The 56,577-nt window shown below is 41.7% G+C and carries 59 protein-coding genes, 1 tRNA gene and 3 pseudogenes (2 of these 63 running past the window's edge); 31 read left to right on the top strand and 32 right to left on the bottom strand.

What is annotated here, in order from left to right; all coding sequences use genetic code 11:
* On the bottom strand, positions 1 to 939 hold the 5' portion of the coding sequence (locus tag ACWIUE_RS01985; RefSeq protein ID WP_454134374.1) for an alanine/glycine:cation symporter family protein. The gene continues 462 nt to the left of window position 1, outside the view; the window shows 939 of its 1,401 coding nt (coding positions 1-939); it begins with the start codon at positions 937 to 939; its stop codon lies off the left edge, out of view.
* Positions 940 to 1,017: 78 nt separating this feature from the next.
* Between ACWIUE_RS01985 and ACWIUE_RS01990 the strand changes: the two genes are divergently transcribed.
* The 7 genes from ACWIUE_RS01990 (at position 1,018) to ACWIUE_RS02020 (ending at position 7,825) form a co-directional block, all read left to right on the top strand.
* Positions 1,018 to 1,296 (top strand): hypothetical protein, encoded by a 279-nt coding sequence (locus ACWIUE_RS01990; protein ID WP_454134376.1) that lies wholly within the window; start codon positions 1,018 to 1,020, stop codon positions 1,294 to 1,296.
* Positions 1,293 to 2,255, top strand: a complete 963-nt coding sequence (locus ACWIUE_RS01995; RefSeq protein ID WP_454134378.1) for an AMIN domain-containing protein — start codon at positions 1,293 to 1,295, stop codon at positions 2,253 to 2,255. Before ACWIUE_RS01990 ends, ACWIUE_RS01995 begins: the two co-directional genes overlap by 4 nt.
* Positions 2,245 to 2,736: a shikimate kinase gene (locus tag ACWIUE_RS02000; RefSeq protein WP_454134380.1), complete on the top strand. Its 492-nt coding sequence runs from the start codon at positions 2,245 to 2,247 to the stop codon at positions 2,734 to 2,736. Before ACWIUE_RS01995 ends, ACWIUE_RS02000 begins: the two co-directional genes overlap by 11 nt.
* 33 nt (positions 2,737 to 2,769) lie before the next feature.
* On the top strand, positions 2,770 to 4,338 hold the full coding sequence (gene purH / locus ACWIUE_RS02005) for a bifunctional phosphoribosylaminoimidazolecarboxamide formyltransferase/IMP cyclohydrolase (RefSeq protein ID WP_454134382.1): 1,569 nt from the start codon (positions 2,770 to 2,772) through the stop codon (positions 4,336 to 4,338).
* A gap of 58 nt (positions 4,339 to 4,396) precedes the next feature.
* Positions 4,397 to 6,466 (top strand): HsdM family class I SAM-dependent methyltransferase, encoded by a 2,070-nt coding sequence (locus ACWIUE_RS02010; RefSeq protein ID WP_454134384.1) that lies wholly within the window; start codon positions 4,397 to 4,399, stop codon positions 6,464 to 6,466.
* Positions 6,467 to 6,485: 19 nt separating this feature from the next.
* Entirely contained in the window at positions 6,486 to 7,265 is a 780-nt protein-coding gene (locus ACWIUE_RS02015) for a restriction endonuclease subunit S (RefSeq protein WP_454134386.1), read from the top strand.
* 77 nt (positions 7,266 to 7,342) lie between these two features.
* On the top strand, positions 7,343 to 7,825 hold the full coding sequence (locus tag ACWIUE_RS02020) for a restriction endonuclease subunit S (protein ID WP_454134387.1): 483 nt from the start codon (positions 7,343 to 7,345) through the stop codon (positions 7,823 to 7,825).
* A gap of 95 nt (positions 7,826 to 7,920) precedes the next feature.
* Here ACWIUE_RS02020 and ACWIUE_RS02025 read toward each other — a convergent pair whose 3' ends face one another.
* Entirely contained in the window at positions 7,921 to 8,244 is a 324-nt protein-coding gene (locus ACWIUE_RS02025) for a hypothetical protein (RefSeq protein WP_454134389.1), read from the bottom strand.
* Positions 8,245 to 8,334: 90 nt separating this feature from the next.
* Here ACWIUE_RS02025 and ACWIUE_RS02030 point away from each other — a divergent pair.
* Positions 8,335 to 8,604 (top strand): annotated as a pseudogene (locus tag ACWIUE_RS02030) (GTP-binding protein); the annotation flags it as partial.
* Here ACWIUE_RS02030 and ACWIUE_RS02035 read toward each other — a convergent pair.
* Both ACWIUE_RS02035 and ACWIUE_RS02040 read right to left on the bottom strand, forming a co-directional pair.
* The gene (locus ACWIUE_RS02035) at positions 8,582 to 10,291 is read right to left on the bottom strand and encodes an LTA synthase family protein (RefSeq protein WP_454134538.1); all 1,710 of its coding nucleotides are present in this window, start codon (positions 10,289 to 10,291) and stop codon (positions 8,582 to 8,584) included. The pseudogene ACWIUE_RS02030 and the gene ACWIUE_RS02035 sit on opposite strands and share 23 nt — an antisense overlap.
* A 197-nt stretch (positions 10,292 to 10,488) precedes the next feature.
* Positions 10,489 to 11,832: a tetratricopeptide repeat protein gene (locus tag ACWIUE_RS02040; RefSeq protein WP_454134391.1), complete on the bottom strand. Its 1,344-nt coding sequence runs from the start codon at positions 11,830 to 11,832 to the stop codon at positions 10,489 to 10,491.
* A 242-nt stretch (positions 11,833 to 12,074) separates the two neighbouring features.
* On the opposite strand from ACWIUE_RS02040, the gene ACWIUE_RS02045 reads away from it, so the two are divergent.
* Together ACWIUE_RS02045 and ACWIUE_RS02050 are read left to right on the top strand one after the other, a co-directional pair.
* Positions 12,075 to 12,368, top strand: coding sequence for a hypothetical protein (locus tag ACWIUE_RS02045; protein ID WP_454134393.1), 294 nt, complete (start codon positions 12,075 to 12,077; stop codon positions 12,366 to 12,368).
* Positions 12,369 to 12,424: 56 nt separating this feature from the next.
* Positions 12,425 to 12,646 (top strand): hypothetical protein, encoded by a 222-nt coding sequence (locus tag ACWIUE_RS02050; protein ID WP_454134395.1) that lies wholly within the window; start codon positions 12,425 to 12,427, stop codon positions 12,644 to 12,646.
* Here ACWIUE_RS02050 and infC read toward each other — a convergent pair.
* The 3 genes from infC to ACWIUE_RS02065 all read right to left on the bottom strand — a co-directional run bounded on the left by infC (position 12,599) and on the right by ACWIUE_RS02065 (position 15,036).
* Positions 12,599 to 13,111: a translation initiation factor IF-3 gene (gene infC / locus ACWIUE_RS02055; RefSeq protein WP_454134397.1), complete on the bottom strand. Its 513-nt coding sequence runs from the start codon at positions 13,109 to 13,111 to the stop codon at positions 12,599 to 12,601. The genes ACWIUE_RS02050 and infC overlap by 48 nt on opposite strands.
* Positions 13,108 to 14,928, bottom strand: a complete 1,821-nt coding sequence (gene thrS, locus ACWIUE_RS02060; protein ID WP_454134399.1) for a threonine--tRNA ligase — start codon at positions 14,926 to 14,928, stop codon at positions 13,108 to 13,110. Before thrS ends, infC begins: the two co-directional genes overlap by 4 nt.
* Before the next feature lie 33 nt (positions 14,929 to 14,961).
* A tRNA-Val gene (locus ACWIUE_RS02065) sits at positions 14,962 to 15,036 on the bottom strand.
* Positions 15,037 to 15,213: 177 nt separating this feature from the next.
* Here ACWIUE_RS02065 and ACWIUE_RS02070 point away from each other — a divergent pair.
* The 3 genes and pseudogenes from ACWIUE_RS02070 to ACWIUE_RS02080 all read left to right on the top strand — a co-directional run.
* A pseudogene (locus ACWIUE_RS02070) lies at positions 15,214 to 16,737 on the top strand (glycosyltransferase family 2 protein); the annotation flags it as partial.
* A 1,002-nt stretch (positions 16,738 to 17,739) separates the two neighbouring features.
* Positions 17,740 to 18,177: pseudogene (locus ACWIUE_RS02075) on the top strand (glycosyltransferase); the annotation flags it as partial.
* A gap of 50 nt (positions 18,178 to 18,227) precedes the next feature.
* Complete coding sequence (locus ACWIUE_RS02080) at positions 18,228 to 20,345, top strand: sulfatase-like hydrolase/transferase (RefSeq protein ID WP_454134400.1); 2,118 nt, start codon at positions 18,228 to 18,230, stop codon at positions 20,343 to 20,345.
* Positions 20,346 to 20,370: 25 nt separating this feature from the next.
* Here ACWIUE_RS02080 and ACWIUE_RS02085 read toward each other — a convergent pair whose 3' ends face one another.
* The gene (locus ACWIUE_RS02085; RefSeq protein WP_454134402.1) at positions 20,371 to 20,601 is read right to left on the bottom strand and encodes a hypothetical protein; all 231 of its coding nucleotides are present in this window, start codon (positions 20,599 to 20,601) and stop codon (positions 20,371 to 20,373) included.
* A 66-nt stretch (positions 20,602 to 20,667) separates the two neighbouring features.
* On the opposite strand from ACWIUE_RS02085, the gene ACWIUE_RS02090 reads away from it, so the two are divergent.
* A complete protein-coding gene (locus tag ACWIUE_RS02090) occupies positions 20,668 to 20,868 on the top strand; it encodes a hypothetical protein (protein WP_454134404.1) in 201 nt (66 codons plus the stop codon).
* Between the two features lie 98 nt (positions 20,869 to 20,966).
* On the opposite strand, the gene ACWIUE_RS02095 is transcribed toward ACWIUE_RS02090, so the two are convergent.
* The 10 genes from ACWIUE_RS02095 to ACWIUE_RS02140 all read right to left on the bottom strand — a co-directional run bounded on the left by ACWIUE_RS02095 (position 20,967) and on the right by ACWIUE_RS02140 (position 29,076).
* Entirely contained in the window at positions 20,967 to 22,817 is a 1,851-nt protein-coding gene (locus ACWIUE_RS02095) for a peptidoglycan D,D-transpeptidase FtsI family protein (RefSeq protein ID WP_454134406.1), read from the bottom strand.
* Positions 22,818 to 22,841: 24 nt separating this feature from the next.
* Entirely contained in the window at positions 22,842 to 23,129 is a 288-nt protein-coding gene (gene fliE / locus ACWIUE_RS02100; protein ID WP_454134408.1) for a flagellar hook-basal body complex protein FliE, read from the bottom strand.
* A 15-nt stretch (positions 23,130 to 23,144) separates the two neighbouring features.
* Positions 23,145 to 23,639: a flagellar basal body rod protein FlgC gene (gene flgC, locus ACWIUE_RS02105; RefSeq protein ID WP_454134410.1), complete on the bottom strand. Its 495-nt coding sequence runs from the start codon at positions 23,637 to 23,639 to the stop codon at positions 23,145 to 23,147.
* Positions 23,640 to 23,653: 14 nt separating this feature from the next.
* Positions 23,654 to 24,076 (bottom strand): flagellar basal body rod protein FlgB, encoded by a 423-nt coding sequence (flgB, locus tag ACWIUE_RS02110; RefSeq protein ID WP_454134411.1) that lies wholly within the window; start codon positions 24,074 to 24,076, stop codon positions 23,654 to 23,656.
* Positions 24,066 to 24,236: a hypothetical protein gene (locus ACWIUE_RS02115; RefSeq protein ID WP_454134413.1), complete on the bottom strand. Its 171-nt coding sequence runs from the start codon at positions 24,234 to 24,236 to the stop codon at positions 24,066 to 24,068. The genes flgB and ACWIUE_RS02115 overlap by 11 nt, the downstream gene beginning before the upstream one ends.
* Positions 24,233 to 25,267, bottom strand: coding sequence for a Cj0069 family protein (locus ACWIUE_RS02120; RefSeq protein ID WP_454134414.1), 1,035 nt, complete (start codon positions 25,265 to 25,267; stop codon positions 24,233 to 24,235). The genes ACWIUE_RS02115 and ACWIUE_RS02120 overlap by 4 nt, the downstream gene beginning before the upstream one ends.
* A gap of 107 nt (positions 25,268 to 25,374) precedes the next feature.
* Positions 25,375 to 26,433 (bottom strand): peptide chain release factor 1, encoded by a 1,059-nt coding sequence (gene prfA, locus ACWIUE_RS02125; RefSeq protein WP_454134416.1) that lies wholly within the window; start codon positions 26,431 to 26,433, stop codon positions 25,375 to 25,377.
* A gap of 6 nt (positions 26,434 to 26,439) precedes the next feature.
* Positions 26,440 to 26,709, bottom strand: a complete 270-nt coding sequence (gene rpsT / locus ACWIUE_RS02130; RefSeq protein WP_454134418.1) for a 30S ribosomal protein S20 — start codon at positions 26,707 to 26,709, stop codon at positions 26,440 to 26,442.
* A gap of 65 nt (positions 26,710 to 26,774) precedes the next feature.
* Complete coding sequence (locus ACWIUE_RS02135) at positions 26,775 to 27,905, bottom strand: outer membrane family protein (RefSeq protein ID WP_454134420.1); 1,131 nt, start codon at positions 27,903 to 27,905, stop codon at positions 26,775 to 26,777.
* Between the two features lie 64 nt (positions 27,906 to 27,969).
* Positions 27,970 to 29,076 carry a radical SAM/SPASM domain-containing protein gene (locus ACWIUE_RS02140; protein WP_454134422.1) on the bottom strand — a complete coding sequence of 369 codons (1,107 nt, stop codon included), beginning with the start codon at positions 29,074 to 29,076 and terminating at the stop codon, positions 27,970 to 27,972.
* A gap of 54 nt (positions 29,077 to 29,130) precedes the next feature.
* On the opposite strand from ACWIUE_RS02140, the gene ACWIUE_RS02145 reads away from it, so the two are divergent.
* Positions 29,131 to 29,520 carry a GtrA family protein gene (locus tag ACWIUE_RS02145; protein WP_454134424.1) on the top strand — a complete coding sequence of 130 codons (390 nt, stop codon included), beginning with the start codon at positions 29,131 to 29,133 and terminating at the stop codon, positions 29,518 to 29,520.
* A gap of 23 nt (positions 29,521 to 29,543) precedes the next feature.
* On the opposite strand, the gene ACWIUE_RS02150 is transcribed toward ACWIUE_RS02145, so the two are convergent.
* From ACWIUE_RS02150 to ACWIUE_RS02200, 11 genes are all read right to left on the bottom strand, one after another.
* Positions 29,544 to 31,559: an autotransporter outer membrane beta-barrel domain-containing protein gene (locus tag ACWIUE_RS02150; RefSeq protein ID WP_454134426.1), complete on the bottom strand. Its 2,016-nt coding sequence runs from the start codon at positions 31,557 to 31,559 to the stop codon at positions 29,544 to 29,546.
* Between the two features lie 32 nt (positions 31,560 to 31,591).
* Positions 31,592 to 32,710 carry a tRNA guanosine(34) transglycosylase Tgt gene (gene tgt / locus ACWIUE_RS02155; protein ID WP_454134428.1) on the bottom strand — a complete coding sequence of 373 codons (1,119 nt, stop codon included), beginning with the start codon at positions 32,708 to 32,710 and terminating at the stop codon, positions 31,592 to 31,594.
* Positions 32,711 to 32,747: 37 nt separating this feature from the next.
* Positions 32,748 to 33,422: a Crp/Fnr family transcriptional regulator gene (locus tag ACWIUE_RS02160; protein ID WP_454134430.1), complete on the bottom strand. Its 675-nt coding sequence runs from the start codon at positions 33,420 to 33,422 to the stop codon at positions 32,748 to 32,750.
* A 113-nt stretch (positions 33,423 to 33,535) separates the two neighbouring features.
* The gene (gmd, locus tag ACWIUE_RS02165) at positions 33,536 to 34,648 is read right to left on the bottom strand and encodes a GDP-mannose 4,6-dehydratase (protein WP_454134540.1); all 1,113 of its coding nucleotides are present in this window, start codon (positions 34,646 to 34,648) and stop codon (positions 33,536 to 33,538) included.
* Positions 34,649 to 34,775: 127 nt separating this feature from the next.
* On the bottom strand, positions 34,776 to 35,033 hold the full coding sequence (locus ACWIUE_RS02170) for a hypothetical protein (protein ID WP_454134432.1): 258 nt from the start codon (positions 35,031 to 35,033) through the stop codon (positions 34,776 to 34,778).
* 98 nt (positions 35,034 to 35,131) lie between these two features.
* Entirely contained in the window at positions 35,132 to 37,261 is a 2,130-nt protein-coding gene (locus ACWIUE_RS02175; RefSeq protein ID WP_454134434.1) for a heavy metal translocating P-type ATPase, read from the bottom strand.
* A gap of 2 nt (positions 37,262 to 37,263) precedes the next feature.
* Entirely contained in the window at positions 37,264 to 37,719 is a 456-nt protein-coding gene (locus ACWIUE_RS02180) for a YtxH domain-containing protein (protein WP_454134436.1), read from the bottom strand.
* On the bottom strand, positions 37,703 to 38,056 hold the full coding sequence (locus ACWIUE_RS02185) for a hypothetical protein (RefSeq protein WP_454134438.1): 354 nt from the start codon (positions 38,054 to 38,056) through the stop codon (positions 37,703 to 37,705). The genes ACWIUE_RS02180 and ACWIUE_RS02185 overlap by 17 nt, the downstream gene beginning before the upstream one ends.
* A complete protein-coding gene (locus ACWIUE_RS02190) occupies positions 38,053 to 38,481 on the bottom strand; it encodes a hypothetical protein (protein ID WP_454134440.1) in 429 nt (142 codons plus the stop codon). The genes ACWIUE_RS02185 and ACWIUE_RS02190 overlap by 4 nt, the downstream gene beginning before the upstream one ends.
* A gap of 48 nt (positions 38,482 to 38,529) precedes the next feature.
* Entirely contained in the window at positions 38,530 to 39,255 is a 726-nt protein-coding gene (locus tag ACWIUE_RS02195) for a hypothetical protein (protein ID WP_454134442.1), read from the bottom strand.
* Positions 39,252 to 39,620: a hypothetical protein gene (locus ACWIUE_RS02200; protein ID WP_454134443.1), complete on the bottom strand. Its 369-nt coding sequence runs from the start codon at positions 39,618 to 39,620 to the stop codon at positions 39,252 to 39,254. The genes ACWIUE_RS02195 and ACWIUE_RS02200 overlap by 4 nt, the downstream gene beginning before the upstream one ends.
* A gap of 211 nt (positions 39,621 to 39,831) precedes the next feature.
* Between ACWIUE_RS02200 and napA the strand changes: the two genes are divergently transcribed.
* From napA to ACWIUE_RS02245, 9 genes are all read left to right on the top strand, one after another.
* Positions 39,832 to 42,588 carry a nitrate reductase catalytic subunit NapA gene (napA, locus tag ACWIUE_RS02205; protein WP_454134445.1) on the top strand — a complete coding sequence of 919 codons (2,757 nt, stop codon included), beginning with the start codon at positions 39,832 to 39,834 and terminating at the stop codon, positions 42,586 to 42,588.
* 24 nt (positions 42,589 to 42,612) lie between these two features.
* Positions 42,613 to 43,383 carry a ferredoxin-type protein NapG gene (gene napG, locus ACWIUE_RS02210; protein ID WP_454134447.1) on the top strand — a complete coding sequence of 257 codons (771 nt, stop codon included), beginning with the start codon at positions 42,613 to 42,615 and terminating at the stop codon, positions 43,381 to 43,383.
* Position 43,384: 1 nt separating this feature from the next.
* Complete coding sequence (gene napH / locus ACWIUE_RS02215; protein WP_454134449.1) at positions 43,385 to 44,197, top strand: quinol dehydrogenase ferredoxin subunit NapH; 813 nt, start codon at positions 43,385 to 43,387, stop codon at positions 44,195 to 44,197.
* A complete protein-coding gene (locus ACWIUE_RS02220) occupies positions 44,194 to 44,742 on the top strand; it encodes a nitrate reductase cytochrome c-type subunit (RefSeq protein ID WP_454134451.1) in 549 nt (182 codons plus the stop codon). Before napH ends, ACWIUE_RS02220 begins: the two co-directional genes overlap by 4 nt.
* Before the next feature lie 106 nt (positions 44,743 to 44,848).
* Positions 44,849 to 45,043, top strand: coding sequence for a hypothetical protein (locus tag ACWIUE_RS02225; protein ID WP_454134453.1), 195 nt, complete (start codon positions 44,849 to 44,851; stop codon positions 45,041 to 45,043).
* A gap of 81 nt (positions 45,044 to 45,124) precedes the next feature.
* Positions 45,125 to 46,138: a hypothetical protein gene (locus tag ACWIUE_RS02230; RefSeq protein WP_454134455.1), complete on the top strand. Its 1,014-nt coding sequence runs from the start codon at positions 45,125 to 45,127 to the stop codon at positions 46,136 to 46,138.
* A 10-nt stretch (positions 46,139 to 46,148) separates the two neighbouring features.
* Entirely contained in the window at positions 46,149 to 46,502 is a 354-nt protein-coding gene (locus ACWIUE_RS02235) for a chaperone NapD (protein WP_454134457.1), read from the top strand.
* Positions 46,503 to 47,642, top strand: coding sequence for a lipopolysaccharide heptosyltransferase I (waaC, locus tag ACWIUE_RS02240; protein WP_454134459.1), 1,140 nt, complete (start codon positions 46,503 to 46,505; stop codon positions 47,640 to 47,642). It begins immediately after the preceding gene.
* A complete protein-coding gene (locus ACWIUE_RS02245; RefSeq protein ID WP_454134461.1) occupies positions 47,618 to 47,824 on the top strand; it encodes a hypothetical protein in 207 nt (68 codons plus the stop codon). The genes waaC and ACWIUE_RS02245 overlap by 25 nt, the downstream gene beginning before the upstream one ends.
* Here the strand turns inward: ACWIUE_RS02245 and ACWIUE_RS02250 are convergent.
* On the bottom strand, positions 47,799 to 48,686 hold the full coding sequence (locus ACWIUE_RS02250; protein ID WP_454134463.1) for a hypothetical protein: 888 nt from the start codon (positions 48,684 to 48,686) through the stop codon (positions 47,799 to 47,801). The two genes, ACWIUE_RS02245 and ACWIUE_RS02250, sit on opposite strands and share 26 nt — an antisense overlap.
* Positions 48,687 to 48,768: 82 nt before the next feature.
* Positions 48,769 to 49,332, bottom strand: coding sequence for a glycosyltransferase family 39 protein (locus tag ACWIUE_RS02255; RefSeq protein ID WP_454134465.1), 564 nt, complete (start codon positions 49,330 to 49,332; stop codon positions 48,769 to 48,771).
* A 112-nt stretch (positions 49,333 to 49,444) separates the two neighbouring features.
* On the opposite strand from ACWIUE_RS02255, the gene rpmH reads away from it, so the two are divergent.
* From rpmH to ACWIUE_RS02290, 7 genes are all read left to right on the top strand, one after another.
* On the top strand, positions 49,445 to 49,579 hold the full coding sequence (rpmH, locus tag ACWIUE_RS02260; RefSeq protein WP_454134467.1) for a 50S ribosomal protein L34: 135 nt from the start codon (positions 49,445 to 49,447) through the stop codon (positions 49,577 to 49,579).
* Positions 49,580 to 49,628: 49 nt separating this feature from the next.
* On the top strand, positions 49,629 to 50,837 hold the full coding sequence (gene rnpA / locus ACWIUE_RS02265) for a ribonuclease P protein component (protein ID WP_454134542.1): 1,209 nt from the start codon (positions 49,629 to 49,631) through the stop codon (positions 50,835 to 50,837).
* Complete coding sequence (gene yidD, locus ACWIUE_RS02270; RefSeq protein ID WP_454134469.1) at positions 50,834 to 51,148, top strand: membrane protein insertion efficiency factor YidD; 315 nt, start codon at positions 50,834 to 50,836, stop codon at positions 51,146 to 51,148. Before rnpA ends, yidD begins: the two co-directional genes overlap by 4 nt.
* Positions 51,149 to 51,150: 2 nt before the next feature.
* Positions 51,151 to 52,902, top strand: a complete 1,752-nt coding sequence (yidC, locus tag ACWIUE_RS02275; RefSeq protein ID WP_454134471.1) for a membrane protein insertase YidC — start codon at positions 51,151 to 51,153, stop codon at positions 52,900 to 52,902.
* The gene (locus ACWIUE_RS02280) at positions 52,899 to 53,807 is read left to right on the top strand and encodes a Jag N-terminal domain-containing protein (RefSeq protein ID WP_454134472.1); all 909 of its coding nucleotides are present in this window, start codon (positions 52,899 to 52,901) and stop codon (positions 53,805 to 53,807) included. The genes yidC and ACWIUE_RS02280 overlap by 4 nt, the downstream gene beginning before the upstream one ends.
* On the top strand, positions 53,779 to 55,122 hold the full coding sequence (gene mnmE / locus ACWIUE_RS02285; RefSeq protein ID WP_454134474.1) for a tRNA uridine-5-carboxymethylaminomethyl(34) synthesis GTPase MnmE: 1,344 nt from the start codon (positions 53,779 to 53,781) through the stop codon (positions 55,120 to 55,122). The genes ACWIUE_RS02280 and mnmE overlap by 29 nt, the downstream gene beginning before the upstream one ends.
* A 61-nt stretch (positions 55,123 to 55,183) precedes the next feature.
* Positions 55,184 to 56,461 (top strand): hypothetical protein, encoded by a 1,278-nt coding sequence (locus ACWIUE_RS02290; protein ID WP_454134475.1) that lies wholly within the window; start codon positions 55,184 to 55,186, stop codon positions 56,459 to 56,461.
* 36 nt (positions 56,462 to 56,497) lie between these two features.
* Here the strand turns inward: ACWIUE_RS02290 and ACWIUE_RS02295 are convergent, their stop codons facing one another.
* Positions 56,498 to 56,577: the 3' portion of a hypothetical protein gene (locus ACWIUE_RS02295; protein ID WP_454134477.1), read on the bottom strand. Its footprint extends 79 nt past the window's final position; only the last 80 of its 159 coding nucleotides appear in the window; the start codon falls outside the window, past its right edge — the gene reads right to left on this strand; the stop codon is at positions 56,498 to 56,500.

Below are 56,577 nucleotides of genomic sequence, written 5' to 3' on the forward strand. Positions count from 1 at the left end.
GCAAATCACAAGCGTATCGATAAAAACAGAGAGCGTTTGCACCATACCCTGCTTTGCGGGGTGAGAAGTGTGCGCCGCAGCAGCGGCATTTGGCGCAGAACCCATCCCCGCTTCGTTTGAGTAAAGTCCGCGCTTTATGCCAAGCACCATCGCACTCCCGGCAAATCCGCCAAAAATCGCACGAAAGTCAAACGCTTCGCTTAAAACACTGCCAAAAATTAGCGGGATTTTATCCATATTTAGCACGATTACCACAAGTGCCACTGCAAAGTATCCAAACGCCATTATCGGCACTAAAATCGATGAAATCGTAGCGGACTTTTTATCATCGCCAAAGAAAAAGAACGCCACCAAAATCGCTAGCACAATCCCCACAAACGCCGTTAAATGCGTGTTATTATACACTTCACTCCCTACAAAAATCTCCAACGCAGAAGTCATCGTGTAAGTTTGCAGCATATTAAACCCATAGGCAAAGCAAAAAATTAGCGACACGGCAAATATTATGCCAAGTTTGCGCGAACCAAGTGCGCTTTCAATATAATACGCCGGACCGCCCTTGTAGCGGTGAGTGCCGACTTTTCGCTTATAGACTTGCGCCAAAGTAGATTCTACAAACGCACTCGCCCCGCCTACAATCGCCGTAATCCACATCCAAAATAGCGCACCGCTCCCGCCACCGGCAATCGCCACGCTGACACCCACGATATTGCCGATACCCACGCGCGATGCGGTGGAAATCATAAGCGCGCCAAAGGGCGAAATGTGCTCTTTTTCGCTTTTTTCTTTTAGCACGAAAATGCAATCACGCAAAAATCGCAGTTGAATAAATCGTGTCCGAATCGTAAGAAATAATCCGCATAAAATCAGCGCGAAAACCAACCAATATGTGTATAAAAACCCATTTGCAGAATCTAAAATTTGACTAAAACCTTGCATTTTTATCCTTTGAAATTTTTAAAGTGAAAAATTCTAATATAATTTAAAAAATTTTTTGTTACAATTCAGCGATAATTTTTGGCGAGGAATACAAAAATGCACGATATTTTGGAAAAAAAGGCGAGTTTTAGGGAGAGGGCGACGCAAACTTACAAATTATACTTTCCGTATTTCATCGCGCTAATTTTGCTATCTTTGATGCTGTGGCATATTTTTGACTTGCTGATTGGCGATAAGAGTTTGATGGTGCTTTTGACGCTGTGGGAGCAAGAGGACGCACTGCAAGAGAGTGTGCGATTTTACAAAGAGCAAAATGCGTTTTTGCAAAAAGAAATCTTTGAGTTGGTGGGCGGATGAGAGTTTTAATAATTTTATTTTTATGTTTGAGTTTGTGGGCGCGAGAAGACCCATTTACGCCGATTATCTCGCCAAAGGATTCGATTCGCCCCTACTATGGCGAAACTAGCGTGTTTGATAGCGCAAAGATTGAGTTCCCAAGCTCTGCGCGTTTGATTAAAAAAATCGAAGTGACTTTTCAAAATATCGATGGTTCTTTGCAAACCAAAAGTATCGCTGTTAGCGGGAGAATCGACTGGCAAACCCCGCTTTTAATCACCCAAGTGCTAAATAAAAAAGAGCGAGACGCCCTAAGTAATATTGAAAATAAAACGCCCCCACCTGCGCCAAAAAATAAAATGGTAAAGGATATAAATCTCCCCATAAAAGATGTTGCAAAAGAAGTAAAAATCGCAGAATCTAGCGGACAAAAGGTAGATTCTGCGAAAAAAGATTCTACAAACCCGCCAAAAATCGCAGAATCTAAATTAGATTCTGCGCCAAAATCTACGAAAAATGCGCTAGATTCTACGAATAAATCTAAAAATCCCCCATCCCTTGCGGAGGGGGACAGGGGGTGGGTAAAATCACAAAACCCGCCAAAAATCGCAGAATCTAAATTGGATTCTGCGAAATCCGCGCGAGATTCTGCGAATCAGAATCCAAAAACATCACAAAATCTCCCCCAAAAATCCGCCAAATTTACGCCATATAAAGTCAATAACAAAAGCATTTTTATCGCATATCAAGGGCGATTGAAGCGACATTTTTTTATGCAAAATCCCGCGCGAATCGTTATGGATTTTGAGATAAATAAGCAATTTTATAAACGCAATTTTTACACACTTGATTCACCCCACTTCAAACGCCTAAAATACGGACTACACACGGGATTTTTACGCATTGTTTTGGAGCTAAATGGTAGTTTTGTTTATGAGCTAGGCGTCCGCCCCGATGGAGTGCAAATAAATGTTAAATAATATCGTGCTAATCGGCTTTATGGGTTCGGGGAAAACCACCATCGGCAGGGAGGTTGCGCGGTTGAAACAAAGCATTTTGCTAGATACCGACAGCATTATTGAGGCAAATGCGGGAATGAGCGTAAATGAGATATTTAGACGAAGTGGGGAGGCGCATTTTCGCGAGATGGAGATAAGCCTTTGTGAGTTTCTCCGAAAAAATGTCAAAAACGCCATTATTGCCACAGGTGGCGGGATACCTGTGAATTATGATGTGAGGGAGCTAGGCAGTGTGTTTTACCTAAAAGCACCGATTGAAGCGTTAGCAGGGCGAATCACGGCAGATAAAAGTCACAAACGACCGCTGTTTAGGCGATTTGATTTAGCGGCAGAGCTTTATGAAAGACGCATTTTGCATTATGAAAAGCAGGCGGATTTCACGCTAAATGCGCTTGATTCAATCACACAGATTGCAGAGCGCATTTGCAACGCAAATCTCTAAACCACCGCACACCACGAATAAAAAAGGATTTTTATGCAAAAAAGAGCGATTTTAAGTGTGAGCGACAAAAACGGCATTGCGGACTTTGCAAAAGGGCTAATCAATCTTGGATTTGAGATTTTAAGCACGGGCGGGACTTTGGCGCATTTGCGCGAAAATAATATTAGCGCGACTGATTTAGGCGCATACACAGGACAAAATGAGCTTTTTGATGGGCGCGTAAAAACGCTTCACCCAAAGATTCACGGGGGCATTTTATATCGCCGAAATGACGCCACTCACGCGCAGAGTGCGGAGCAAAACGATATTTATCCCATTGATTTGGTGTGCGTGAATCTCTATCCGTTTCGCGAGACTACAAATCGCACAAATGACTTTGATGAAATCATCGAAAATATCGACATAGGCGGTCCTAGCCTAATTCGTGCTGCGGCAAAAAACTATGAAAGCGTCATCATAGTGGTGGATAGCGCGGATTATGGGCGAATCTTGGAGGCGTTGCGCATAGAAAAAGAGGCGAAAAATCCACAAGAATCGCTTGAATTTCGGCGCAATCTTATGATAAAGGCATTTTCACACACGGCGGAGTATGATAGCTTTATCGCAAACTATATGAATGCGCGGTTTAATGGCGGTTTTGGCGAATCGCATTTCATTGTCGGCAAAAAATTTACCGCCACGCGCTACGGCGAAAATCCCCACCAGCGCGGTGCGCTATATGAGTTTAGGGACGCTTGGAGCAAAAATTTTAGCATTTTAAAAGGCGAGGCGAGTTTCAATAATTTTTTGGATATAAATAACGCGCTAAAAATTGTCAGTGCGTTTGACAAAAACGCCATTTGTATCGTAAAACACGGCAATCCTTGTGGATTTGCCATCAAAGATGATTTGGTGGAATCTTACAAATGCGCTCTCTCTTGCGATACTTTGAGCGCGTATGGTGGCGTAGTAGCGATAAATGGGCGGTTAGACGCACTTTTGGCAGAGACTATGAAAGAAGTTTTTTTTGAAGTCATTGTGGCGCGAGAGGTGGAGCAAAACGCGCTAGATATTTTTAGCGACAAAAAGCGAGTGCGAATCTTTGCGATAAATGGGGACTTTTGGGATACAAATTCAAGCGTGAAGCCAAGCAGCGATATGGATTTCCGCAGGATTCAGGGCGGATTTTTGCTTCAAACGCAGGATTTTATCGATGAGCGCGAAGTTTTGGAGGCAAAGCAAATGGGCGAGTGCAAGGCAAATGATTCGCAAATGCAAGATTTGCTAATCGCGCATAAAATCGCGGCATTTACGAAGTCAAATGGCATTGCCTTTGTCAAAGATAGCGTTTTGCTAGGCATAGGAATGGGGCTTACAAGTCGCGTAGATGCGGTGAATTTGGCAATTTCAAAGGCGCAGAAAATGGACTTGGATTTGAGCGGTGCGAGTGTGGCAAGTGAGGCGTTTTTCCCATTTAGAGATAGCATTGATTTACTTGCGCCTTGCGAGATTAGTGCGATTATCGAGCCGGGCGGAAGCATAAGGGACAATGAAGTCATAGAAGCCGCAAATGAGCACAAAATCGCACTATATTTCAGTGGCAAAAGGCACTTTTTGCATTAGATTCGCGTGAAAAATTTTAGATTCGCGCAAAATATTTTAAAAAAAAAGGATTACAAAAATGGCAACACAATGGAAACTAGAAAACGATGTCGATGACTTCGTAAAGGCGATTTTTGAAAGTTTAGGTTTAGTCAAAAATGTCGATTACAACGAGAAAAAACCCACAGAATATTTAGAGGACGCCCTAAAAGGCGCAAGCAAGACGATTAAAAAATCGGGCATAGGCAGACCCGATTTTACCTGTGAAAAATACACAATCCACAACGCCGTTATCCCCGTTGTGATTGAATCCAAGCTAAAATCCGACAAACTTGTAAAGTTTGATAAAGATAGTGGCGCGATTAGCTTTAGCCAAAATAATGTCGCCCAATACGCGCTAAATGGCGCACTGCATTATGCCCGCGCCATCATTTCAAGCGAAAAATACAAAGAAGCCTTTGCCATAGCTATAAGCGGAGATTCTGCCGATAAAGTAGCAATCGCCGTGTATTATGTCTTTGGTAGCTCATCTTTAGCGTATAAAGATACAGGGATTCATAGCTTAGATTTTTTGCAATCCCAAAGCACATTTGAAGCATTTTATCAAGCCTCCACACTTACAGAATCTGACAAACACAACCTTTTAGCGCAAGGTAAAGCCCTTTTAAGCGAACATAGCAAAAAGCTAAACAAACTTATGCACAACCACAACATTACCGCGCCCCAACGCGTGCTCTATGTCTCAGGTATGATTCTCTCAATGCAAAAGACTTATGACGCAGAGCTACACGCGCTTATAAATGGGCTTAGTATCGATGATTTGCAAGGTAGCCAAGAATCCAACAAAAGCGATGGCGATTTAATCTACTCCCAAATCCAAACTTTTCTACAAACCAAAATCAAAGATAGCAAAAAGCTCGCTCTTATGCTTGATTCATTTAGAGAAATCAAAAAAGACCCCGATAGAAACAAAATCCCCAAAACCTACACCCACAAAGCAGGGGAAAAGAAAAATCCAAATGATTCAATAGTCGCGCATTTACTCCAAAGCCCAAGCTCTATAAACAAGCAAATTTTTGCCTACATTTATGAGCATATTTATAGCGAGATTGATGGTATTAGCGGGCATTTAGACATTATGGGCGAAATGTATAGCGAGTTTTTAAAATACGCGCTAGGCGATGGCAAAGAGTTAGGCATCGTCCTTACCCCGCCTTATATCACCAAAATGATGGCACAGATTCTAAACATTAGCGAAAATGACAGCGTTATGGATTTAGCCACAGGCTCGGCAGGTTTCTTAATCTCATCAATGGAGCTAATGATAGACTCCATAAACGCCAAATACGGCAAAGACACAGCAGAAGCAAAACAGCGCATAATCAAACTCAAAAAATCCCAGCTTTTAGGCGTGGAGTATAACGCCGAAATGTTTACTCTTGCCACTACAAATATGATTTTGCGAGGCGATGGCTCTAGTCAGATTCACAAGGCAAACACCTTTGAGACTGATAGCAAAGACGCACAAGGCAAAAGCATTTATGATATTTTCAACGCCACAAAGATTTTGCTAAATCCGCCCTTTACTTGGGAGGAAAACGGAATGCCATTCATCGCCTTTGGGCTTAAAAATATGAAGCAAGGCTTAGGCGCAATCATTATCCAAGATAGCGCAGGAAGTGGCAAAGCGATAAAAAGCAACAAAGAGATTTTGAGCCACAACACGCTTTTAGCAAGTATCAAAATGCCTGTGGATTTATTTCAGCCTATGGCAGGCGTGCAAACAAGCGTGTATATCTTTGAAGCGGGAATCCCGCACGATTATGACAAGCCCGTGAAGTTTATCGACTTTCGCAATGACGGCTTTAAGCGCACCGCGCGGAGTTTGCAAGAGGTGGATAATCCCACCACGCGTTATGCAGATATTATCAAAATCTATAAGGCAGGGAAAAATGCCAAAGTGGATAGCACGCTGTGGAATTTAGATGAAATCTATATCGAGGATTTTATAAGCGACAGCGGGGCGGATTGGAATTTCGACCAGCATAAAAAGGTGGATTCTAAGCCTACATTGCAGGATTTTAAAAAATGCGTGAGCGAATATCTCGCGTGGGAAGTCGCAAATGTCCTAAAAAAGGATTGTCTTTAGCGTAGTTAATGATTCTCTAGTGCTTTGTCATACTGACCCTAAGCAAAGCGAAGGGGAAGTATCTCAAAAATCGACAAATAGAGATTCTTCGCTTGCCTTGCGACAAGCGAAGAATGACAAAAGGGTAAGCAATCTCGCGAATCTTGAATCAGAATTTATCGCACAAGGTGGCAAATGGGAGGAATTTGCAATAAGCGATTTATTCAAAGTAGATTCAAGCAAAAAGATTTTTCACGCAAATCAGATTCAAACAATCTATAACACAGAGCAAAATGGCACTTATCCCTATGTCGTTCGCTCAACGCTAAACAACGGCATAAGAGGTTACATTAGCGAAAATGCGGAATTTTTAAACCCCGCAAATACACTATCATTTGCACAAGATACTTTTTCGGTTTTTTACCAAGAAAAGCCCTATTTTACGGGTAATAAAGTTAAGATTCTAATCCCAAAATTTGAAAATTTCAACAAAATAAAAGCCCTATTTATCGTCTCAATCTATCAAAAGGCTTTGGCGCATTTGACTTGGGGCATAGGCTCTACAACTGAAAGCATACAAGAGATTAAAATCCCGCTCCCCACGATGCAGGGCAAAATCGCCTTTGATTTTATGGAATCTTACATAAAAGAGCTAGAAGCGGAGCGAATCGATGAAATGGAAGCGGAGCGAATAAGAGAGCTAGAAGCATATTTGGAGGTTACGGGGCTAAAAGATTATGTTTTAACTATCAAAGAAAAAGATTCGTTAAAAGCCTTTGAAACGATGCAAACGAGAGAGAGAGAGAGAGAGAGAGAGTAAAACCGCCACTTGATTTGCATTGGCGCGAATTTACAATCGGGGAGTTGTTTGAGATAAAACCTACAAAAGCCTACAAAATGACAAATACTACATTATTTGCGACAAAAGGCAATGTCCCTGTGGTTACCAATTCTAGCTTAAATAATGGCGTAAGTGGCTATGTGGATTTAGAGCCGACAGAAAAAGGAAATATGATAACTTACAGCGACACCACGACTTCGGAGGGGATTTTTTATCAGCCACGAGATTTTATAGGATATTCTCACATACAAGGGCTTTATCCGCTTCAAGATTCGGACAAATGGAATAAATACGCATTGCTTTATTTTGTCGTGCTGTTTAGAAAAGCGAGTTTTGGGCTGTTTGATTATGCAAATAAATTTAATAGGCAAATCGCAAAGCAAATGACAATAAAATTACCCACGAATCAAAATAATGAAATCGCCTTTGATTTTATGGAAAAGTTCATTAGCGCGGTGCAAAAAGAAGTGATACAATCCGTAGTGCTATGGAGCGAAAACCGCATAGAGACCACCAAAGCGATTGTAGAAAATCACTAATTACTTTATATCTTATAATGAATCTATTGCCTTGACAGCATAAAAAGTTAGTCCGCAAAATACTAGTATTGTAAAAATGGCAAGTGATAAACCTATCATTTTATTTTCCTTAATTTTTTAAGATTTTTTAAAAGATAGCGTATTAAAATCCAAAAGAAAATTGCAATAGCAATAACACCAAGCACACAAGCAACTGCTTGAAATGTATTTATGCTTTCAATATTGACAACTACAAAGGCAAAAATACCAAATAATGCAGTTAGCAAAGCAAACATTATGCCTTTCATAATGTCTATTTTGATTTTAATCTCTTCTTTTTTACTCATAGTGCGAATTATAGCATAAAAAATTGCTATGCAAACATTTGCTAAATCATTTTGCCAAACTAAATTTGTGTAAAGATTTTGTGAATTAAACAAAATACAGAATCTAAATTTTATTGCGCTATAATGCCATTTTTAAATTTTACAAACGCCAAAAATTCGCAACTCAAACAAAAAGGACACACATTGAAAAACATTCGCAATTTCTCCATAATCGCTCACATAGACCACGGCAAAAGCACACTAGCAGATAGAATCTTGCAAGTTTGCGGTGGCGTAGATTCGCGTGAATTAAGCGCACAAATGCTTGATACGATGGACATCGAAAAAGAACGAGGCATTACCATAAAGGCGCAAAGTGTGCGATTAAATTATACGCTTGAAGGCGAATCCTACACGCTAAATCTCATCGATACGCCCGGACATGTGGATTTTAGCTATGAAGTTTCGCGCTCATCTCTCGCACAAACTGCGCGATGACTTTATCTTGCCACCAAATATGTGCCAAAATCTTCGCACTCATCGCCTTTCTCTTAAAATTTGGCGTAGAATCTATGAATTTTTCAATCGCCTCCATCGGTGCGCCAAAATCCGCCACAGGCGCGTTGTATGGCGGGTGATTTGAAGTTGTCATAATCATATTAAAGGTTTTTAGCGCGGGATTTGCGGTAGATTCAGTGATGATTTTATCCGCAATAAAGGCAAAGAGATGATTATCATAAGCTCCCCATTCATTTTGATAAGGTGCTTTATATCCCTTATTTGCGGCATTTTCGATGATGTGAGTGCCAAAGAAAATGCGTGAAAAGCCCTGCCTTGTTACAAAGCTATCTAATTTCTGCCACGAGCCACTACCGCCGTAAAAAAAGCTCCCTTCAAACCCCAAATCACGCAGTATTACGGCAGGTGCGAATGCGATATCATTGAATCGCCCCGCAAGCAAGCTCAAAGGGATATCCGTTTGAAGTAGTCCGCTTATTTGCACATCCAAACTTTTTATCGTGTTGCCCGCATTTTGCAAGAAAATATCCGCTTTGAATCCGCCCTTTTGCTTTGCTAACTTTTTTAGCTCACTACTTAAATCAAGCAAATCAAACTCGCCATCAAAGTGCCACTCGCTCATCGATTCAGCGATGATGTAAAAAATATGATGAATCGCGCTTTTATCCCCGCGCTCCACGCGCTTTTGCAATAGCACTCTTAAATCGCCATTTGCGCCCAAACTCTCATAGCCACTAAATTTTTGTGCCACAAATGCGGGCGATTCGCCTTGTATATAGTCGCTAAATTTGGAGTGGGCGATTTTGCGGTATGCTTTATGCACGATGTGTAAGTCGCGGAATGCGCCTATGCTGACTTTGCGTAAAAATGCGTTGCCAACGGGGCGAATCTCTTTGCCTAAACTTATGCCTTTGAATCCAAAATGCCCATTTATCGCAAAAAGTGTGGCAAAGGCAAAGGTTAGAAAAAGCGCGATTACACTTATATTTTGGGCGAATCGCGTGAAATTTTTGCTTTTTGGATTTGCGGGATTTGCGAGTAGATTCGCAAATTTTGGTGAATCAATTTTGCGAAAAATCGCATTTATGGCAACCACAAGTGCCACACTTATCGCAATCCACGCGAAAATTTTAAGTGTAAGATTGTATTGCCCGCTCATCGCCGTGCTAAAAATCGCACCCCTATCATCAAAAATCAGCCCCAAAAGATTCGCATTAAAAGTGTCGCCATAAATCTCATAAAAGCCCATATTTGCGATATTTACAAAGGATATCGCGGTAAGAATTAGCGCGATAAAAATCTGTGCTATCTTGCTAAAAATCCGCCACGCACACAGGGCAAAAAGCACGAATGCAACAAGTGCCAAAACCCCCGCGATTTGCCCGAAATATCGCGCGCCATTTATTAGCGTTTGAAAAATCTCTGCGTTAGATTCAAGTGTGCCGATATTACCGCCCCAAATGCCGATATACGCGATAAAAAACGCTCTAAATGCGAAATCCACCACATACAAAAACGCAAAAAATACAAGCGATTTTGCAAAGATTCGCGCAAAATTTACGCTTGAAAAATAACCGCTTGTAACATTAACGCTAGAAAAATTAGCACCCCAAAAATTACTACCCCAAAAATTAACGCCCATCGCGCCTCCAAAAATGTGAGATTTTGTAAAAATAAATTTGGCATTGTAGCATTTTTGGGATTGGATTGGATTTAAGCGCAAATAAGATTCGCGCGAAACGGCGCAAGATTCAGCGAGATTCGCTCGAATCGGCGTGGATTTAAGCGTAGATTCAGCGAGATTTACGCGATTCAAGCGCAAATACGATTCGCGCGAATCTAGCACTCTTCACAATCAAAATCCCAGCTGATTTCTAGCGTTTTTAGCTCTTTTAAGTCCATTTTCTTTACATCGCACGCCAAACAATCCTTATTTGGGCAATCATTATCGCAAGATTTAGCAAAATACTGCTTTGCTTTTGCCAAATCCTGCTTGACTTTTTTGCCACCCACAGCTTCGCCCACAAAATAGATTTTGGATAATTTATAGCATTCTCCGCCCATCTCACAGGCTTTTTCGTAGTATTGCATAGCTTTGTCATAGCTTATCATTTCGCCAATGCCGTATTCTTTTGCCTCCCAATCATAGATTTTGCCAAGCGCGTAGCACGAACCAGCATTATTTAATTTATGACAAGCCAAATGGTGATAAAAGGGTATAAATTGCTTTTTTTGTGCTTTGCTACTATCGATTGAAATTTCTAATTTGTATAGATTGTCGCAATATTCTACATTGCCCAAACACGCCTTTTTGCCAAACTCTCTTGCAGAATCAAAATTGCGATATGATTTGTGCGTATAATAAAAATGCGCCAACTGCATACAGCTCTCTATTTGATTTCGCGCACAGGCTTTTTGTGCTGTCATTTGAAAGTATCTAGCGAGTTCATCATCATAATTCACATAATCCACCGAAGAAGCCAAATAAAAATCATTGCCATATATATAGCGATAAGCGACAGAGGCAAATTTAGCGCAACTTTTTGCGTCATTTTCAAAGCATTGCTTTTGAAGTCTATCAGAGAGTTCATCGCGCATTTGGCAGATATTTGTTGTTTGCAATCTATCTTTATTGCAAAGATAGTCCAAATTTTTAAGGTCATCATTTTTAGACAAATGCAGTGCCTGTCTTTGCGCTACACTATTTAGCTCATCACAGGCTTTTGGCACATATTCACATAGCTTGTCAAACTCATCTATAATGCTCCATAAATCAGAGCCATCGTTAGATGTGCTTAAATCAATCTTTGTTTTTTCAAAACACGCATAATCATTAGTCAAACCCAAATCATAGCGATAGTAGCAGGCTTGCGCCAAATATGCCCTCAAATCAAACGAAGGCACTTTTGGCGCAAATGCTACCAATCTTTCACAAGCCTCAAGTGGTGTTTCAATCTCACAGGCTTTTTTGTAGTGTTGCAATGCTGCCTCAAAATTGCCATCTTTTTCTTCTAACTCTGCTAATTTGATACATTGCAAATTATCGCTATATGTATCGTCATTATCGCGATTTTTATCTTCGCTGTAACATTGCTCATAAAGTTTTGTTTTGCTTTCAATGCTACAAGCAACTAATCCCACTAAAATCACAAAAATCACGCCAAATGCCGTTGCAATTTTCATTTTGTCCCTTTTGATTTTAGATACAAATTTTGCAATTTTAGTAAAAATCGCTAGATTTTGGCAAGATTTGCGCAATGAGATAAGTGAATCAATAAATTATCACATTTCGATTCACGCAAAGTAATTGATTCGCACAAAATTCGCATAAAATTCACACAAAGATTCGCGTAAAATTTATAATTTTATGCTACAATTTCGCCTTTTAAATTTTATTAAATTTTAGCAAAATAGGAAAAATAAAAATGCCACAAAACTACAAATCCCCCCCCCAAGCGAGTTTTTATAAAAATCTAGCGCAGATTTTGATTTTTGCATTTATTTTTTGCGCGTGTAGCAGCAATCAACCGCAATATGTAGATTCGCGCGATTATGTGAGCTTTGAGCTAGATAATCACGACATTGGCGATATGATTGAAAAGCTGATAGAAAAACTACTCGATAATCCCACGATTAGAAAGCAAAGCGAGCTAAAAATCCTAGCCATCGGCGAAATAGAAAACGCCACAAATCAAAGCCACCGAGCTAATCGCAAGTGAAGTCATAAATCACATAAGCAAAAGCGGTAAATTTAAAATCGTAAATGCAGGGCAGAATGCCAAAATCGAGCATCTCATCCGCAAATCGCGCAAATTTCGCAGAATCTAAAAATTTTCCCGCTAGATTCTGCGTTTTGCACCAAAATCGCAGAATCCAAAAATTTTCGCAAATTTCGCAGAATCTAAAATTTTTCCCACTAGATTCTGCGCTTCGCCCAAAATCGCAGAATCTACTTCTTCTTTGGCGTTACCAAAATATTCACATACCGCCCTTCTAGCGTTGGCTCTCCCTCCGCATTTGCGCAATCTTGCATAGATTCGATTATGCGATTTAGCACAGCAAATCCAGCGCGTGGGTCAGCCATTTCGCGCCCTTTTAAAAATACGCGAAATTTCACGTGCTTCCCAGATTCTAAAAATTCCCGTGCGTGTTTGACTTTGTAATTTATGTCATTTTGCGCGATTTGAGGCGATAATTTTATCTCTTTGACTTCGATTTGCTTTTGCTTTTTCTTTGCTTCTTTTTGCTTTTTTTCTTGTTGATAGCAAAATTTGCCAAAGTCCATTATCTTGCACACAGGCGGTTTTGCAGTGGGTGAGATAAGCACCAAATCTAGCCCCGCGTCCTCTGCTAGTTTGCGCGCCTCCCTTGTTTTCATAACGCCAAGTTGTTCGCCATTTGCGCCGATACAGCGCACCTCATCGAATGTTATTTCGTCATTTAAAAAAGTATTCTCTCTCAAAAAATCCCCTCGCTCATTGCGTTTTTCAGTCTATCCAAAAATGCCTCCTTTGTTAGATTGTATTGTGTTTTTGTGATGCGGTCGCGAATCGCAACTTCGCCCCTTTCTACTTCGCTTTTGCCGATGATTGCCACAAATGGCACTTTTTGCTTTTCGCTTGTGCGAATGCGCTTATTAAAGCTATCGCCTTTTAGATTCACCTCGCCATACGCGCCAAATTCAAGCATTTTGGCACACAGCTCTTTTGTGTATGGCAAAAATTCCTCCGCAATAGGCACAAAAATCACCTGCGTAGGCGCGATAAAGATAGGAAACTCGCCATTAAAATGCTCTATCAAAATCGCGCAAAATCGCTCAAAACTCCCCAAAATCGCGCGGTGAATCATCACAGGGCGTTGCGCGGTATTGTTTTCATCAATGTATGAAATGTCAAATCGCTCAGGCAGATTCATATCGATTTGAATCGTCCCACACTGCCATTTGCGCCCGATTGCGTCTGTGATTTTAATGTCAATTTTAGGTCCATAAAACGCCCCGCCACCTTCATCAATGCTAAAATCTATGCCCTCGCTTGTGAGAGCCTTTTTAAGCGCAAGAGTCGAATCCTCCCAAATCGCTTCACTGCCGATAAACTTCGCAGGACGCGTAGAAATCTCCATTTCATATTTGAATCCAAACTTATCCATAATTTTCGTAGCAAAGCATATAATTTTTGCAATCTCGCCTTCAATTTGATTTGGACGACAAAAGAGATGCGCATCATCTTGCGTAAATTCTCTCACTCTCAAAAGTCCGTGCAACACGCCACTTTTTTCGTGTCGATGAACCACGCCATATTCATAAAATCTCAAAGGCAAATCCCTGTAACTTCGCACCGCGCTTTGATAGACTTTGATATGCCCAAGGCAATTCATCGGCTTTATGCCATATTCACTCTCATCAATCGTAGTAAAATACATATTTTCTTTGTAGTTGTCGTAATGTCCGCTGATTTTCCACAAATCGCTTTTTAAAATCTCAGGTCCCCTCACAGGCTCATAATCCTGCGCAATCAACGCCTTTGTCAAAAGATTTTCGATATTTTTGCGAAGTCTTGCTCCCTTTGGTAGCCAAATAGGCAGTCCCGCGCCCACTTCATCATCAAAGCAAAACAAATCCATCTCATTGCCTAACTTTCTATGGTCGCGCTTTGCGGCTTCTGCCATCATAAATTCGTAGTTTTTCAACGCCTCTTTTGTGGCAAAAGCAATGCCATAGATTCTAGTAAGCATTTCGGCATTCTCATCACCACCCAAATACGCCCCAGCAAGTTTTGTAAGCTTAAAGTGGCGAATCAACCCCGTGCGTGGGATATGCGGTCCTTTACATAAATCCTCAAAATCGCCCTGCATATACGAGCTAAAATTATCGCCTTCAATGCGACTCATCACCGCGACTTTTAGCTCATCGTCGCCAAATTTTGCCTCCGCCTCTGTGCGATTCATACACGCTTTACGAATCTCAACATTTTGCTTTGCCAAAAGGCGCATTTGCGCTTCGATTCGCGCTAAATCATCGCTTGTGATTTTCTCATCGACTTTAAAATCATAATAAAATCCTTCATTTACAACGGGTCCTACGAAAAATTTGGCGTTTGTATAAAGGCTCTTTATCGCTTGTGCCATAAGGTGCGCGGTGGAGTGGCGCAAAATATGCAGTGCATCAGCTGAATCATCAAGGTAAATCGCCTTAAAGTCGCTTGTATCGATTGATTGCTCTGTCGCAGTTTGTAAATCAAAGATTTTATCATCTTTTTTGTAAGCTATAATTTCGCTCAAAAATGCCCTCTGTCCTTATTGAAATGTGATTTATGGTGGTCCCGATTGGACTTGAACCAACGACCCCTACCATGTCAAGGTAGTGCTCTACCACTGAGCTACGCGACCTTTTTGATATTTTTTGCGCCTAAATTCAAAGCTAGATTCGCGCCGAATCTACGGCGATTTCACGCAATTCGCCAAAAATTTTGCAAAAAATAAAACGGCAATTATAGCGACTTTAAAGCTAAATTTACCTTAAATTTTATAAGATTCGGCACAAATTTTACATTTTTAAGGCGAATCGTGAATCAAAAAATTTCAGTCTGCATTATCGTAAAAAACGCCCAAGCTACGCTAAAAGAGTGCCTAGAATCGTTAAAAGAATTTGATGAGATAATCTTGCTAGATAATGGTAGCACGGATTCTACGCTACAAATCGCAAGCGAGTTTAACGCCATTTATGGGAAGTTGCGCATTGAAACAAGCGAGTTTATCGGCTTTGGTGCGCTTAAAAATCTCTGTGTGAGCTATGCAAAAAATGAGTGGATTCTCTCCCTTGATAGCGATGAAGTGCTAGAAAAATCCGCGCTAGAACAAATCCGCGCCCAACATTTAGAGCCAAACTGCATTTACGCCATTTCGCGCAAAAATCTCTACAATGGCGTGTGGATAAAGGCGTGCGGGTGGTCGCCAGACTTTGTGTGGCGTTTGTTTAATAAAAACTTCACGCGCTTTAATGAAAACATTGTGCACGAAAGTGTGATAATCCCGCCAAACGCGCAAAAGATTCGCCTAAATGGGCATATCAAACATTATGCGTGCAATGGAATCGTGCAGTTGCTTGACAAACTACAACGCTACACTAGCCTATATGTAGAGCAAAATTACAACAAAAACAATCCCAAACATATCTCAATGTCAAAGGCGATTATGCGTGGCTTGTGGGCTTTTGTGCGAAGCTATTTTTTGCGAAAAGGGATTTTTTATGGCTACAAAGGCTTTGTGATTAGCCTTTGTAACGGACTTGGGGCATTTTTCAAATACGCAAAACTATACGAAATAACTCACGCGCCCCCCCCCTATGCCACTTCCTTAATCGTTACCACTTACAACCAAAAAGAGCGATTAGCGTTAGTTTTGGATTCTGTGAGGGATTTGAATCCACTCCCAAAAGAAGTCCTAATCGCCGATGACGGGAGCAAAAGCGACACACGCGAAGTCATAGAAACTTATGCGCAAGGTTTTCCCTGCGAGTTGCGCCACATTTGGCACGAGGATAAGGGCTTTCGAGCCGCTCATATTCGTAACCGCGCGATAGAATCTGCGCGTGGCGAGTATATTATCATCATCGATGGCGATATGATTGTCGATTCACACTTTGTGGCGGAGCATTTGCGATTCGCACAGCGTGGCGTATTGTTGCAAGGCTCACGCGTGATTTTGCGTGAAAACGAAACGGCGCGGATTTTAAGCGACAAAAACCACGCCCTAGCGTTTGATTCACACTCTTTGAAAGCCACGCATTGCAATCTTTTGGCGCGTTTGATTTATGCCACCTCCAAAACCACCGCCAAAATTTTCCGCAAAAAAGAGTTGATTAAAGGCGTGCGTAGTTGCAATATGAGCTTTTATAAAGCGGACTGCGAGGCGATAAATGGCTTTAATGAAGAGTTTGTGGGCTGGGGGCGCGAGGATAGCGAATTTGTCGCACGATTTCTTTTCAACGGCGGAGAATTACGGCGCGTAAAACATAACGCCATCGCCTATCATCTCCACCACGATGAAAACCCGCGCCAAAAGCTAGAATCTAACCACAATATATATATATATGCAAAAGCAAAGCAACTTGGGCAAAAATGGGGCTACAAAAGGGCGAAAAGACACGAGAGTCGCGAATCTAGAGGCAAATCCACCACAGATTCGCCTAAAAAGTGCGTCCTAATCACCCTAAAAGACATCACAGAGGGAGGTGGCGGGGAGCGCGTGGGCGTAAATATAGCAAATGCCCTAACGCAAAATTTGGGCTATGAAGTGCAAATCATTAGCTTTTTTCGCACACACAAAACGCCCATTTATCCGCTTGATTCGCGCATTTCTTGCGTCCATCTTTGCGACAAAAAAGCAAAGAGCAAAAATCCGCTTACCACGCTTTTTCACAAAAGCATTTTGCGCATCATTTTTTGCTATCAAACGCACAAAATCGCTAGGCAGACAAACGCGGATATTGTGTTAGCAAATGACGGGTGGTTTATCCCGCTTTTTACGCGCAAAAAGCAGGATTTTAAGCCGTTGTTTGTGCGACTATGGCATTTGAGTGCTCCCAAAAAGGCAAGGCGCAAACTGCGCTATTTTGACACGCTTGTGGTGCTATCATCGCGTGAATTGCCTATTTGGCAACGCTATCATAGCAATGTGCGTGTAATCCCAAATTTCTTACCCAAAATCCCTACACTTAGCACGAATCACGCGCAAAGATTCGTATTAAGCGTGGGACGAATGGATAATGGCGACCAAAAAGGCTTTTTGCGATTGATTGATATTTGGAAAATAGTGCAAGAAATGATTCAAATACCCCACCCTAAATCCCTCCCGCAAGGGGAGGGACTTGTTTTGAAATCTCCCCTCCCTTGCGAAGCTGAGAAAAATTTAAGCCCCCTCCCTTGCGGAGGGGGTTTGGGGGTGGGTAAAAATCCACAAAGCAAAGTAGATTCTGCGTTTTTCGTGCTAGACTCTACGAATGGCATTGATTTTGCAGAATCTAACCCACCCCCTGTATCCCCCTCCGCAAGGGAGGGGGAAAGTGCAGATTCGCAGAATCTAACCGATTGGCGACTTATAATCGTAGGCGATGGTCCCCTAAAAAGCGAGATACAATCCAAAATCAAATCCCTAAACTTGCAAGATTCTATAATCTTAAAGCCATTTACCAAACAAATAGAGCGCGAATATTTGGGTGCAAGTATCTATGCTATGAGTTCGCATTTTGAGGGCTTTGGTATGGTTTTGGCGGAGGCTTCTAGCTACGCATTGCCTTGTATTGCCTTTGATGTCGCCACAGGACCTAGCGATATTATCGCGCATAATAAAAGTGGCTTTTTAGTAAGCGATAATGATTTGGAGGCTTACGCAAAGCACTTAATCACGCTAATGAGTGATGAATCTAAGCGCATTGCATTTGGAGGCGAAGCCAAAAGGCTTGTGGGGGAGAGATTTTCACAATCTGTGGTAGTCCAAAAATGGCAAGAATTGCTTGAAAATAAATCGTAGCAAATTATGCTAAAATCACGCTTTTTAGATTCCAAAACGGAGCGACTTCAATGGCATTTTTTAGAGACATATTTTTTGTCAAACATTTCGCGCTAATCTTTGTGCTAAATAGCGTTTTTATCGCACTAGCGCAGTTTAGCAACTTACCAAAACTCTTTGACGCGCATTGGTGGCATTGCCTAGCGTTTCGCGAAGCGATGCTATTTTGCACTTATTTTTTGGCGTTTTGCGTGGTGTTTTATTTGCCTTTGGAGCAGATTTTGGGGCGATTTGGCAGAAAAATCAAAATGGCATTTGTCGCGCTTATCAGCATATCAAGCATAATTTTGCTAATCGTCAATCTATTTTTAGTCCTAAATTTTGGTGGGACGCTAAATTCGCACTTGGTAGGCGTGGCATTGCAAAGCGACCCTAGCGAAGTTAGCGAATTTTTTGGCGAATATATAAGCGCGAAATTTGTAATTTTCTCCGCGTTGATTTTCGCCCTACTTGGCGTGACTTATCGCTATGGCGACAAAGTGGTTTATAAAATCCTAATTGGGGGGGGGCAAAATAAAGATAAGTTAGATTCGTGTGAATCTAATTCGCTTGAATCTACCCAAAAAACACGCAAATCTAGCGAATCCAAAAATCGCATAAAAATCTTTTGGATAATCTTTGCCACGCTACTAATCGCGCTAATTTTGGTGCATTGTCTGCGTTTGCGTCCGTATAATGAGCGCGAAAGCGATGTGGTTTATGTCGCTACCACTTCGATAAAAGACGCGCTAGATTCGATATTTGGGGCGATGAGGGAGTATGAGCAAATCAACGCGGATTTTGAAAAATATGCCAAAAATATCGCACACACTCCCGCACCACAAGACAAGAAAATCGCAAATATCGTCCTAATCATCGGCGAATCAGCACAGCGCGACAAAATGCAAATCTATGGGCATTATCTGCCAAATACGCCAATTTTTAGCGCGATTCACGCCCAAAAATCGCAAAATTTGTTTGTGTTTGATAATGTGATAAGTTCGCAGGTTACGACATTTGAGTCGCTCTCCCAAGTGCTAACTTTCGCAAATCAGGACAATTTAGGCAAAAAGTGGTTTGAGTATCTAAATGTAGTTGATGCGATGAGGCTAGGAGGGTATAAAACCGCTGTGATAAGCAATCAAGAGCGATTTAGTCTGTGGAGTAAGGCGACTACGACTATTTTTTCACGCGCTGATAAAATGCTGTGGAGTGCGGATAGTGTGGCGGGGAAGAGGCTAGATAGTATGGGGTTTGATGAGAAAATTTTGCCGATTTTGGATAATTCGTCTTTGGGTATGCAATTTCGCACTTGTGAAAATTTTGGGGATTTCGCAGACTCCAAGTCTAGTCTCAATCCCCAAAATTTTCACAAATACAAAAGCCACACCACAAATACTTCGATTAAGATTCTGCAAAATGCAGAATCTAACAATAAAAGCGACTCGTGCGGAAGTATTGTGGATGAGAAATCGGGGTTGCGCAGTTGTGAGCAAGGAAATAAGACTGATAGTCTATTGACGAAGCGAACAACAAGTCTCCCCGATTTATCGCCACAAGACAACGCACTTTGTGGTTTATTTCTTACCATTCATCTAATGGGCTCTCACGTGGGCTACGCAAATCGTTATCCAAAGGATTTTGAGCGATTTACCCCGCGCGATATAAAAGACAATCCGCACATAGACAACTTATCAAACGCCCAAAAATCCCGTGCCAAAGCGGATTTGGCGCAATATGCAAATAGCATTTTATACACGGATTTTGTGGTAGGCGAGATTATCAAACGATTTGCAAATAGCGATAGCATTGTGATTTATATCAGCGACCACGCAAGTGATGTGTGGGACACGGGCATTGGCTCACTCCGTGTGGATAGCAAAATCACGCGCTTTATGGTAGAAGTGCCATTTGTGGTGTTTGTAAGCGATGAGTTTATAGCCCGCCACCCCGCACTTTATACGCAAATCGCGCAATCCACGCAAAAGCCTTTTATGATAGACGATTTGATTCACGCGCTAATTGACATTGCGGGATTTCAAATCGATGGCTATGAATCTAGCCGAAGTATTTTTAGTGATGATTTTAATGCGAATCGTGCGCGAATGCTAGGCACAAAAGCAAATCAAAATTATGAAAATCTGCGGTAGATTCTGCGAATCGCACCTTAATTTGTCATTTTGAGTCGTAGGTGAAAAATCTCAAACTTTGCGCTAGATTCTGCGAAAAATTTGCTTTTTTTGATGAGATTCTGCGTTTTTTTATTAGATTCTGCGAAAATTTTGCAAGATTCTGCGATTCGCAGAATCTACCCACCCCCTTAATCCCCCTCCGCAAGGGAGGGGGAGAATTAAAAAAATATCCACGCGCATTTGGGAGGGGGAGAATTTGAGATTTTTCGCTCACTTCGTTCGCTCAATCCGTAGGATTTAATAAAGAAACTTCGTTTTGCGAGCGAAGCGAAGCAACCAAATGACAATTTTGTTTGGATTGCCACGACTTGACAAAGTCAAGTCTCGCAATAACGAAGTGGGGATAGATTCTGCGTTTTTCGTGCGATTCGCAGAATCTAACGCAGAATCTGCGTTTTTTGCATTTAAATCAATTCTAGTATTGATTGCTTCGCTACGCTCGCAAATTCTGCGAATTGCGGTGGAGGTTTTGTATTTGTAAAAATTTTAGGGTGTGAGACTAGACTAGCGGTCTGCGAATGCCCTAAAATTTTTACAAATGCGAAAAATGCACCCGAAGACGAATTGCCCAGCCAAAAATTACCTCTCTTGCCTTAAATACCCTTCATCTATCAGTGCTTCTATTACTTTCTTTGCAAGTGGGGCTGCCGTTTGTGAAGCATAGTAGCTACTATCCTTTGCGCCAAATACCACCACGCCGATGGTGTAATTTGCCTTTTTATCTTTGGCAAAGCCAAAAAATGAGCCGATGTATTCGCTGCCATAGCGTCCGTTGGTGGCGATTCGCGCAGTCCCCGTTTTACCGCCGATGATTACCCCCTCTACATTTGCGACTTTGGCAGTCCCTTTTTGCACGGTTTTAATCAGCACTTTTTGCAAGGCATCGGCACTATATTTGCCTAAAATGTGGATTTTCTCGCCACTTTTATTTTTATCGATGATTTTATTATTTGTATCGATTATGTAATCCATCAAATACGGATTTACCAAATGCCCCCCGTTTGCAAACGCCGAATACGCGCGCAACATTTGCATAAAAGTCGCTCTCATCGCATATCCATAGCTAACGCTCCCTTTGTAAATATGCGAATTTAGCGTCTTTGCATTTGGGATAATGCCCGTTTTCTCATAGGGCAAGTCGATTTCAGTAGGGAGTGAAAATCCAAACGCCACAAGCGCGTTGTGATAGCTTTGCGCGTTTAGTCGCTGTGCCATTTGCACCATACCGATATTACTTGATTGAACGATGATATTCTCCGCGCTTGCGTATTTCTGCGGGTGTGAATCGCGAATGGTGTATCGCCCAAATTTATATACGCCATTGTGGAGATTAAAAATCTCATTTGGTTTGATTAGATTTTTTTCTAGTAAGATTGAGTAAATCACAGGCTTCATAATGCTACCGGGCTCAAAGCTCTGCTCTATAAAGCTTGGATTTAGATTTGCGTATTCGCTTTGTTTGATTCGTTTGGGATTGAAGCGATTCGAACTTGCTAGGGATAAAATCGCCCCGCTACTTGAATCCATAATGCCAATTATGATTTCACTTGCGCTAATTGTCTTTGTGCCTTCATCGATTATGTTTTCGATTTTTTTCTGTAATTTTAGCGGGATAGTTAGCACCACGCTTTTGCCGTCAATCCGCTGTTTTAAAATCGCATTTTTATCTAAAATAAGATTAAATCCCACATCTCTATTGCCCTTAAAATGCCCATCTTGCTTTGATGAAAGCGCGTATTCATAATATCGCTCAACGCCTTTTACGCCCTTTGGCTTGGTGATACCATCGCCTTCGATTTTGTTTGTGTAGCCTAAAATTGGTTCGCTTAAATCTTTGTAAAGATACTCGCGCGCCTCCCCGCTAATCTCAATGCTAAGCCCTGCTTTGGGGTAGATTCTGCCGTTATATTCATACGAGCGAAACACACCAGCGCGAAGCAACTTTTTATTTAGCTGTTTTAAATTTAGCGCGACTTTGGGGCTTAGCTTATATGAAAGCGTGATATGTCCGCTACCACGCAGTTTTTCTCTCAAATACTGCTCGTCTATCCCGCTGTAAATGCTAAAAAGGCGGATAAAAAAGTCCATTTTATTTGGGTCGATACTTTTTTTAATCACGCTAACTTTATATAAATTTTTGCTACTTGCTAGGCTAAATCCATCTTTGCTATAAATGCTCCCGCGCTCGGATAGCTCTTTTTGTGAGATTTCTAATGTCGGCATTTTGCGCGGGGTGGTGATGTTGTAATACAAAACCGCGACAAATAAAATTAGGCACAATGCGATTGAAAAATAAAGGATTATAATGCCATTTGTGCGCGAGTTACGCTCGATTTGCTGTGCTTTCTCGTGCTCTTTTTTGTATTTCTGCCCTACCTCAAAGTCATCATCAAAATTTATATTAAAATCTACATCATCATAATTTTGCATATTTTTTGTATGATTGCGCTAAATCTACACTTGCGTTCGCAGAATCTCTTTATAGGCGTTTATTGCCTTATTGCGGACTTCTAGCATTGTTTTCATACTCATTTCTGCCCGCCCGATTGCGATTGCCGCTTGGTGCAAATCTTTGATTTGCCCACTTGCGACATCTGCCAATGCCTGCTCGCTAGTTTTTTGCTCTTTATTTACTTCTTCAAATGCTTCTTTCATCGAATCCATAAAGCCTTTTAGATTCTGCGATTTTGCGCTTGGCGTGGTTAGTTTCGCAGAATCTAGCGCATTTATATTATTTACCATTATAAAACTCCATTTTTATGCTTGAAATAAAATTATAGCATTATTTGCCATATTTTTTGCGCTTTGAAACGCAGCGACATTTGCTTGATAAGCACGCGTTGCCTCAATCAAATCCGCCATCTCTACCACAGGATTCACATTTGGATACGCCACATAGCCGTTTTCATCGGCATCTGGGTGAGAAGGCTCATATTTCAATATCGGCTCTTTGTCATCGCGCACAATTTTATCTACATACACGCTCATAATGCTAGGCTTTGGCTCTTTATCCCAAACACCCTCGCTCAATGGGTCTTCGTATTTTAGCAAATTATTGTTCTCACCAAGCTGTTTATTTAGCTCTTTGTTGAAATCAAATGCCTTCAAAATCACTTCTCTGCGCCGATACGCGCCACCTTCATCGGTGCGCGTGGAGTTTGCATTTGCGATATTTGAAGAGATGACATTTATGCGAAATCTCTGCGCACTTAAACCATATCCGCTAATATCAAAGCTACTTAAAAATGCCATTTTGCGCTCCAAATCTAAATATTTTTGCCTGAATCTATCGCGTAGGCATAAATGCCTTTGTGCTTCTTACTTGCGTTAATAAGGGCATTATACATTACTGAGTTTTTCCCCATTTCGCTACTCTCCACATCTAAATCCACGCTATTGCCGTCATTTCGCGCCAAATGCCCATCTCGCCAAAAAATCGTAGGGCGATTTTTATCGCCATCGATGGACGATAAATGCCCCGTGTGCGTTTGTGCCAAAGGCAAAGTTTTGTTTGGCTCGTTTTTGAAAATGCGATTTGCTTCTTTTGTGAGATACTCTTCAAAGGCAATGTCTTGCGGACGATAAAAGGGCGTAGCGACATTTGCCAAGTTACTCGCAATCAAATCTTGTCGCAACGAGCGATAATCAAGCGCCTTATGGACGATACCATAAACCTTGCTAATTTCCATAGTAAAATCCTTTTTGGAAAAATTCTAAAAATTTAATAATTAAATAAGCAAGATTTGTTCCAAATGGGTTTAGATTCTGCGAATTTTGTAAGATTTTGCGTACAGATTCTGCGAATTGCAGAATCTGCCCTAATTTCGCAGAATCTAGCGCGATTTTCACCCCTTTGCTTTGCTAACGATTTTTATGATATTTTCCGCCACTTCCCCCGCTAGCTCCAAATGCGAGGTAAATCCCACGCACGAGCAGTTTATCTCGCCAAGAATATATTTATCCGCGCCATTTTCATCCGTATCTAAAATAAAGTCCGCCGTCCAAATGAGCGGCAAATCATAATTACCAAGTTTCTGCCGAATATTTGGCAGTTCGCCTAAAAACATATCCACCAAATTTTGCCACTGCGAAGGACTATCATAGCGATATTTTGCCCCGCTAAAAAGTGTCGCAGAAAAGGCATCCGCGCCCTCCGCAGGTTTTTTATGCACGACATTTACAGGTTTATCATAAAGCATCAAAAGGCGGATTTCGCCCTCTTTAATGCGGGGGAGAAATGTCATATCCACTAGCATTCCATTATCGCCGATGATATACTGCTCACAAAAGTCCATAAACTCGCCTAACTCGCGGTGTTCGCTGTGATTATCCTTTGCTTCGGTGCATTTGATTTTGGTATTTAGTGGCAGAGATTCTGCGCTAGATTCTGCGCCTTCCACGCAAACGCGCCAAATTCCCTCTCCCGTCGAACCTCTATTTTGCTTTAAAACTCGCTCGCCTTTTGCGAGAGTTTTGGGGAAAGTTTCCTTAAAAGTTTTGATATCATAATACGCATAAGTGTCCTGTGGCACGAGATTTGTCCCTGCTAGTTTTGTCAGCGCATCTTTCGCCCCATATCCTATCATCGCATCAGGATGTGGCATCCCAATCAATCCATCCGCGCAAAGTTGCCTAAGCATCGCAAAATATTCATTTTCCTCTTTCAAATTGCCCGGATTTATGCGCGAAATATAACCATCGAAATTTTCCAAAACGCGCTTATAAATCTCATCTTTTTTCGCAACTTCAAAGAAAATCACCTCTGCATTCCACCCGCGCTCTTTTAGCGCATCCACCATCGGCATCGTATCTTTTCGATAACCATCCGCACCTTTATCGCTCCCGCCACGCACTTCGAAAAACACGACATTTTTTTTCATCTTTTTTCCTTTGTTTTGAAATTAAAAAGTGTGGATATTGTAGCGAAAATTTATGAAATTTAGCACAGATTCTGCGAAATCGCAGAATCTATCAAACTAAATTCGCTCTAACTTCCGCTCATCGCTTCACTTTGGGCGTGGGTGATAAGCGGGTCGATGACAGAATCCAAATTGCCAGAGAGCATAATCTCCTCCAAACTATACAAAGTTAGGTTAATTCTATGGTCGGTTAGGCGGTTTTGCGGGTAGTTGTAAGTGCGGATTCGCTCGCTCCTATCGCCACTACCGACTTGCTCTTTGCGATTTGCGCCCTCTGCTTTTGCTTTGTTTTCTAGCTCCATTTCATAGATTCGCGCTTTTAAAATCTTTAACGCCTTGTCTTTGTTTTTGTGCTGGGACTTTTCATCTTGCATAGAGACAGAAATCCCTGTGGGGATATGCGTTACGCGCACCGCTGAATCTGTGGTATTGACACTTTGTCCGCCGTGCCCGCCACTGCGGAATACATCGATTTTTAAGTCATTTGGGTTGATATTCACCTCCACATCATCGACTTCGGGCATTATGGCAATCGTTACGGCGGAGGTGTGGATACGGCCTTGAGATTCTGTCTCGGGGACGCGTTGCACGCGATGAGTCCCGCCCTCAAATTTTAGCCGCGAATACACGCCACAGCCTTTAATCAGCGCGATGACTTCTTTGTAGCCACCGACATTATTTTCGCTAGAACTTATGATTTCGACTTTCCATTTGCGTAAATCAGCGTAGCGACAATACGCCTTAAACAAGTCGCCCACGAAGATTCCTGCTTCATCGCCTCCCGTGCCTGCGCGGATTTCTAAAAACACATTTTTATTGCCATTGGGGTCTTTGGGGATTAGCAGGATTTTGATTTGGGATTCTAATTGCTCTTTTGCGCTTTCTAGCGATTTTAGCTCATCTTTGGCGAGTTCGCCTAGCTCTTTGTCATCTAGCAGTGCCTTATTTTCGTCAATTTGTTTTAGAATCTCAATGTAGCGTTTCGCAGATTCTGCGACTTCTTGCAAGTCGCTTTGCTCTTTTGAGAGTTTGCCAAGCAATTTTGTGTCATTAAAAACTTCGCTTTTTACGAGCTCTGCGCTGATTTCATCATATCGCTTGATAAGTGGCAGAAGTTTATCTGTCATCAAAACTTACGCTTTTGCTAGTTTTTTTACTTTTTCATTCAACCTTGATACTTTTCGTGCCGCCGTATTTTTGCTTAAAATGCCCTTGCTTACGAAGCTATGGATATTTTTATTTGCGATTTTTAACGCCTCTTGCGCTTTTGCCACATCGCTTGATTCAACCGCCTCATTTACCGCGCGAGTTATATTTTTGATTCGCGTGCGGTAGTATTTGTTTCGCTCGGTGCGCTTCAAAGTCTGCCTAATGCGTTTTTCCGCTGATTTATGATTTGCCATTTCAATCCTTTAAGTTTAAAATAAAAGTGCGAATTATGCCATAATTTTTTTAAAAAAAATTTAAATTACCAAATCGCCTTTATAAACGAAACTACAAAATTTCGCTTATTTTCGCCAATATTTTTCAAATCCACATACCCCGCGCCAATCTCCAAATGCTCAAAAATTATCACAGACGCTAACGCCGATAACTCTTCATAATCGCCCCCAGCGTATAAAATATCGACTTTGAAATTCTTATGCCTTGCACCTGTGAAAACATAATACACGCTTTGATTTGCGCCAAAATACTCGCCCCCTGCGTAATAGTTACTTGGCGCAATCACGCTACCATAAAAGCGCGAAGAATCGCCGTATTGCGTCAAAACTCCCACGCCATTATTGAAAGTCTTGTAATACCCCGCGCCAAAGTAAAACCAATCATATCCAAACTTTTGGTCTATCCAAAGCAAGTGCCCTAGCAAATCCGCGCCTTTTAAATCGTCCAAAAATGCGTATTGAAACGCAGAAACGGAGTGAAACTTGCTTTCATCGCCAAATGCAGCACTTGCCTTTAACCCCATCGCGCCAAAATTATTTGTCACAAAATATGAATACAAGTCGGTTTTGAAATATTTCGCATAGAAAAAGTCCGCACCAAAGGCGATTAAATGCTCATCGCGCTTTGTGTCAATATTTGACTTATGGCGTCTATAATCCCACAGCGCGTTCATTTGTCCGCTTATTTCTCGATTATTTTTTCTAAATTGCAAGTTTTGCTCAAATGAATACAAAAACCACAATCGCATAAAATCCGTAGCATTCACCGCCACTGAAAGCCCTTCGTTGTGTCCGCTAAACCACTCGTATTTGATATTGTTCGTATCATATCGTCCAAGCGCGATTTGCACCACAGGGTGCGTGTATGAAAAATACAAGTCGCTAAGCGTTATATACGCCTTGTATGCGTCATTTGCCTTTGCAACTTTGGGGTAGTTTTGATTATAAATTGAGTATGCGCTCCAAGCACCAATGCCAAGCGTTATGCCGATATCCCAGCTCGCGTCAAACCCCACACTCGCGCTTAATCCAGCGTAGGATTTGGGCGGTTTATCCATTTGCATTTGCCACGAAATCCCCGCGTGCCCCCACACATCGATTTCATTTCGCCCAAATAGCGCAGAAGTCAGCAATAAAATACATAGAAGTTTTTTCATAGTCACCTAAATTTTTGGATTTTTGAAATTTTAGCATAAAATATTTTTGATATTTCGGCAAAATCTAATTTTTTGTAAATCTTTTGCGATAATCACACGCCTTGCAAAATGGCTCTACAATGCGATTCTTGCGAAATCCATTAAGTATTTTTTGTGCCTTTTGGCTTTTGAGTGCCGAATCTAGCGTGGTATCTTTGATATTGCCAAGCGATAAAATCCCTTGTGAATCCATACAGCAGGGCACAATTTCGCCGTTTGATAAAATGCCGATGTGGGATTTTAGCGCAAGGCAAGTGCCTTTTGTAGCAAATTCGTCTTGTGAATGATTCGCAGAATCTGCATTATTCTCCGTCATTGCGAGATTCTGCGTAGCAGAATCGTGGCAATCTATTTTATTATTTTTTTTGGATTGCTTCGGCGAATCTGTCGATTTGCCTCGCAATGACGAATTTTTTGAATCCTCCGCAATTCTAGTATCTTGCGCGAGATTCGTGGGTTGTGCCGAAAAATTCGAGTGAGATAGAACTAATGGTTCATCGAGCGAGAATTTTTCAAACTCCCGCGAAGGTCGCGTGAGAGACGAATTGCCCCACTCAAAAACTCCCCTAAAATCAATGATAACCCTTTCGCCCAATTTCACGCGCGAATCGCAGATTTGCGAATCGCCCAAATATTGCACCAAATTTTTCACACCAAATTCACTCTCCAAAAACGCCACCAAATCCCTATTTCGCGCCCTTTTTTGCACTCGCAGATTTACAAAGATTTGTGATTTAATCGCCTTTTTATACTTGCAAAACTCCACGATTTGCGCCAAAAGCAACTCTTTGTTTTTTAGCTCCATTAGCGCGTCTAGCGAAAAATTCACTTGCTTTATGGGCGCATTTAGTAGCAAATCAAAATCCGCCAAATTTGTAAGATTCGCGCCACTTGTGGTGATTTCGACTTTTAGATTCGCGCTTTTTGCCACTGCCAAATATTGCTCCAAATTTTCTACGCACAGCGGGTCGCCCAAAATATGAAGTGCGATTAGTTTCGTGTAGCGGGTAGATTCTGCGATTGCTTTTTTAAAAAGCTCCAAATCCATCACACCACGAATCCCCTTTGGCACGGGACAAAACGAGCATTTTAGCCCACAAATATCGCTAATTTCAATGTAAATCTTTTTCATTTGCGATATTTTAGCTAGAATCCGCGTGAAATTTTATAAATTTAAGGGCGCAAAATGCGAGAAATTTTCAAGCCATTTTTTAGCAAATATTTCGGCAAATACTTGCTTGTGGGCGTGGCAAATACGATTTTTGGCTTTGGCGTGATTTTTGCGCTAATGTTTTGCGGGGTAATGCCCGAAATTGCGAACTTTTTGGGATATATTTGCGGGATAATTTTGTCATATTTTTTAAATAAAAATTTCACATTTGAGAGCAAAAACTCCCACCGCCACGACTTTTGGCGATTTTGCGTTGCGATGGGCGGGGCATATTTGATAAATCTAGTTGCGCTAATCATCGCACACCGCGCATTTTTCATCGACAAATACACCGCCCAAATCATCGCGGGGATTTTTTATACGCTCAGCGGATATGTTTTGAATAATTTTTTTGTATTTAGGTGATTTTGAATGCGAATTTTTGTCTTTTACCACCCCACGCGCCATTCAAATCCGCCGCCGTTTGAAATCCCCCTGTCGCCAAATCCCCCAAAATACTGCAATCCAAACTCCATATCAAACTTTTGCGCCTCCAAAAGATACGAAATTCCCGCGTTTGCGTAACCTAAGATTTTGTCGCTATCTAGGGCAAAATCGAAGTTTTGACTTCGCACTAACACTTTGCTTTTTGCGAGTTTTGGGGCGAGATTAAACTTTGCGCCTACGCCAAAGTTTATCCCAAATCCGCCAAAATAATTTGCGTAAGAGAGCCCCAAATCGCCGTAGATTAGGTTAAAAAGCGAGTTTTGATAAATCGCAGAATCTGCTTTGATTTCCTTTGATTTCAGTGCTTTGTAGTCAAATCCTGCTTCGAGCGATAATGCCCCGCCTGCGCGAAAATCAAATGTTTTGCCAAAACTTAAATTTGCGCCAAATCCCAAATTTTGCGGTTTCAAATCTGCCAAAAATTGCGTTTTTAAGTCGTTTGAGAAGTGGTAGAAATCCCCGTGTGCCTTTAAAAACAGCGCAAAAGGCAAGTCGAATTTGTAATGCAGTCCGCCGAATAAATTTAGGTTTTTGATTTGCAAGTCTTTATCGTGCTTGTCGCTTAATGTGCCATAAGTTAGGGCGAAGTGTGCGCCAAGTGTGTGCGATTCTGCGAGTGTCACGCTAAAAGCGGTGATGAAACCATAGTCAAATCCGCTTAGTGCGTAGTTTCCTGCCTGTGCGAAAGAGTTGTGATTTACGAATGGGGTGAAAATGAAGTGGTAGTTTTTCGCAGAATCTGCGGTAGATTCTGCGATTTTGGGGGCAGAATCTGCGAGATTGTGAGAAATGTTTCTTTGGATTCTGCGATTTTTTGCGGTAGATTCTGCGTTTTTGTAGAAAAAGGTTTCGTTTTGTTTGGGATTTGCGTATTCGTTTGCGTTTATTGTGGATTGCCACGAATCTGCTAACGCAGATTCTCGCAATGACGGAGAGTTTATGGATTGCTTCGTTGTGGCTTCGCCACTGCCTCGCAATGACGAAACTTTTTTGATTCTGCGAATTGTGCGTTTTTGTGGGGTTTCACCCACCCCCTTAATCCCCCTCCGCAAGGGAGGGGGAAAATTATTGGTTCGTGGGAAAATCATCGCGCTAGTCATCATTTGCAAATTATTCATCGTGCGAATGTTGCTTTTGTAAAGTTCGGTAATTGGCGTATGCAGGGCAAAATCGCCATTTTTATCGCCCTTATTTTCTTTCATTTTCACGATAAAATATTCTCCACTCTCCAAAATATCATAAAAATCAGCGTCTTTTAGCGCAAGGCGGGAAAAATCCACGCCCAAAGTTGTGTAAGCATTGCCACTAGTATCCGTGACAAGTTTGCTTAGCAAATAACCCGCGCCAAACTCAAAATCCCCTCCAAAATCCAAAATCAACTTCCCGTTTTCGGCGAATTTCACACTGCCATTTTCTAGCACCAAATGTGAGTTATCGATTGTGCCGTTTGTGCCATTTGAAGTCCCGCTAAATGCGTTAAATTTCGCAGAATCTTCCGTGATTTTCATCGCGTAATTTTGTAGCGTGAGATTGACGCTTTTAAAGTGATATTTGCCTTCAAGCGGATTTATCGTGCCAAAATTTTGAATGGTAACCATTTGATTGCTGTGGTCGTCATAACTCACGGAAATCCCCTGCATTGCGCCATAATTGATGAGATTTTTAATCGCACCTTTGTTAAATGTGATGTAAGTATCAATCGTGTTGTAATTGATAAAAGTTGCTATGATTCCTTTCTCATTGCCGTTCTCCGCGAGATTTATGCTAGTGCCACTGCCTAGCGTGAAATGGGTGTGATTGGTGATTAAATCATAGGGTTTTTTAATATCGCAATTTCCACCATTGATTTCGCAAGCGACACTCAACTCAATCGCATTTAATAAGCAAAATCCCCCCCCCCCGCAATCAGCATAAATAGCAATCTTTTCATTTCCCACCTCCGCAAAAATAAAACGCATTATTGCGTAAAAATATTAAATTTTCGCAGAATCTACCTCATCTCTTCCAATCGCTCTTTTTTAAAAATCTCAAACCTCCCCTGCAAAATCGCCTCCCTCGCGCCACGCATAAGTCCTAAATAAAACGCCAAATTATGAATGCTAGCAAGTCGCGCATACAGCACCTCACCCGCGCGAAATAGGTGGTTTAGATACCCAAGTGAGAAGTTTTTACACACATAGCATTCACACGCAGAATCTAGCGCAAAATCGCTATTTTTAAAGCGCATAGATTTGATATTCACTCGCCCACTGCGCGTGAAAAGCGTCCCATTTCGCGCATTTCGTGTCGGCATAACGCAATCAAAAATATCCACGCCACGCGAGATTCCTTCAAGTAAATCCTGTGGCGTCCCCACGCCCATAAGGTAGCGGACTTTATCCTTTGGCATACAGTCCGTTGTGAGCGCGATTGTGTCATACATTGCGCTTTTTTCCTCGCCTACGGCAAGTCCGCCGATTGCAAATCCGTCAAATCGCGCATTTTCGCACTCCATAGCGACTAACTCTTTTGCGCAAAACTCCCTTGCGCTCGCGTCTGTGCCACCTTGAATGATTGAAAAAATATGATTTGTGGGGTGCAAATCGCGCATTTTTGCGTGATATAAAAGCGAAGTTTTCGCCCAAGAAAGCGTCCTTGCGATAGATTCTGCGATGCGCTTTTTACTCGCAGGGAGCGCGATTAAGTCATCTAAAATCATCATAATGTCGCTATTTAGGGCGTATTGAATATCTAGCACCTTTTGCGGAGTGAAAAAATGTGCGCTCCCATCGATATGACTTTTAAAGGCAATGCCCTCACTTTGCGCTTTGCCCTTCAAACTAAACGCCTGAAATCCGCCACTATCGGTTAGAAAACTCCCGCTAAATCCGCTAAATTTATGCAATCCGCCCAAATTTCTCACCACCTCCGCGCTTGGGCGCAAATACAAATGATATGTGTTTGCAAGGATGATTTTCGCGCCAAGTGCGTGCAAGTCGCTAAAATCAAGTGCCTTCACGCACCCTTGCGTGCCGACAGGCATAAATGTGGGCGTTTGCACAATGCTATGAGTGAGTGTCATCTCCCCTGCGCGGGCGTTTCCATCGGCTGCTTGAAGTGAAAAAGTCATATTTTGCCTTTTGTAATCGCAGAAACTAGCGAGGATTTTATAGATTCTGCGAATTTAGTTCCTTTAATGCCCTTGAAAGCGTCTCTTGTGAGATATTTAGCAAACTTGCGATGAGACTTTTGCTGACATTTTTGAAAATGCTTGGATTATTTTGCATTAGCATTAGCATTTGCACCTTGCTTTGCGTATCCATCAAATTCATCTCTATGAAGTTGTTTAGCTCGTGCAGTGCGGAGTTTGCGCGATTTAGAATGCTATGCAGTAGTGCGATATCGCTTTGCATTAAAGAGTGCAAAACTTTGCTTGGAATGCTTAAAATCTTGCAGGGTTCAAGTGCGTGAAGCGTGCTTTTTGCGGTGCCATCAAAAGAGTCGTAATTAAGCAGTGGTGGCGTATTTTTCAGCGCACACTCACTTGCATAAATGCCAATCACCGCTTCTTTGTCAAATTTATTTGTTTTATACACCTTGATTGAGCCGTGCAGTAGGTAAAAAAGCGCATCGATTTTGTCATCTTTGTAGCAAATAATATTATCTTTATCGTAATCTTTTATGTGCGAAGTCTCTAAAATCTGCGTGAAACTCGCCTCGCTAATCTCCGCAAAGTCCGCCATCTCGCGCAAGACAAAGGGCAAATCAAGTGAGCAAAATAACTTGCAGGAATTTGCGTATTGCGGATGGTAAAAGCCGATTTTGCGATTTAAATGCTTCATTTTGCCCCTAGATTGCGCAGAATCTCATAGATTCTGCGTTTAGATTCTGCGAATTTGTCATTTTTAAGCGAATTTTTCAAGCGATGGCGCGAAATTTCCATAGATTCTGCGAATTACTCAAAATATCTCAAAATTTTATAGCCATTGTCTTGCAAAAATTTGTCCTTTTGCATTAGCTTCAAATCGCTTTGCATCATATCTTTGATTAGCGAATCTAAGTCATATTTTGGCTTCCACCCTAGTTTCTCACGCGCTTTGGTAGAATCGCCAAGCAACAAATCCACTTCTGTGGGGCGGAAATATCCGCTATCCACTTCGACTACGACTTTGCCTTTTTCGATTTTGTAGTCGCCATTGCATTGCTTTATGACGCCCTTTTCATTCACGCCCTCGCCGATAAACTCTATCTCTATGCCGACAAAATCAAATGCCTTTCGCACAAACTCACGCACTTCGGTAGTAACGCCTGTGGCGATGACAAAGTCCTCTGGCTTTTCTTGTTGCAAAATCAAATACATCGCCTCAATATAGTCCTTTGCGTGTCCCCAATCGCGTTTGGAGCTTAGATTCCCCAAGTATAATTTTTCTTGCAAGCCAAGCGCGATTTTTGCCACTGCGCGCGTGATTTTACGCGTTACGAATGTCTCGCCACGAATGGGGCTTTCGTGGTTAAACAAAATCCCATTGCTTGCAAAAATATTATACGCCTCGCGGTAGTTTATCGTAATCCAATACGCATAGAGCTTTGCACACGCATACGGAGAGCGGGGATAAAACGGTGTTTTTTCATTTTGCGGACAGCCTTGAATGAGCCCATAAAGCTCACTCGTGGAGGCTTGATAGATTTTGGTTTTTTGCGTAAGTCCTAAAAGTCGCACCGCTTCTAAAATCCGTAAAGTCCCTATGCCATCGGCGTTTGCGGTGTATTCTGGCGTCTCAAAGGATACTGCCACGTGGCTCATCGCCGCAAGGTTATAAATCTCATCTGGTTGCACTTCTTGGATAATGCGCGTGAGATTCATCGAATCCGTCAAATCGCCGTAATGCAAGAAAAAATTGCAATTTTGCTCGTGGTAATCTTGATAAATATGGTCGATTCTATCGGTGTTAAAGAGTGAAGCCCTGCGCTTTATGCCATGAATCTCATAGCCCTTATTTAGCAAAAATTCCGCCAAATACGCGCCGTCTTGCCCTGTAATCCCTGTGATAAGTGCCTTTTTCACTATCGCCCCTTTAAAAAAATGTCGAAATTATAAATAAAAATGATTAAAAAATCTAACGCAGATTCTGCGAATTTGCCTTTGAAACGCAGAATCTAGCGGAGATTCTGCGATTTTCGCACATTCGCAGAATCTATGATTTTTCATACAAACTATGATGCCAAATGCTAAACCCCACTAACGCCACGCCAGAGGCGATATGCAAGTTTTTTGCAAAGTTGCCTTTGAAAAACGCGCTCCCTACGCAAAGAAGCAAGGACGCGCTCATTCCTAATTTGGCAAATTCTCTCTTTGATTCGACTGATGAGAGTAATTCTTTGATTTGCAAGGTTTTTAGGCTAATCGCAGAATCTGCCTTTGTTACGCCATTTTTTTTGACTTTTTTTCTCAATTTTTATCCTTTCATTTTTTGAAATTTTTTCACACTTTTATTTGCCGTTTTGTAAAACAGCACCACGCAGCCAATCAACGCTAGGGGCATTAGAGGCATTATTTTTTCCTTAGATTTATGCCACGAAGCGCGTTTAGCAGAAGTCCTATTGTCGTGCCATTATGCAAAAATGCCGTTTGAATCGGCGTTAGCTTCCCAAATGTCGCGGCTGCTAAAATCGCACTATTTACCACAACGGTGATTTTGAAATTTTTATTGACTTTGCTTAGGCATTCTAACGCGTATTCTTTGGCGTCTGCGACTGATTCTATGTCATCTTTGAGTAGCACGATGTCTGCGCTTGCTTTTGCAATGTCTGCGCCTTTACACATTCCAATCCCGCTGTGTGCCTTTATAAGCGCGGGGGCGTCATTGATTCCGTCCCCTACAAAGGCGACTTTATGCCCTTCGTTCATTATGGATTCAAGTATTTCTGCCTTTTGTGTGGGCAAAAGTTTGGCATAAAATCTATCGATTCCTAGCTCATTTGCGATTTCACGCGCTTTGTTTTCCTCATCGCCTGTTAGCATTACGATTTGTTTCACGCCATTTTTGCGAAGTCGCTCTATCGCTTTTTTGGCATTTTGGCGAAGCGAATCTTTTAGCAAAATAAGCCCTAGCAACTCCCCATCATAAGCGATAAATAGTGGCGTATGCCCTGAATCTAAAATGCTTTTTATGCGCGATTCGTGTGCGCTCAAATCTATGCCCTCATCGTCCTCTAAAAAGTGGCGATTCCCCATTAGCACCTTTTTGCCATCGATTTGACTTTTTACGCCGTGTGCGACTATGAAAGTTACTTCATCGTGGTAAATGTGATTAAATTCGCGCTCTTTTGCCGCTTTGACAACCGCCTCCGCTACGGGGTGAAAATAATGCTCTTCGATACTAGCTGATAGATTTAAAATGCTCTCTTTGTCCCAGCTTGGCGAAAAACTATGCACTTCCACCACTTCTAATTCGCCTTTGGTAAGTGTGCCTGTTTTGTCAAATACGAAAATTTCGGCTTCGTTTAGTTGCTCTAAACTCTTTGCGCCTTTGATGATGATTCCATTTTTGCCCGCACTTGAAATGGCAGACTTAAACGCCACAGGGGTGGCAAGTTTGAGCGCACAAGAATAATCCGCCTGCAACACACTAGCCACGCGCGTCAAATCGCGGTTAAAAATATATGACATTATCGCCAAACCTAGCGTTATGGGGACTAATTTATCCGCCATTTTGGAGGCGGATAGCTGAATGGCGGATTTTTGAGTGAGCGTTTCTTGGATATAGTTTTTGATTCTAGCAGTGGCAGTTTGGCTACCCACACTCTCTGCCCAAATTTTGATTTTGCCCTCTTGGACAATCGTGCCTGATAGCACTCTATCGCCTCGCGTGCGCCTTATGGGCGTGGCTTCGCCTGTCATTGAGATTTGATTCACCATCGCTTCGCCAGAGATGATATGCCCATCGATTAAAATGCTATCACCTGCGCCCACCACGACAATATCGCCGATTTGCAAATCTTCGCTTTTGGTTAGCACCAAATCGCTTTTGCCATTTATTTGCTTTTCTACCCACGCTTCGCCACCTTGAGGCTTGCTAAGCTCTTGGAGCAAATCATCGCTTTTATACATTGTCATCTCTTCGATATATTCGCCCAAAGTCAGCATAAAATTCGTAGAATTTGCCGTGCGAAAATCTGCGCGATACAGCGAAATCGCCACCGCCATAGCCTCCAAAACGCGCGAAGTAACGCCATCGCTAAATGCCTCGCTCACGCCACTTTTTAGCAGTGGATATGCCGCGATTGTGCTAAATGCGGCTTTTGCCTTTGGCGTTAAAAATGGTTCGCTTATAAGCGCGGTAGCAGAGCGCACGACTTCAGCAGAGCTAGGAATCTCATCGCGCAGAGTGAAAATACTAGCAGTTGAAACCTTGCGCTTTGAAGTGGTCAGCAGATTTGTAAGCACAGCAAAAATCTCGCGTGTAATGTGCGCCAAATCGCCCTCATAAGTTATGATGATATTATGCAAAATATCATTCACGCGCACGGATTTCACGCCATCTATCGCCTCCACAGCCAAACGCAAAGGCATTGCTTGAATCGCCCCGCCTTTATGCAGCGCATACGAAAACCGCGCCCGACTTGCCGTGCTATGCACTAGCTTTAAGTGGAGGGGCGAATCGGTTGATTTTTTTGGCATTGTTATTTTGAATCCACTTCCGCTTTTGCGTCCTCATATCGCTCTTTTAGCTCTTCTATGCCCATCTCAAAAAGGCTTGAAATTTTGGCAAATCCTTTGAAAATCGCCTTTTGCGCGTCTTTATTTGTCAAAATAAAAGTCGCCACCACGCCGATAAACGCGCCTTTTAAGAAATCTGTCTGCGAATTGCCAGAATTAAAAAACGAGCTAATCGCGCTTGTTGTGGTATTTTGCGTGTTTTGATTCGCACTAAAATTATTTTGATTTGCCCCAAAATTTGCATTTTGATTCGCACCAAATCCGCTTTGATTCGCACCTTGATTCGCGCCAAATCCGCTTTGATTCGCGCCAAAATTCGCCCCACAAGTCGCACATTTTTCGCATTTTGCGCCGTTATTGCCGTTATTTATGTATGGATTAGTTTGCAGTGTATCCAAATTTTCATTTTGATTTGCCATTTTTTGCTCCTAATAATTTTTGATTTTCGCCCATTTCGCTTAGTTTGTCAATCGCATACACACCTGCGATTCCAGCCAAAATATACGCACTTGATTCAAGCAACGATTGAAACGCGCCCTTATTGTTGCCAAGCGCATTTGCCACGCCAATCGCGCAACCTGTCGCCACCGCCGCTTGTGCGCTCACCGCAAGTGTATCCCTTAATGCCACACCTTGCGAAATCGCGCCATTTTTATATGCTTTGTAATTCATATATGACGCCACCAAAAGCCCCGCTACGCCACCGCTTACCGCATTTCCCACGACTGAGCGCGGAGTTCCTGTATCTAAAATCATTGTGCATCCACGCTAGGATTTGGCGTATTTTGCGCTAGATTCTGCGGTAGATTCTGCGTTTGGGCGATTATTTGTGTATTTTGTGTGTTTTGCGTATTTTGTGCTTTGCGAGTTCGCTTTACGCCCGTTGCTTTCGCTCTTGTGCGTTTTGGGGCGGTTTTTGCTTCATCGCTTTTTAGATTCGCATTTGCGCTTTTTGCCCTTGTGCGTTTTGGTGCTTGAATCTCTTCGCCTTTAAGATTTTCAAGAGTTGTTTTTGCTCCCGCTTTTAGCGCGTTTGAAACATTTCGCAATTTCTTTTCGCCACTTTTTAGCCCCGCTTTTAAGTCCGTGTTACTTAGCTTTTTTGCAAGTTGCTCTCTGTTGTTATACGCATAAACTGCCCCGCCGCCGATGATTAGTCCTAAAACAAATGGTAATGCCATTTTTTCTCCTTTGATTTTAAAATGTGGCGCGAATTTTAGCATAAAATTTTAAAATCGCAATTTTTGCAAAAATTTCACTAACTCTTCTTGGCTCAAATCGCCCTTTTCTAATTTACTCACAATGCCCTTTGTCTCGGCGTAAAAACGCTCAAAACTATCAAATGCGGTTTTTATCTCAGCAAAAAGCGGACTTTGATTTAGCAACTCTTTTAGCGTGATTTGGGGCGGATTTGCGGGATTTTGATTTGCGGGATTTGGATTTGCGTTTTGATTTTTATTTTCTTTTGGCGATTCGCCTTGAAGTAGCGCAATATGATGATTGTAGCTTAATGCTTGAAGCTGATAGAGAATGTCGATAATTTTTAGATTCACGCGCAACTCTTGCGCCTTTTTGATTAGAAAATCACAGGTTTTCAAATGGTGCGATTCAACGCCTGTTGCCAAAATATTTAGCGATTTTAAATCCACCGCGCCCATTTCATTTTGCAACTCTTCTGCGATATTTTGCGGTAATGCACTTGGGAGCAGAATCTGCGTAGATTCTGCGTTTTCGCTTAAATTTTCGCTAGATTCTGCGTTTAAAAATTCATTAGATTCTGCGCTTAAATTTTCGCTAGATTCTGCGAATATTTCATCTAAAAATGCCCTTTCTTTTTTCGCAATCACGCCAAAAATCGCATTTTTTTCACTAAAAAACTCATAAAATTCAAGCGATTTTATTCGCTCGTTTTTTGCTAAAAATAAAATTTTTGCTTCGGCATTTTGCTTTGTCATCGCGCAGAATCTACCTTTTTTAGCATTTCATTAAAGCATTTTGCAATCTCATCTAAACTCTCTTTTTTTACCCAACTCTCCCACAAATTCGGCGCAAAAAGCGTCTTATCATATTCGATTGTCGCGCTACCAATGAGCGCATTTACCTTAATCTTTCGCACCAAAGGGAGATTCTGCAAAAATGCGATGATAGCACTTTCACTCTCACTCCCGCCTAAAATCTCCCGCAACGGCGTCTCTTTCGCCCATTTTTTAATCGCGGGGATTTTGCTGACATTCACACGAATGCGAATGCGCCCCGGGATATGATGAACAATGCTAAAAAACTCCGCCACCTGCGAAATATCATCATTTGAAATTTGCATTTTTTGCCTTTGAAAAAAAATGCGCGGATTGTAGCATAAAAAATGCGATTTTAAAAATGCAAAAGTCGCCAAAAATAGCGTAATATAAAAATTTATATAACATTTTTTGATTTACGTCAAAAAAAAATTTTTGATTTTTGTTAAGATTCGCGCGTTTTAAGGTAGATTCTGCGAATCTATTTTAAAAATCATCAAAGTGAAGGGAGAAAATATGCAAAGACGAGAGTTTTTAAAGAGTGCGGCGGTTGCTAGTGCAGCAGCCACTGCGGGGATTGCTATCCCAAAAACCCTTGATGCCGCGACAGGCGAAAAGGGCTGGAAATGGGACAAAGCAGCGTGTAGATTTTGCGGGACAGGTTGCGGGATTATGGTGGCTACGAAAGATAAACAAATCGTAGCCGTCAAAGGTGACCCTGAATCGCCCGTGAATCGCGGACTAAATTGTATCAAAGGCTATTTTTGCGCCAAAATTATGTATGGTGCAGATAGAATCACGCAACCACTTTTGCGCGTAAATAGCAAAGGCGAGTTTGACAAAAAGGGCAAATTTCAGCCCGTTTCGTGGAAAAGAGCCTTTGATGAGATGGAAAAGCAATTTAGAAAAACTTACAATGAGCTTGGACCCACAGGCATCGGTATGTTTGGCTCTGGGCAATATACGATTATGGAAGGCTATGCGATTGTAAAGCTAATCAAAGGCGGTTTTAGAAGCAACAATATCGACCCAAATGCAAGGCATTGTATGGCAAGTGCGGTTGTGGCGTTTATGGAGACTTTTGGGATTGATGAGCCCGCTGGTTGCTATGATGACATTGAGCTAACGGATACGATTGTAACTTGGGGCGCAAATATGGCTGAAATGCACCCAGTGCTTTGGAGTCGCGTCTCAAATCGCAAACTTTCAAATCCAAAAGTAAAAGTCATAAATCTATCCACTTATACGAATCGAACTTCGGATTTGGCGGACATTGAGATTATTTTCAAGCCACACACGGATTTAGCGATTTTCAACTATATCGCAAATGAGATTATCAAACGCAACGCTTATGACAAAAAATTCATCGAAGATAACTGCGTATTTGCCACAGGATTCGTGAATCTTGGCTATGGTATGCGAAATAATCCAAACCACCCAAAATTCAAAGACAGCGAAAAAGATACGGTCGCAAAGCAAGTTAGCAAAGTTTTAAGTAAAGATGAAGGCGTAACTCTACAATATTTGGGGCTAAAAGAGGGCGATACGCTAAAAAATGACAACGCCACAAAGGGCGGAAATCATTGGAGTATTAGCTTTGAGGACTTCAAAAAAGCATTGCAACCTTATACGCTTGATTTTGTGGCGAATCTTGCCAAAGGCGACCCGAGTGAGAGTGTAGATTCGTTTAAAGCGAAGCTAAAACAACTTGCGGATTATTACATTGAAAAAAATCGCAAGATTATTAGCTTTTGGACTATGGGTATGAATCAGCATCAACGCGGGACTTGGGTAAATGAACAAGCCTATATGGTGCATTTGTTGCTAGGCAAACAATCATTGCCCGGAAGCGGTGCATTTTCGCTTACAGGACAACCTAGTGCGTGTGGGACAGCGCGTGAAGTAGGGACATTCTGCCACCGCTTACCTGCGGATATGGTTGTGGCAAATCCAAAGCATAGAGAAATCACTGAGAAAATTTGGAAGCTCCCCGCTGGGACGCTAAATGGCAAAGTCGGTGCGCCGTATATGAAAATCTTGCGCGATTTGGAAGATTCGGCGATTAAGTGGATTTGGGTGCATGTAAATAACCCGTGGCACAACTCCGCAAATGCGAATCACTGGATAAATGCAGCGCGAGATTTGGATAATTTTATTGTCGTTAGTGAGCCATATCCGGGCATTTCTGCGAAAGTGGCGGATTTGATTTTGCCAACGGCGATGATTTATGAAAAATGGGGTGCGTATGGTAACGCAGAGCGTAGAACTCAACATTGGCGACAGCAAGTTTTGCCACAGGGTGAAGCGATGAGCGACACTTGGCAATATATGGAGTTTGCGAAACGATTCACACTAAAAGATGTGTGGGGCAAAGATTATCCTGCGTTGGAATTAAAATCCGTGCTAGATTCTGCGAAAGCGATGGGATATAAAGAAACTGACACACTTTATGATGTGCTTTACGCAAATGCGGACGCTAAAAAATTTAGCGTTAATGACAAAATGCTAAAAGGCGTGGATAATACGGAGGTTTTTGGCGATGAACGCAATGTTGTCGGCACTGATGGCAAAGTCTATAAAGGTTGCGGATTCTTTGTCCAAAAATATTTGTGGGAGGAATATCGCAAATTTGGCGTAGGACACGCGCACGATTTGGCTGACTTTGATACTTATCACAAAGTGAGAGGTTTAAGGTGGCCCGTTGTTGATGGCAAAGAAACTTTGTGGCGATTCAACGCAAAATATGACTTTTATGCCAAAAAAGAAGGCAGGGCATTTGCATTCTATGGCAATAAAGGCAAGGCACTGCCAGAGGGCGATTTAAGCAAGCCAAATGCGGATAAAAAAGTCGCCATTGACAACAAAGCAAAAATCTTTTTCCGCCCATATATGGACCCAGCGGAAATGCCAGATAGCAACTATCCATTGTGGCTATGCACAGGGCGCGTTTTGGAGCATTGGCATAGCGGGACAATGACTATGCGTGTGCCTGAACTTTATCGAGCCGTGCCAAATGCGCTTTGTTATATGAATGACGAAGATGTCAAGGCAAAAGGTTTAAAACAAGGCGATACCATTTGGATTGAATCAAGGCGAGGCAAAGTTAAGGCAAGAATCGACACGCGCGGACGAAATCGCCCACCAAAAGGGCTTATTTATGTGCCGTGGTTTGATGAAAATGTATTTATAAATAAAGTTTGTTTGGACGCAACTTGTCCGCTATCAAATGAGACAGACTTTAAAAAATGCGCGGTTAAAATTTACAAAGCATAAATTCGCAGAATCTGGGGATTAGAAATGGATAAAAATAGGCGAAGTCTCTTACTAAAAACGGCGCAAGGGGTTGGAATCTTTGCTTTTAGTGGGCTTGTTTGGAGTAGCTATGTAAGCAAGGCAAAATCCGCGCCTTTGGCTTTGCGCCCACCGGGTGCGAAAGCCGAATCTGAGTTTATAAAGCTATGTATCAAATGTGGCAAATGCACGACATTCTGTCCTTATGATACGCTAAAACTTGCAAAGCCGCAAGATTCGTTGCCTACAGGGACGCCGTATTTTATCCCACGCGAGATTCCTTGCTATATGTGCGAAGATGTGCCTTGTGTGCCTGTGTGTCCTACCGGTGCGCTCGATTCGGCTTTGCTTGGCGAATCTAGCACAGAAAAAATGGATATTCGCAAGGCTAGAATAGGCGTGGCGATTGTCGATGAGAAAAATTGCGTAGCGTATTGGGGGATTCAATGCGATGCGTGTTATCGCGCTTGTCCGCTTATCGATGAGGCAATCAAATTGGAATACAAAAGCAATGAGCGCAGTAGCAAACACGCAATGTTGCTACCTATCGTAGATAGCGATATTTGCACGGGTTGCGGAAAGTGTGAGCGGGCTTGTATTACAGAAAAAGCTGCGATTATGGTGTTGCCTAGAACGCAAGTGCTAGGTAGCATTGGCAATCATTACATAAAAGGCTGGGAGATTGATGATGAAAATCGTGTAGAGCAAACCGCCCCAAAAGCAGTAGATAAAAAGGCAAAAAGCGCGATTGACTACCTAAACAAGGGGGAATTGTAAAATGAAAAAATATCGTTTTTTAATTCTTAGGCGCATTACGCAAATTGCGATTTTGGTGGCGTTTGCGGTGTGTGCGCATTATTCATATCGCTTTTTTCAAGGCAATTTGAGTCAATCCACGATTTTTTGGAGTGTGCCGATGAGCGATTTGCTATCAATCGCGCAGATTTTCTTAGCTGGTGGCATTATCGGCAGTGAAGCTGTGATTGGCTTTGTCATCGTGCTTTTTATTTATGGGGCGATTTTGGGGCGCGGATATTGCGCCTTTGTCTGCCCTATGAATCTAATCACAGATTTGGCGAACTTTTTGCGCCGAATCTTTTCGCAAACTACCGCACCCAAAAAGCTAAATATCGCGAAAAAAGCCAAATACGGCGTTTTGGCGTTGAGTTTGGTTTTGAGTGCGATTTTAGGGACGGCGGCGTTTGATTTGATAAGCCCTATTGCAATGCTTCATCGTGGCATTATCTTTGGTATGGGCTTTGGCGTGTTTGGAATCTTGTGTGTGTTTTTATTTGACTTATTTTTTGTGAAAAACGGCTTTTGTGGGTATATCTGTCCGCTTGGTGCGGCGTATGGATTAGTGGGGAAATTTAGTTTGCTAAAGATTCGCCACGATGCCAAAAAATGCACCAAATGCGATAAGTGCATAGTGATTTGCCCTGAATCGCAAGTGCTGGATTTAATCGGCACAAAAAGTGGGACGATAAATGGCATTGATTGTATAAAGTGCGGTCGTTGCATAGAAGTATGCGATGATGGTGCGATGAAATTTGGGATTTTTGATTTTAATAAAAAAGGAGAGGAAAAATGAGAGAAATAGTGATGAAAGTGCTATCTTTGGTGCTTGGGGTATTTTTGGGAGTTGTTGCGATTGGTTGCGGTGGCAGTGGGATTAGCGATGAAGAGATTGGCTTTCGCTCCGCGCCTATTGATGATGAAAGTGTAACGCTTGGTAATTTTGCCTATAATGCACCCACTGCGGGGGAGAGTCAAATCATTGAGCGCGCATTTGAGAATGCGCCACCGATGATTTCTCACGATGTCGAGGGAATGATGGACATTACAAAGGATATGAATATGTGCGTAACTTGCCACGCGCCAGAGTATGCAAAGGCGATGAAAGCCACACCTGTGCCAGCTTCGCATTTGTTTGATACATTTGGCGGTGATAAAAAGTCGCAAAAAGTCGGCAAAGAAATTGTGGCAAGTCGCTATAATTGCAACCTTTGCCACGCACCTATGACAAATGCTAAACCGCTGATTGGCAATACTTTTAAGCCAGATTTTAGAAGTGAGACAGATAAGACGAAGTCGAATTTGTTGGATGTGCTAAATGAGGGTGCGAAAATAAAATAAATGCGTTTGGCAATTTGTGTCTTTGGTATGCAATTCACACGGCGCAAAACCCCTTGCTTCGTCAATAGACTATTAGTCTTATTTCCTTGCAAGGGGCTTTCACGCCGTGCAAAGCCATACCGCCATTACTTCGATTGTGATTCGCGTTGCGAATCAAAGTGAAAAAAATCTGTCATTGCGAGATTCTGCGTTTTACGCAGAATCGTGGCAATCCAAATTCTCCCCCCTCCCTTGCGGAGGGGGATTAAGGGGGTGGGTTAGATTCTGCGATTCACGCGAAAAACGCAGAATCTCGCAATGATAAAAAAGGCGCACTAGATTCTGCGATTCGCAGAATCTAAACTAATTTTTCGCTAAAATTTTATTTTTTAAAGGACTTGCGATGAAAAGATTCATACTTCTACTAACGCTAATAAGCGCGGTTTTTGGCGATGATTTGACAAAAATGAGCGTGGCACAAGTTTCGCAAAATGCTTTGCCAAAGCTAAATCCATCTCACAAAATCACTGCCAAAGATTGGGTAAATTATATTAGCGTCTATAAAAACAATCTCTATATCTCCACAAATAGCGGTGAAGTAGAGATTTACAATCTAAATTCGCGCAAAAAAGTGGATTCGATTCGTTTGCCAAATATTGTGGATTTGTGGGGCGAATCTAACCCGCCACGCGTTTTTAACACGCACACGATTGATGGCAAAAAGATTTTGATTATAAGCCAAGCCACCGCTGATAAGTCGAATCTGCATATTTTTAGCAATGGCAAATTACAGAGTGTCGATTTGGGCGAACGAAACGGCATTATCAAAAACGCCTTTTTTGTGAGCGATGATGAGGTGGTGCTAGGGCTTCGTAGCTTTGAGGTTGTGCGCTACAATGTCCGCACGAACGCGCTTGTGTGGAGTGTAAAGCCAGATTTTGAGGTTTTCACGGATTTACAAATCTATGATGACAAAGTGCTGTCATCCACAGAGGGCGGGACGATTTATGTTATCGATTTGCAAAGTGGCAAAGTGGAGCGCATTTTAAAGGGTGCGAATTTGGATTACATCTATGCGCTTGGCGTGGCAAAAGGCGTGGCACTTACCGCAGGGCGCGATAAAATTTGCGGTGTTTATAATTTAACAAGTGGCGATTTTAGGCGCGTGGAAACGGAATTTATGGCATATAGCGTGGCGATTAGTCGGGCGCACCCTTTGCGCGGGGCGGTTGGATATAACGAAAATGGCGATATTTTGGTATTTGGCGTAGATTCACTAGATAAAATTGCGCTTCTTTCAGGCGGAAATGCGCCACTAAATCAAGTGCTTTTTAGCGGTAGCAATATGGTTTTGGCGATTTTTGGTGGCAATGAAGTGCTATTTTGGAATCTAAACGCAGAATCTAGCGCAAAATAGGGAGCAAAATATGAATATTTCAAGCATTATCATAAAGGCAAATGATTTGGAGCGCACGGCGGACAATCTGCGCAAAATCGAAGGCGTAGAAGTGGCGTTAATGGAGGGCAACACAATCATTGCCACAATCGAAGCGGAGGATACAAGTGGCGAAATCGCCTTGCTTGAAAAAATCGAAAAGACGCAGGGCGTGATAAGTGCGGCTATGCACTACACTTATTTTGAGGACGATTTGCGCGATGAAATAGCGCAGATGAATAGCACGGAAGCCCCTGAAAAACTAAATGACGATTCGATACCCATAGAGCAAATGCCTTACAGCGGGAGTGTCGAGCGACTCTTAAAAAAAAGTAGAGAAAAATAAATGCAAAATCTTCGCAGAATCGCCATTGTGCGATTAAGTGCGCTAGGCGATGTCGTCATTTCAGCGAGTGTGCTTGGACTTTTGCGCGAGTGCTTGGGCGAAGGCGCGAAAATTGAGTGGTTTGTCGATGAACGATTTAGCGGGATTTTGCGCGATTCGCCTTGCATTGATGTGCTCCACGCACTGCCATTTAAAAAATATCTAAAATCCCCGCTTGGCATTTGCAGAATCTATCGCTATATGCGTAAATGCGGGGAGTTTGACGCCGTGCTTGATATGCAAGGACTGCTAAAATCAGCACTCATTGGGCGAATGCTAAAAAGCAAAAAATTTGTGGGATTTAGTGCTCGTGGATGCCGTGAGCGTGTGGCAAGCGCGCTATATTCGCAGTGCGTGGATATTTGCTATGATGCAAATATTTTGGCGAGAAATTTTGCGCTAATTTTTAGTGCAGTAGTGGGGGATTTAGGCGAGATTCTGCGAAATAAGGACGCAGAGTCGCAAGAAAACGCCATTATGAATTTAGATAAATTCCGCAAAATGCGCCATTTAAAAAGCGATGGATTTGGGATAGATTCGCAGAATCTAGCGGACTTTGGCGATGAATTTTTAATGCACCAAAAACTCGCATTGCAAAATAAAAGTAGCGATTTTTCAAGCAAAGCAAAAAGATTTTTATTTATCATCGAAGCGTCAATCGCGGAAAAAATCTATCCAATCGCCAAATTTATCGCCCTAGCAAAAATGCTAAAAAATCACTTTGAAAACATAAATATTTATGTAGTTTGGAGTGAAAATGAAAGTGGCGCAAATGCCCTTGTTTGCGAACTAAAATCACAAAATATCAACGCCACAAAACTCCCAAAACTTGACTTTAATAACATAAAATTTGTGCTAAAAAATATGGATGTGGTGATTGGCGGGGATACGGGGATTACGCATTTAGGATGGGTGCTTGGCGCAAAAACCATCACACTGCTAGGCAATGCAGGGGAATCTAGTGGCAAAAATATGCGCCACACGCGACTAAAACGCATTTTGCTTGGCAATCCTTATGTTTTAAGCAAAAGCGGGGATTTTGAGATTGGCACGATTGCGCCAAGTGCGATTTTTGCGTGTGTGGCGCGGAATATGGAGTAGATTCTGCGATTTTTTGTGATTTTTTGAGTAGATTCTGCGAAATCGCACTAAAAACGCAGAATCTGCCCCAAAATCTCCGCAAGATTCTGCGATTCGCGCTAAAAACGCAGAATCTAGCGTATTTTAAATTTATATTCTGCGATTTAGTTGCAAAATCTAGCGCAGAATCTTATACAAAATAAATTCATCATTTTTATATATTTCAACAAAATTTTCTTGTTTTGAAAAATCCCCATTATACGCCAAAGCAAAGTCACACCCGCTAAAATCATCGCTTCGATAAACACTTATGCGATTTGTATTTAAATACAGCACACGAGGTTTGAAAAATGCAATCACAGCGTCCTTTGGCGTCCTTTGCTTGATAAAATCATACGCACCCTTCGCATTTTTGCTAAATGCGTCATATTTTTTATAGGCAAAATTATTGTTAATATTTTGCGTGATATAAACGCAATCTTTCAGTGCAAACCACGCAAGAGCTGCACAAAATAGCATTTTATACTTTGGTATATTCTCATATCCCATCGCACTAAAAAACACCATAAATGGCAGCACACAAAACACAAATCTAATCCCTTGTAGCGGAGGCCAAAGGATTAGCATTCCTATGCTTCCAAGCATAAAAAGTGCGATAAAAATCGTTTGCATTGTTGCCTTTTCAAACTGCAATTTTATCCCACGCAAAAATAATGGAATGCCAAAAATCACAAAAATAAACCCCATTTGCGGGACTAAATAATTGTATTTAAAGTCAAACTTTGGCAGGGCAAAAAAATCACCAAAAATAAAAATGTAATAAATAAAATTCCTAACAATGCTTTTTACGCTAATTTGCGATAAAATCTCGATATGCCCGCTCCCACCCACGCCAAGCATAGCATTTGTCATCCACACAATTAGCACAAAAATGATATATGGCAAAATGTGGGGAAAAACGTAAAATAGATTTTTTTGCGCTAGATTCTGCGATTTTGGCATAAAACGCAGAATCTGCCCTTTATAGCGAAGCAAAATGATGATTTGACAAAGCATTAACGCCAATATAATAACAATGCCATTATTTCGCGTCAAATACGCAAATGAAGCAAAAATCCCGCCAAAAATCGCATACTTAAAATTTACTCTATTCTGCCCCCCCCCTATTTGCTATTTTCGCAGAATCTAGCGTAGATTCTGCGAAATTCGCGAGATTCTGCGTTTTGATTTGATTTGCAGAATCTAGCAAACTTCCAAAATAAATCACAGAAATAAAACTAAAAAGCATAAAAGGGATATCGCTTAAAATATTATTATTAAACTCCAAAAAGATAGGATTTAGCGCGAAAAACAGCACTGCGATGGCACTTATTTTAGCACTCATAAATCGTCTGCAAAAATGATAAAAAATCACAATAAAAATCCCATAAAGCACGCAAAATAGCACCTTAAACGCCACCAAATTAAATCCAAAGATTTTATAAATCGGCGCAAGAAGCAAGCTAGTCCCCCACGGATAAATATATGGACCAAACCCACTAGCACTATTTTTTATAATGTAAGTGTTGTTTTGAACCTGCAATGGGATATTTCCATCGACAAGTGCGATACTTTGAGCGATATATTGCGAAAAATCGCCACCCCAATTATGCCCATTATAAAGCATTAGCGCGCTTAAAATAATCGCCACCAAACCTAGTAAATACGGCATTTAATCCACCTTTTTGCAAAAAATCAAAGGCGAAATTATAACATCTTTAAGATTTTTGCGCTATTTTTTGTGCTACAATAGCGACTTTTATTTCAAAAATTAAGGAAAAATGATGAAACGAACCTATCAGCCACACAACAAACCGCGCAAAACCACGCACGGCTTCCGCGCTAGAATGAAAACCAAAAACGGACAGCGAGTGATTCGCGCAAGACGCGCAAAAGGCAGAAAGCGACTTGCAGTTTAGAGCGCAATTTGGCGCAAAATTGGACTTAAAATAAAGGCGAATCGTGCAAATGCTAAAAACTACAAAAGAATTTGATTTTGTGTATAAAAATTCCTATAAATTCCGCGCAGAAACGCTTGATATTTGCGCCTTAAAGCCAAATTTGGTGGCGCAATTTTGCGCGAAATTTGGACGGATTTCTAGTGATTTTGTGGGATTTAGTGTGAGTAAAAAAGTGGGCATTGCGGTGGAGAGGAATCTAATCAAAAGGCGATTACGCGCTATTTGCAGAGAATTTTTTAATAATAGCAATTCGTCTTTGGGTATGCAATTTGCGCCGTTTTCGCATAAAACTTCGCTCGATAAACCATTAGTTCTATCTCGCTTGTTTCACGCAAAAACGGCGCAAAGCCACACCGCAATTCGCAGAATTTGCGAGCGAAGCGAAGCAACCAATACTTCGATTGTGATTCGCGATGCGAATCAAAGTGCAAAAAATCCGTCATTGCGAGGCGAATCGGTAGATTCGCCGAAGCAATCCAAACAAAATTTAGTCGCGCAAAGCGCACCCGAATCTCGCCCGCTTCGTGGTGCAAAAAATCGGATTCAAGGTTGCAGTAGTGCAACCGCCGATTTTTTGCTAGAAGCGGAAAAGCGAGGCTCTCCCCCTAAAAGCGAAAAAGCGGCTGCTTTTTGGGAACACAATTTAAATGAAGTCGGGGGGAGCGGGAGCGGGGTGCAGCCCTTTTTGCGAAAAGATTCAAGTGAATCAAAATGGCAAAATGGCGAATCTAATGCAGATTCATCATTGCAAAATTACGATTCATATAATGCAGATTCGCGTGTTTTGGATGGTTGCTTCACTGCGTTCGCAAATCCTGTGGATTGCTTCGGCGATAAATCGCCTCGCAATGACGAAGTGAGTGCAAATTGCCACGATTTGCAAAACAAATTTCGCGATGGTAAAAATCGCACAAATCTCATCTGTATTTTTATTGCAAAAAATGGGATTTTGCAAATGCCATTTGGTGTGCTAAAAGAGAGCATTTTTGCCACGCTAAAAAGGCAAGTTTTGTTTATGAATCGCAATGCGTATCAAACAAAAAATGCGCTAGATTCTGCGAATTTACCCAAAAATAGGCGAGATTCTACGAATCGAAAAAATATCACATTAGATTCTGCGAACCCGCAAAACACGCGAGATTCTGCGAATTATCGCAAAAATATCGCATTAGATTCTGCGATTTTGTGTCACAAAGCACAAAAGGGCAAAATATGAAAATTTTAGCATTTTACAAACGCTTTGTTTCGCCATTTTTGCCACCGGCGTGTAGATTTTATCCCACCTGCTCGGAGTATGCGGCACTTTGCTTTCGCTTTGACAATCCTGCAATCGCACTCTTTAAGTCGTTTGCGCGGATTTTAAAGTGCAATCAACTTTTTAAAGGTGGCATTGCATATCCAAAAATAAAGGTAGATTTTTCACACTCGATTTTTTGGCAAAGGCAGTGCCACAGGGATAAAATCGCATTTTATTTTGTCCCCTGCGACAAGCAAAAATTTTATATCATCAAATCACTCAAAGGATAAAAATGAATAACAAAACACCCAATACACGCATTTTTACGGCGATAATTTTGTCGCTAATTTTTATCGTCCCGTATATGTATTTTTTCGCGCCACAGACGGAGCTAAATGGCGATGCGAATGCCACGATACAAAGCGTAAATAATATAAATAATGCGCTAGATTCTGCGCCAAATGCGACAGATTCTACGAATACGCCAAATTTTGAAGCGACTTCTGCACCAAGCAATTCAAATGCGCCAAGTGCGCCTGATTCTAAAATCCAAAATGCAAGTGCGCCAAATGCCCCAATTAGCGATGATTTAACAAAAATCATTAGCGTGGTGAAAAGCGATAAAGTCGAATTTCACATTGATGAGTTTGGGCGCATTCACAAGGCACTTTTGAAAGAGCATAAGTTTGCAAATGACGATGGGACGCCACTAAATTTGTTTGATGACAAAAGCATAAAGCCCTTAGAACTGCGCTTTCAAAACAAAGAAGTAAATGCCAAAGCGTTTTCTAGGCCTTACAGCGCGGATACTGCAGAGGTTTCGCTAGATAAAAGCACGGCAAAGCAAATCACGCTCACACAGAATTTAGGCGAAATTACGGGACTTGGCGCAATCACTATCAAAAAAATCCTGCGATTTTATGATGATTTTAGCTATGACATAAAAATCACGCTTAACAAACCGCTAAATTACTATGTGGCAAATGGTTCGCGCCCTGTGGCAGATTCAAGTGCGTATGTGTTTAAAGGCGTGATTGTCAAAAAAAGCGATGAAACACTTGAAAAAATCGAAGAGGGCGATGATATAAAGGGCGAAAATACCGCATTTAGCAACGCGCATTTTATCGCAAGTGCGGATAGATACTACACCACGCTTCTTTTTAACAAAAGCGGAGCGGTAAATGCGATAGTCGATACGGGAAGCGCGGGCAATCATTTATCATACATTTATCTAACGGACAGCGCGGAGTTTAGCGGATATATCGGTCCTAAAAATTACAAGGATTTAAAGGCGATTGCGCCTAGTCTTACCGATGTCGTGGAGTATGGCATCATCACATTTTTTGCAAAACCGCTATTTTTGCTACTTGCGTGGCTTTTTGGCATTTTTGCAAATTGGGGGTGGGCGATTATTGGACTAACGCTAATTGTGCGAATCGTGCTGTATCCGCTCACTTACAAGGGTATGGTGTCAATGCAAAAGCTAAAAGATTTGACGCCCAAAATGAAAGAGATTCAAGAAAAATACAAAGGCGATGCGCAAAAAATGCAACTGCATATTATGGAGCTGTATAAAAAGCACAAAGTCAATCCTATGGGTGGCTGTCTGCCTTTGCTTTTGCAAATCCCTGTGTTTTTTGCGATTTACCGAGTGCTTTACAATGCCGTTGAGCTAAAAGACGCTGCGTGGCTGTTGTGGGTTAAGGATTTGAGTGCGATGGACCCGTATTTTATTTTGCCCATTTTAATGGGTGGCAGTATGTATCTGCAACAAAAGCTCTCCCCCACGACATTTAACGACCCTATGCAAGAAAAAATCTTTAAATTTTTGCCACTTGTTTTCACAATCTTTTTGATTACATTCCCTGCGGGGCTTATGCTTTACTGGACGGTGAATAATATTTTTTCAATATTGCAACAAATGATAATAAATAAAATGATGGCAAAGCGCAAGGCGTTAGAAATTGCCGAGCACAGCGCAGAATCTAGCGTAAAATCCACCGCTGAATCTAGCGCAAAATCCAAAAAAAAGGATAAAAAATGATAAAGGTATCCGCCCCAAGCGTTGAATTAGCATTATTAGAAGCCGGCAAAAAGCTAAACTGCCAATGCGTGGATTTAGAATATGAAATCGTAGAGAAGCCAAGCAAGGGATTTTTAGGCATTGGCAAAAAAGATGCGGTAATCGTGGCAAGTGTGAAAGCGAAATCATCGCAGGGCGCAAAAACTCGCCCATTTTCGCAGAATCTAAACGCAAAATCTCGCTCAAATTCGCAGAATCTAAGAGATTCTTCATCCTCCAATTTTTGTCATATTGAGCGTAGCGAAATATCTCAAAAAAATAAAAGAGATTTTTCGCCTACTTCGCATTCTCACAATGACAATATAGATTTTACGCCCGATTCTGCGAATTTCTCGACAGATTCTACAAACGCCCTAGATTCTACAAATTTCGCGCCCGATTCTGCGTCAAATATATCAGATTCTGCAAATGCCCTAGATTCTGCGCTAATTTCGCAAATCAAAGATGAGATAAATGAGCTTTTTTCACATCTACCGCTTGATATCGATGAGATTCAAGTCACCGCGCTAAATAAAAACACAATCTTTGTTTTTTTCGGTGGGCGGGACGCTGCATTGCTTATTGGCGAGCGAGGCTACCGCTACAAGGCGATTTCTTACCTTTTGCATAATTGGATAAGCAATAAATACGACTTTGGCGTGCGCTTGGAGATTGAGCATTTTTTGGTGGAGCAAGAGGCGAAAATGGCAAATTATCTTGCGCCAATTATTGAAGATTTGCGCTATTCAAATGAGAGCTTTACCACCAAAACATTTGATGGGATTCTTGCCTACATCGCGCTAAAAGAGCTTCGAAGCAAATTGCGAAATAAAAGCATTACGCTCCACACAAACGAGTATGGCGAAAACTACATCATCATCACTTGACACGATAGTCGCAATCTCCACTGCAATCGGCGTTAGCGCGATTGGCATTGTGCGAATAAGCGGAGCAGACGCGCTAAAAATAGCAAAGCAAATCACAAAATCGCCCGAAATCGCCCCACGATACGCGCATTTGAAATATCTCTACGATGAAAATGGCGCAGTTATTGAGCGGGGCATTGTGATTTATTTCAAAGCCCCGCACAGCTTTAATGGCGAAGATATTGTGGAGTTTCAATGCCACGGCGGAATCGTATTGCAAAAAAAGATTGTGGCACTTTGCAAACACTTTGGCGCAAGGGAGGCGCGAAGTGGCGAATTTAGCAAAATCGCGCTTCTAAATGGCAAAATGGACTTATCGCAGTTAGAAAATGTCGCAAACCTAATCGCCACGCAAAATGAGAGCGCGTTAAATCTCATCGCACAAAATCTAAAAGGCGATTTGCAAAACGCAATCGATGATTTTAGGGAGCAATTACTTGGCATTTTAGCCCAAAGCGAAGCGTTAATCGACTATGCCGAAGATGAGATTCCACAAGATTTGGGCGCGAATTTAGGCGCAGTTGAATCCAAACTCATCGCGATTCACGCGCACTCCAAATCAATGCAGCATATTATAAACGGGCACAAACTTGCAATCATCGGCAAACCAAATGTCGGCAAAAGCTCCATTTTAAACGCACTCACTTTAAAAAATCGCGCCATTGTTAGCGAAGTTGCGGGCACTACGAGAGATAGCATTGAGGCGCAAATCACTATCGAAAATCAAATCGTAACGATAATCGACACAGCCGGGATTCGCGCTAGTAGCGAGGAAATCGAAGCATTAGGCATTGCAAAAAGCAAAGAAATCGCAAGAGAGGCAAGTATCATTTTGGCGGTATTTGATGGAAGCAAAGATTTTGATGATAGGGAAATATTGCAGATTTTGGGCGAAAATGTGGGAAAAATCATCATTGTAGCGATTAACAAAAGCGATTTGGAGAGACGGCTTAATATGTCGCATTTTAGCGCGTATCAGCCCATTTTCGTTAGCACAAAAAATGATAGCGTTTTTGAGATTCGCAAATCGATTGCAAAGGTGATTTCGCTAAAACCACAAAATGATGAAAGCGTGATTTTAGGCACGGCGCGTCAGTTGGAATGCGTGGAAGGTGCGATAAATGCTTTGCAATCAGCGCGTGAGAATTTGGGCGATTTTGAGATTTTTTCGCTCCACATAAATTGCGCGATTAAATCGCTTCAATCTATCACAAAGCCCTATAATTACGATGAAATGTTGGATAAAATGTTTGGCAATTTTTGCTTGGGGAAATAAATGCCATTAGCAAATCGGGGGGGGGGAATTACATAAAAATGCGCTAGATTCTGCGAATTTTGTGCGAGATTCTGCGAATTTCGTGCGAGATTCTGCGAATTGCTATTCACTTTGTCATTTTGAGCGAAGCGAAAAATCTCAAAAAAACAGAGATTCTTCGCTTTGTGCTTTGCCTCCGCGCGAGAATGACAAAAATATATCCCAAAATGACAAAAATCACAAAATTTTCGCACTTTCCTTTGCCGTGATTTTTGGCGCAAACTGCTTGTGTTTTGCCCTAATTCTTATTTTGCTTTATCTTTATGACCCACTGCAAATGTTTCACAGACCCATTTTTCGCGCGCATACCTTTCATAGCGACATTCGTCTGCAAGCAAGGGGCATAATTGAATTTGCGGAGTTTGATAGCATTATTTTGGGAAGTTCTATGTTAGAAAATACCCCACTTAGCGAGGCGGAGGCGATACTTGGCGGAAAGTGGGTAAATTTAAGCATTCAAGGAAGCGATTTTGCGGAGCGAAAAATTGTGCTAGATTCTGCGATGAAGCGCAAAAAAATTAGGCAGATTATACTTTCGCTTGATATCTACACTCTGCTAAATGGCGATATTGAGGGGCAAAATCGCCTAGATTCTGCGAATTATAAACGCAGAATCTCCAAATATTTGAATATGAAATCCATAAAATGCGCGATTTTTTGGAGTAAAAGTGCCGAATGTGTGGGCGATAAAAAGGATTTAGAGACGCTAACAAGTGACATTTATCGCTCAAATAAAGCGCATTTTGGCGGGATTTCGCGGTGGGGAGAGTGGCAGAAAAATACCGCTAAAACCGCAATTAGGCAATATCTAAAAAATGACTTTCATCCGCAAAGCACGCAAAAAACGCGACTAAATTTTGAAGCACAAAAAATCTATTTGCAAAAAAATATTTTGCAAACCATTCGCGCAAATCCGCAGAGTGAATTTCATCTCATTTTCCCGCCCTATCCGCGCATTTTTTACGCACTTTTTCCAATGCAGGAAATGTATCACAAAGGGCGAAATGGAAATGAAATTTTCGCAGAATCTGCGGAGATTCTGCGATATTTGGTGGGCGAAGTGGCGAATCTTAAAAATGCGAAAATTTATGGATTTGATGATTTGAAATACGCCGATAATCTCGCAAACTACTGCGATTGGGCGCATTATAATGTGGATATGAACTTAGCGCAAATTCGTGCGATTGCGGATAAATCGCACATTTTGACACCGCAAAATATCGATGATTATTTAAATGCACTTGCAAAGCATATCAAAAATTACGATACTGCGCCATTTCTCGCGGAACTTGGGGTGTGAAAATGGGATTTTGGGGCAATAATCGCAAATAATCCGTCATTGCGAGGCAGTTTGAGCGAAGCAAAAACAAGCAATCCATTTTAGATTCTGCGAATCGCAGAATCTAATGCCAAAAT

The sequence above is a fragment of the Helicobacter sp. 23-1045 genome, assembly GCF_053654655.1.

Excerpts from the sequence above, each read along its gene's own strand:
- ACWIUE_RS01995 (WP_454134378.1), top strand. The coding sequence starts at position 1,293 with ATGAGAGTTTTAATAATTTTATTTTTATGTTTGAGTTTGTGGGCGCGA.
- ACWIUE_RS02000 (WP_454134380.1), top strand. The coding sequence starts at position 2,245 with ATGTTAAATAATATCGTGCTAATCGGCTTTATGGGTTCGGGGAAAACC.
- purH (WP_454134382.1), top strand. The coding sequence starts at position 2,770 with ATGCAAAAAAGAGCGATTTTAAGTGTGAGCGACAAAAACGGCATTGCG.
- ACWIUE_RS02010 (WP_454134384.1), top strand. The coding sequence starts at position 4,397 with ATGGCAACACAATGGAAACTAGAAAACGATGTCGATGACTTCGTAAAG.
- ACWIUE_RS02020 (WP_454134387.1), top strand. The coding sequence starts at position 7,343 with ATGACAAATACTACATTATTTGCGACAAAAGGCAATGTCCCTGTGGTT.
- ACWIUE_RS02035 (WP_454134538.1), bottom strand. The coding sequence starts at position 10,291 with ATGGGCGTTAATTTTTGGGGTAGTAATTTTTGGGGTGCTAATTTTTCT.
- ACWIUE_RS02040 (WP_454134391.1), bottom strand. The coding sequence starts at position 11,832 with ATGAAAATTGCAACGGCATTTGGCGTGATTTTTGTGATTTTAGTGGGA.
- ACWIUE_RS02045 (WP_454134393.1), top strand. The coding sequence starts at position 12,075 with ATGCCACAAAACTACAAATCCCCCCCCCAAGCGAGTTTTTATAAAAAT.
- ACWIUE_RS02050 (WP_454134395.1), top strand. The coding sequence starts at position 12,425 with ATGCCAAAATCGAGCATCTCATCCGCAAATCGCGCAAATTTCGCAGAA.
- ACWIUE_RS02080 (WP_454134400.1), top strand. The coding sequence starts at position 18,228 with ATGGCATTTTTTAGAGACATATTTTTTGTCAAACATTTCGCGCTAATC.
- ACWIUE_RS02090 (WP_454134404.1), top strand. The coding sequence starts at position 20,668 with ATGACAATTTTGTTTGGATTGCCACGACTTGACAAAGTCAAGTCTCGC.
- ACWIUE_RS02095 (WP_454134406.1), bottom strand. The coding sequence starts at position 22,817 with ATGCAAAATTATGATGATGTAGATTTTAATATAAATTTTGATGATGAC.
- fliE (WP_454134408.1), bottom strand. The coding sequence starts at position 23,129 with ATGGTAAATAATATAAATGCGCTAGATTCTGCGAAACTAACCACGCCA.
- flgC (WP_454134410.1), bottom strand. The coding sequence starts at position 23,639 with ATGGCATTTTTAAGTAGCTTTGATATTAGCGGATATGGTTTAAGTGCG.
- flgB (WP_454134411.1), bottom strand. The coding sequence starts at position 24,076 with ATGGAAATTAGCAAGGTTTATGGTATCGTCCATAAGGCGCTTGATTAT.
- ACWIUE_RS02120 (WP_454134414.1), bottom strand. The coding sequence starts at position 25,267 with ATGAAAAAAAATGTCGTGTTTTTCGAAGTGCGTGGCGGGAGCGATAAA.
- prfA (WP_454134416.1), bottom strand. The coding sequence starts at position 26,433 with ATGACAGATAAACTTCTGCCACTTATCAAGCGATATGATGAAATCAGC.
- rpsT (WP_454134418.1), bottom strand. The coding sequence starts at position 26,709 with ATGGCAAATCATAAATCAGCGGAAAAACGCATTAGGCAGACTTTGAAG.
- ACWIUE_RS02135 (WP_454134420.1), bottom strand. The coding sequence starts at position 27,905 with ATGAAAAAACTTCTATGTATTTTATTGCTGACTTCTGCGCTATTTGGG.
- ACWIUE_RS02140 (WP_454134422.1), bottom strand. The coding sequence starts at position 29,076 with ATGAAAAAGATTTACATTGAAATTAGCGATATTTGTGGGCTAAAATGC.
- ACWIUE_RS02145 (WP_454134424.1), top strand. The coding sequence starts at position 29,131 with ATGCGAGAAATTTTCAAGCCATTTTTTAGCAAATATTTCGGCAAATAC.
- ACWIUE_RS02150 (WP_454134426.1), bottom strand. The coding sequence starts at position 31,559 with ATGCGTTTTATTTTTGCGGAGGTGGGAAATGAAAAGATTGCTATTTAT.
- tgt (WP_454134428.1), bottom strand. The coding sequence starts at position 32,710 with ATGACTTTTTCACTTCAAGCAGCCGATGGAAACGCCCGCGCAGGGGAG.
- ACWIUE_RS02160 (WP_454134430.1), bottom strand. The coding sequence starts at position 33,422 with ATGAAGCATTTAAATCGCAAAATCGGCTTTTACCATCCGCAATACGCA.
- ACWIUE_RS02175 (WP_454134434.1), bottom strand. The coding sequence starts at position 37,261 with ATGCCAAAAAAATCAACCGATTCGCCCCTCCACTTAAAGCTAGTGCAT.
- ACWIUE_RS02180 (WP_454134436.1), bottom strand. The coding sequence starts at position 37,719 with ATGGCAAATCAAAATGAAAATTTGGATACACTGCAAACTAATCCATAC.
- ACWIUE_RS02185 (WP_454134438.1), bottom strand. The coding sequence starts at position 38,056 with ATGATTTTAGATACAGGAACTCCGCGCTCAGTCGTGGGAAATGCGGTA.
- ACWIUE_RS02190 (WP_454134440.1), bottom strand. The coding sequence starts at position 38,481 with ATGGCATTACCATTTGTTTTAGGACTAATCATCGGCGGCGGGGCAGTT.
- ACWIUE_RS02195 (WP_454134442.1), bottom strand. The coding sequence starts at position 39,255 with ATGACAAAGCAAAATGCCGAAGCAAAAATTTTATTTTTAGCAAAAAAC.
- ACWIUE_RS02200 (WP_454134443.1), bottom strand. The coding sequence starts at position 39,620 with ATGCAAATTTCAAATGATGATATTTCGCAGGTGGCGGAGTTTTTTAGC.
- napA (WP_454134445.1), top strand. The coding sequence starts at position 39,832 with ATGCAAAGACGAGAGTTTTTAAAGAGTGCGGCGGTTGCTAGTGCAGCA.
- napG (WP_454134447.1), top strand. The coding sequence starts at position 42,613 with ATGGATAAAAATAGGCGAAGTCTCTTACTAAAAACGGCGCAAGGGGTT.
- napH (WP_454134449.1), top strand. The coding sequence starts at position 43,385 with ATGAAAAAATATCGTTTTTTAATTCTTAGGCGCATTACGCAAATTGCG.
- ACWIUE_RS02220 (WP_454134451.1), top strand. The coding sequence starts at position 44,194 with ATGAGAGAAATAGTGATGAAAGTGCTATCTTTGGTGCTTGGGGTATTT.
- ACWIUE_RS02230 (WP_454134455.1), top strand. The coding sequence starts at position 45,125 with ATGAAAAGATTCATACTTCTACTAACGCTAATAAGCGCGGTTTTTGGC.
- ACWIUE_RS02235 (WP_454134457.1), top strand. The coding sequence starts at position 46,149 with ATGAATATTTCAAGCATTATCATAAAGGCAAATGATTTGGAGCGCACG.
- waaC (WP_454134459.1), top strand. The coding sequence starts at position 46,503 with ATGCAAAATCTTCGCAGAATCGCCATTGTGCGATTAAGTGCGCTAGGC.
- ACWIUE_RS02255 (WP_454134465.1), bottom strand. The coding sequence starts at position 49,332 with ATGCCGTATTTACTAGGTTTGGTGGCGATTATTTTAAGCGCGCTAATG.
- rpmH (WP_454134467.1), top strand. The coding sequence starts at position 49,445 with ATGAAACGAACCTATCAGCCACACAACAAACCGCGCAAAACCACGCAC.
- rnpA (WP_454134542.1), top strand. The coding sequence starts at position 49,629 with ATGCTAAAAACTACAAAAGAATTTGATTTTGTGTATAAAAATTCCTAT.
- yidD (WP_454134469.1), top strand. The coding sequence starts at position 50,834 with ATGAAAATTTTAGCATTTTACAAACGCTTTGTTTCGCCATTTTTGCCA.
- yidC (WP_454134471.1), top strand. The coding sequence starts at position 51,151 with ATGAATAACAAAACACCCAATACACGCATTTTTACGGCGATAATTTTG.
- ACWIUE_RS02280 (WP_454134472.1), top strand. The coding sequence starts at position 52,899 with ATGATAAAGGTATCCGCCCCAAGCGTTGAATTAGCATTATTAGAAGCC.
- mnmE (WP_454134474.1), top strand. The coding sequence starts at position 53,779 with ATGGCGAAAACTACATCATCATCACTTGACACGATAGTCGCAATCTCC.